Genomic DNA, 57671 nt, shown 5'->3' with positions numbered 1-57671 from the left:
TCATCCTACTCTAGGTGAAAGCATACATGAAGCTCTTTTAATAGCAGATGATAGGGGTATCCATCTTGCTTAACGTAGAAAAAACTGTATATATCTCTCAAACTTTTGACCCTGTATTTAATCTTAGTGCTGAAGAATATCTTATGTCTATTTGTAATAAAAACGAAATTATTATGTATCTTTGGCAAAATGAAAAAACCATAGTTATAGGCAAACATCAAAATCCTTATAAGGAATGTGATGTTTATAAAATAGCCAAGGATAAGGTTAATTTAGTTAGAAGGTCTTCTGGAGGTGGGGCTGTATTCCAAGACTTAGGCAATCTTAATTTTACCTTTATCGCTCATAAAAATAATTATGATGAAGATAAAAACTTTAAGATTGTTATAGCTGCCTTAAAGGAATGGAATATTACAGCTCATAAAACAGGAAGAAATGACTTAACAGTAGATAATAAAAAAATTTCAGGTAATGCATTTATGCATAATGAAAATATAAGCTGTCACCATGGAACTTTATTAATTAATGTAAATCTTTATGACCTTACAAAATATTTAACCCCCTCAAAAATTAAGCTAAAAAGTAAGGGAGTAGAATCTGTGTCTTCAAGGGTGGCTAATCTAAAAGACTTTAATGAAGATATTAATTCTAAATCCCTTAAAAAAAGTTTAATTAAATCCTTTGATAAAAACTATCTTGGAATACTTAAGTACAAAAAAATGCCCTCCTATGATGAACTTAAAAACTACCTAGATAAATATACTAGATGGGAATGGAATTTTGCAGAAAGTCCAAAAGCAAATATATCAAAGGAAGTAAGTTTTGATTGGGGCAACTTTAGAATAGACTTTAATATTCATAATGGAGAAATTAAAGATTGTACTATTAGCACGGATACCTTATTAGATGAACCCTTTTTAGATTTGGAAAAAGCCATAATAGGGAAAAAGTTTAAAGTAAATGAGATTATACCTGTAATACAGCAAAAATTTACTCTTGAAAAAGTTAAAAATGATTTAACCAAATTAATAAAAAATATAGTTGTTAAATAAATTACAAAAAGTAGGGATATCCCTACTTTTTGTAATGTGTGCGAATTAACTCCATAACTTTTTCTATACCATTAGAATTATTACTTTTTTTCATACTTTCTATATATTTTTCTCTATTGCTATAAGTATTTATAATCATATCCAAAAAGGTCTCTTTTTTTAAATTTTCTTCTTCTATCACTTCACTAAAACCCTGCTTTTTAAAGGATTTTGCATTTAGAATCTGATCCCCTCTACTGGCTTTTGCCGATAGGGGAATTAGTATATTGGGCTTTTTTAAACTTAAAATTTCAAATATAGAATTAGCTCCTGCTCTTGAAATTAAAAGAGAAGCTGCTGCAAATAAATGGGGCAATTCTTCATTTACATATTCAAATTGTTTATAACCTTTTATATTTTCTAAGGAAGAATCCTTATTATTTTTACCACAAATATGTATTATATTAAAGGATTTTAATAATTTATCTAAACTACTTCTTACAACTTTATTTATGGTAACTGAACCAAGACTTCCTCCCATTATCATTATAACTGGTTTTTTATTATCAAAATCGCATAATTTAAGCCCCTTTTTATAATCTCCTAAAAAAAGTTCTTCTCTTATGGGAGTTCCTGTTAATATGCCTTTTTCTTTTGGAATGTAAGAAAGAGTTTCTGGAAAATTTACACATATTTTTTTAGCAAAGGGAAAGGCTAATTTATTAGCCAGTCCCGGGGTTAAATCTGATTCATGGATAATAACTGGAACTCTTAAAATCCATCCTGCTACTACCACAGGAACACTAACATATCCACCCTTTGAAAATATTATATTGGGTTTTAGCTTTGATATAATTCTTAAGGCTTCAAAACATCCAGCTATTACTCTAAAGGGATCTGTTAAATTTTTTATATCTTTATATCTTCTAAGTTTTCCTGAAGAAATACCGTAGTAAGGAATATTTATAGACTTTATTAGATTTTTTTCTATCCCTTTTTTACTTCCTATATATCTAATATCCCAACCTTCTTTTTTAAGCTTAGGAATTAGAGCTAAATTTGGAGTTACATGCCCTGCTGTACCTCCTCCAGTTAGGATGATTCTTTTCAAATAGGCCACCACCTTAATACATAATACCCTTTAATATATTATTCGTTAATATTAATAATCGCTTCTGCAACTTTATTAGCTATTCCTTCGTCAAAAGGCTTTGGAAGAATATTTTCTTCGTTTAGCTCGTTTTCAGGAATCATATCTGCAATAGCTTTAGCTGCTGCTAATTTCATTTTTTCAGTTATTTGTTTTTTTCTACCTTCTAATGCACCTTTAAAAATCCCTGGAAAAGCTAATACATTATTTACTTGATTAGGAAAATCAGAACGTCCTGTACCTACTATCCTAACTCCTGCTTCTTTAGCTATATTAGGCATTATTTCTGGTATAGGATTTGCCATGGCAAAAATTATAGCATCCTTATTCATGGAAGCTGCCATTTCCTTTGTCAATATCCCTGGAGCTGAAACTCCTATAAAAAGATCTGCTCCTTTTATAGCTTCTTTTAAATCGCCTTTTATATTTTCTTTGTTAGTAATTTTTACCATTTCCTTTTGTGCCCAGTTCATACCTTTAGCTTCTTTATGAAGTATACCATTTTTATCACAAAGTATAATATCTAAAAACCCATAATTTAATAATAATTTTGTTATAGCTATTCCTGCTGACCCTGCACCGTTTACTACTACTTTCATATTTTCCTTATCTTTTTTTACTATTTTTAAGGCATTTATAATTCCTGCTAAAACAACTATGGCTGTTCCATGCTGATCATCGTGAAATACAGGAATATCTAATTCTTGTTTTAATCTTTCTTCTATCTCAAAACACCTAGGAGCTGCAATATCTTCTAAGTTTATTCCTCCAAAGGCTGGAGCTAAATATTTTACAGTTTTTATTATTTCTTCAGTATCCTTTGTATCAAGACAAATAGGTACGGCGTTAATTCCTGCAAATTCTTTAAATAACACAGCTTTTCCTTCCATAACTGGAAGAGCTGCCTTAGGACCTATATCTCCTAAACCTAAAACTGCTGTCCCATCAGATACCACAGCAACAGTATTCCCTTTTATGGTATAAGTATATACATCTTCTTCATTTTCATGAATTTTTCTACAAGGTTCTGCTACTCCTGGGGTATATGCTATGGATAAATCTTCTTTTGTTTTTACTTTAGCTTTTGAATTTATTTCTAACTTACCCTGCCACGTCTTATGAGCTTTAAGGGCTTCTTCATTTATATTCATGTTTTTCTCTCCTTTATGTACTTTTTTATGATAAATTATAGCATAATGAAATAGATTTAGTCCATTTATATTAATTTAGCCATTTCTTGGTTATAATAATGTAAGATTAATGTTTTATTGATTTATGACATAAGTTATGTTAAAGTTTTTAGTGTTATTTAATGCTCAAAGAGCATGAAAGGAGATAATAATATGTGTGGTTTTTGCGGATTTGTTGGTGAAACTAAAAATAGAAAAAATATTTTAAAAGCTATGATGAATGCTATTATCCATAGAGGTCCTGATAGTGATGGAGAATATATAGATGATAAAATTGCTTTAGGATTTAGAAGGCTTAGTATTATTGACTTAAAAGAAGGTTCTCAGCCTATTTTTAATGAAGATGGTAGTTTAGTATTAGTCTTTAACGGTGAAATCTATAATTATAAATCTATCAGAAAGATTTTAGAAGAAAAAGGGCATATTTTTAAAACTCATACAGATTCTGAAGTTTTAATACATGCTTATGAAGAATTTAAAGAAAAAATGCTAAATTATCTTAGAGGAATGTTTGCCTTTGTAATATGGGATAGTAAAAATGAAATTTTATTTGGAGCTAGGGATTTTTTTGGAATTAAACCTTTTTATTATTATCATGATAATAAAAATTTTATATTTGGTTCTGAAATAAAAGCTATTTTAAAGCATGATTTAGTTAAAAAGGAATTAAACACTAATGCTCTTGAAAATTACCTTACCTTTCAGTATTCTGTCTTAGAAGAAACTTTTTTTAAAAATATTTATAAGCTCCCTCCTGCCCATTTTTTTATTTATAAAAAAGGAGAAATGACTATTAAAAGATATTGGGAACCTGTTTTTGATACAGAAAATAAATCTTTAGAAGAATATGTGGAAGAAATAGATAAAACAATGAAAGAATCTATTATGACCCATAAAATAAGCGATGTTGAAGTAGGTTCTTTTTTATCTAGTGGGATAGATTCTAGTTATGTGGCGGCTTGTTTTAACGGAGATAAAACCTTCACTGTTGGTTTTGATTATGATAAATATAATGAAATAGACTATGCAAAAAAATTATCTCAAAAAGTAGGCATTAAAAATTATCATAAACTCATTTCCACTAAGGAATATTGGGATGTACTGCCTAAGGTTCAATATTTTATGGACGAGCCCCTAGCAGATCCTGCTGCTGTTGCCCTTTATTTTGTAAGTGAATTAGCTAGCCAGCATGTTAAAGTAGTATTATCGGGAGAAGGTGCTGATGAGTTATTCGGCGGATATAATATATATAGAGAACCTCTTGATTTAAGAATTTTAACTATACTCCCAAAATCTATTAGAAAATTATTAGGTAAACTTGCTTCTTTGATTCCTTTTGATATAAAGGGTAAAAATTTCTTTATCCGCGGCAGTAAAACAGTAGAAGAAAGATTTATAGGAAATGCTTTTATGTTTACTGAAAAGGAAAGAAAAGAAATTCTTAAAAATCCTACTAATACTCCTTCTCCATTTAAACTTACTAAACCTTTTTATGATAAAGTTAAACTAAAAGATGATATTACAAAAATGCAGTACTTAGATATCCATCTGTGGCTTTGTGGAGATATTTTACTTAAAGCAGATAAAATGAGTATGGCTCATTCTTTAGAACTTAGAGTTCCTTTTCTTGATAAGGAAGTTTGCAATTTAGCTACTAAAATTCCTACTAAATATAGGGTTAACAAATATAATACTAAATATGCTCTAAGAATGGCTGCTAAAAAGAATATTCCTGAAAATGTGGCAAATAAAAAGAAACTAGGGTTCCCCGTTCCTATTAGAATTTGGCTTAGGGAAGAAAAATATTACAATACAGTTAAAGAAGCCTTTTCTTCTTCCGTATCTAAACAATATTTTAATACAGAAAAACTTCTTGCTCTTTTAGAGGACCATTATAAAGGCAAAAAGGATAATAGTAGAAAAATATGGACTATATATATGTTTATTATTTGGTATAACGAGTATTTTAAAGATGAAAAAAATGTAGGATAATTCCTACATTTTTTATTGTTTTTTTACTAAAAATATTTTTACAAAAGTATTTTTTATATTAAAATTTTTTGTAACTCTTACGCTAAAGAATTAATGTTTATCATTATACTATCTATATCCTATATTGTTATATTCTAGAATGTCATAAGTTTTTTCTTTTTAATATTTATTTAAAAAATCATATAAAAAAAGAAGGGTATATCCCTCCTTATTGTAATGCTTGATTTAAAATTTTTGCTAAATTATTTAATTCTTCTTCTGTTGGATTCATAGGATTCCATTTAATATTAACTTCATCTTTTGAATATCTTGGAATTAAATGAAGATGAAAATGAAACACAGTTTGTCCTGCTATTTCACCATTATTTTGTACTATATTTAATCCTTCTAAATTTAATTCTTTTTTTAATACCTTTGCTAAATGAACTCCTAAAGCAAATAATCTTCCTCCTAACTCTGGTTCCATTTCAAAAATATTTTCCACATGTTCCTTAGGAAGAATTAGAAGATGCCCTTTATTTCCTGGAAACCTGTCTAATATTACCTTAAATTCACTGTTTTCAAAAACTGTTGCTGAAGGAATTTCTCCTTTAGCAATTTTACAAAATAAACAATCCAAAATTATTCCTCCTTTAGTCTTTCGTGAATTATATATTAATATTATAACATGATATCCATAAAATGGATATTGTTTTTTTATTTTTACTATAAATGTAATATCGGAATTATAACACTGCTTATTAAATATTTCAATAAATACTTCTTAAATAAAAGTAATTATTAATTAATGCCTGTCTACTTTATTGAAATAATATATATATTTTAAAATATCATTTTGCTCATCACTAATTATCTCATACATCATTTGTTTCCATTCCATAGGCACAATAAAAAAATAGATTTTCCTATATAATTCTATACACTCAAAACCTTCAAAAATTCTTCTATCTAAGTTAGATTTTAAATTGTCATCACAATCAGGTTCTTTTATATTAATAGATAACTTTTTCCTAGTCATTCCCCTATATATTTCTTCCAACATTTTTTGATGCCTTATTTGATTAAGTGAAATCTTATATATCCTTTTTCTATCTAGCTCATCTTCAAAACTTTCCATTATTTTATTATCATAAATAGCTAATATCCTTTCTCTTTTTGCTGCTTCTTCAATTAATTCTGCACTTTTATAATCTTGCATCATGTAAAAATTTTGTATAGGCATATGTACAAATGGTGGAGGGACTATTTGTTCTTGGTAACTAAATGGTTGATTAAAATACATACATTTTCCCCCTTATTTTATCTTATTAGTTTTCTTATATATATATATATATATATTCTTAACCTTAAATATTTATGACAAATTTTTATTATAAATAATAGAAGTTTTTATTTAATATATAAAATTTTTATTATATTTTCTAGCATAGAATGAGTAAAAAATACAAATAATGAATATAATCGATAAATAATGAAGAAAAAGGATGTGACATCATGAAAAAACGTCTTATTTTTTTCTTTCCTCTTCTTATTTTAGTTATTTGCTGTATTATATCCATTTCTTCTATTTCTGTTAACGCCACAAAATATAGTACCTTTAAATGGAGTTCTATTAAGCAAGTAGAAATTACAGCATATTTTCTTAATGTTAGAACAGGTCCTAATACTTCTTATCCTGTAATCGGACATTTAAAAAGAGGACAAATTGTAGATGTTATAGGCTCATTAAATGAATGGTATGTAGTTCATTTACCTAATGATTCTGTTGGGGTTATATCTAGTAAATATACTAGAGCTTATTCTTATCATAATAAAGCTGAAATTAATGAATATAATATAGAAAATACTGTTCCTACTATAAATAATAATATAGCCAAAGAAGAGATTATGTTAGAATATATTAATAATGAAAGAGAAAAAGAAGACCTTCCACCTTATGTTATGGATGAAGACCTTTTGTATATAGCAAAAATAAAAGCAAAGGATATGGCTGACAATAATTACTTTAGCCATGTTTCCCCAACTTATGGTTCTCCCTTTGAAATGATGAAAAAATTTGGTATTTCTTATAGTATCGCTGGAGAAAATATTGCTGGCAATACTTCTGTTAAAAATGCCCATGATGCTTTTATGAATAGCCCAGGGCATAGAGCAAATATTTTAAGTAAAAATTATAATAAAATTGGCATAGGAATTGTTCCTGATGAAAGATATGGATATATATATGTTCAGATATTTAAAAAAATGTAAACTACCCTTTAATGGGTAGTTTACATTTTTTTAAATAACTGATCTAATTTGTTTAACAGCATAAAATTACCTCTAACTTTTAATTGACCAGTCATAAAAGCTTTTTGAGCAGATAATTCCCCTTTTAAGATAAGACTCCATATTGTTTCGTCCCCTGTAATAGTTATATCTGCCTTATTACTTACTCCATCACAATAAGTACATTTTCCTTGATCAATAATAATATAACTTTCAAAATTTTCTTCTCCTGTTATATGAAATTGAAATATTGCTTTAAAATTAGCTGCCAGATGAGGTTGAAAATAATGGGGTAAATTCTTAGTTAATTGTTTAGCAGTCTTTGTACTTTTAATTTCTTTTTTATTTTTTTCTTCAATTAATTGTTTTTTAAAAAATTCTGCTAATTCTTTTATATCTTCTTCTTGTTTTTTAGAAAAATTTTCAAATACCATTGATTTAACTTCTTCCTTTTCTGAAACCACAGGTGGAGTCCAAGAAGTTATCTTACTTTTTTCTTCTTTATCTATTTCAATTTTAATCTCATCTTTTTTCTCTATATTTAAAATATTATGGCTTGAAGGTAATTTCTTTCTTTTCTGCCTGCATATACGATAAAAATCTTCTATTCTTTTTTCAATAGTCTCTTTTATATCCTCTATTTCCCTATTATCTTTTATAAAAAGAGGAATTCTTCCTCCTTCTATTCCACCTAAAGTCTCCCAAGACTTTAATATATATTCTGCCGTTTCCCTTTCTCCATTAGTACTAGTTAAGGAAATACAAAATCCATATTTATCTTTTAATATATTTTTATAACTTGAATAAGTTAAATAATCCAAAAATACTTTAAATAACCCTGAAGGAGCTCTTAAAATAACATTAACTCCCAAAATAACTGCACTACTTTCTTTTACTTTTTCTAAGATTTTATCCATATCTTTTTGTGATTCTCCACAATAATATGGAATATTATATTTATTTAATAAAATTTCTTCAACTTCTACTTGAAGTTCTTTTAAAGTGCTAGAAACTATCTTTATAATTTGATTTAATTTATCATTATCCTCGTAAATTATAACTGCTTTAATTTTAATCCACCCCTTTATTAAAATTCTGGAATATTTTCACCGTCCATCCATTGATTAAAAAAGGTTTTTAAAGAAGAACCATAAACTTCTTCAGCAGTTTTAATAAATTTTTTAGTGTCTACTATTTTAAAAGCATATTTCTCATAATATATTTTTAAAAACTCATTAAATTTTTCTTTTCCCATTTTATTATTTAAAGCATATAACATTAATTTTCCCCTTGCATAATGTATATTGTAATAAGATTCCCAAGTAGAAAAAATACTTAAATCAGTATTTAAACTTTTTTCTCTCATAGTTTCTAAATTATTTATTAATTCTTCTCTCTCTTTTTCCATTAGACTATTTATTGTTTCAGCATCTGAAATAAATAAATTATAACCAAGATAAGCTACCATTGCTTCATCTAGCCAAGCTTCTTTTATTTGGTTATTCCCTATAATATTATAAAACCATTGATGTCCCACGGCATTAGTAATTTCTCTAGTCATTGACGAATCTTTTAATTTATCAGAATCCATTAAAATTAGAGTAGGATAAGATATGCTGCTTTTAAAAGATAAATCTCCTTCTATAATATCTAATTCCGGATAAGGATATGAACCTAACTTTTCACTATAATATTTTAAAGCTGTATCACTCATATTTAATACTGATTTAAAATTTATTTCATTACTATAATAATATAAATTAATATTTACTCCTTCTTCAAATTCTATAGTTTCCATTTTTATATCTTTACTTATTACTAAAGCAAAATCTCTAACCATTTTTGCATTAATTGTAGTAATATTAAATTCATCTTGCGATTTTACTTCTTCTTCACCTGTTGAAATAACTAAATAATCCTTAGGTGTTGTCACATTTACGGTATAATTAGCAATCTCACTATAAAAAGGGTCTCCTATAGAATAATAAGGATATTTATTCCATCCATTTTCATCATATACTGCTAATGTAGGAAGAAAATTTCCCATCCATATGGAATTGCTATCCCTTCCTACTGTATAAGATATATCTGGGATTTTACCATTAAACGTAATAATAATTTCTATAGATTCATTAATTTCTATAGGTTCTGTTAAAGAAACTTCTAAGATAGTTTCACTTTGTTTAAAAGTTACTTCCTCATTGTTAATTAATATAGATTTAATATTTATAAAACCTTCATCAAAACTTTCTTTATCTTTTTCCAAAAAATAAGGTTTTACTTTACTATTTTTATTAAACGCATTAAGGTATAAATTAAAATATATAACATTTAAAGGGGTTTGAGTATCATTAGTGTATTGTATCTTTTGAATACCTTCAAAAGTTCTTTCATTAGGATTAACTTTTAAATCTACATTATATTCATCATAAACAACAGGAGATTTAGTCATTTTTATATTATTATTTTTATTATTTTGATTTTCTAAAGCATTATCATCTTCAGAATTTTTATCTAATACGACAACTACTGGTTCATCTTCTTTCATTAAAGATTCAACTTTTTTTGTACTACAACCTGCTTGTATAAATATTAAAATAATAAATAAAATAAATGCTATTGATTTATCTATAGCCGACATAAAATCCCCCCAACAGCAGCTCTTAATTATTACTAATTTATTATGATATATTTTTATTAAAATGTAAAGTTAAGCTATAAGCTTCAAAATAATCTTACTTAAGATATTTTTGGGCTTCTTTTAGATAACAAGTTTTTATATCTTCTATTTCCCAATAAGAAAAAAATATTTTTCTAGTCATTTTAAGATGAAGAATATCTCCTTTTCTAAGATAAGAAATTAAATCGTCATTAAGAAGAACTTTTGCATATCTTCCTGCTGGTTTTTTCTTTATAGTTACTGAACAATCAGGAAAAATGTCTATTACCTCAAAATATCCCTGTTCAAAAATCCTATTATTCTTTGATTTCTTTTTTATTTTATTTTCTTTATAACATCTTAAATCAATAACTAAAGGGTCCATACTAAGAATAGGATGTCCAACAAATCTTGAAAATGCCTTTGATAAATTAATAATTCTAATAAAATCTTCTATAAACTTATTAGTAGAATCTATAGGAACTATATCTTTTTTATATTTAATTTTTAAATATGTAAAATACTTTTGTATAGCAGGAAAAAGAAAATATACTTTTTCATCAAACAATCTCTTATTTTTTTTAGGAAGCCAATATAAAAAAAACTCTTCAAAAAATCTCTTATCTAATTCATCTATCTCTAATTCTGGCTCTTTATATTTACAATAATCATAAAAAAGTTTTATACAATTAATATCTTGAGTTTTTATAAAAGAAGATTGCATATAATCTTTTATGGTTTCTAAAACTGTCATATATTCACCACCTAAAGTATTTCTATTTATTTATTTTTTACTTTAGGTAGGAAAATATACACATTATAATTATTATATGCAAAAAAATACACCGGGTAATCCCGGTGCAAAAGATAAGAAACGGGGATTCTTATCAAAACGAGAATTATGTGGATAATTGAATGCTTGCATATAGTACATATAATAGCTATCCACATGGTTATAATATCACTTCTTTTAACTTGCGTCAACCAATTAATGTATTAAATTATAAAAAATATACACTATTTTTCACAATTAGGTTATAATAATTAAACAAATATATAATGAAAGGATGTTATTATGAAAAAGAGATATGAATTAGATAAAAAATTTACTTGGCGATTAGAAGATATTTATATTTCCGATGAAGATTGTAAAAAAGATATGAAAAAATTAGAGGATTCCCTTAAAGATTTATCGCAATTTAAGGGCAAATTATCACAATCCTCAAAGATTCTTTATGATTGTTTAGTTTTAAATGATAAACTTTCCTTAATAACTGAAAAAATTTATGTATATTCTCATATGAAACTCCATGAAGATACTTCAAATAGTATCTCTCAAGGATTAGCTGATAAGGCTAAATCTTTATCTGTTAAATTTTCTTCTGCCTCTTCTTTTATTATTCCTGAAATTTTATCAATTTCTGAAGATATATTAAAAAAATATATAGATGAAAACGATGACCTTAAATTATATTCTCATCTAATTAATAATTTACTTAGAAAAAAAGACCATGTTCTTTCTAAAGAAAATGAACAGCTTTTAGCTGAAACCTTAGAATTAGGTCAATCTCCACAAAACATCTTTTCCATGCTTAATAACGCTGATATTACTTTCCCTGCTATAAAAGATGAAAATGGTAATGAAATAGAAGTAACTAAAGGAAATTTTATTCATCTTATGGAAAATCCTAATAGAAGAATTAGACATGATGCCTTTAAATCCTTATATTCTAGTTATATAAAATACAAAAATACTATTGCTGCAACATATAATGCAAGTATTAAAAAAGACGTATTTTTTGCTAGAACAAGAAAATATTCTTCTTCTTTGGAATATGCTCTTTTTGATGATAATATTCCTGTAGAAGTTTATAACAATTTAATTGATACTGTTCATGAACATCTTCCCTTATTGCATAAATATGTATCTCTTAAAAAAAGATTATTAGGGCTTGATGAAATGCATATGTATGATTTATACACTCCTCTTATAAAGGATATAGACATGAAAATTCCTTATGAAAAAGCTATGGAAATAGTAAAAGAAGGACTTACACCTCTAGGGGAAGATTACATTAAAGTGTTAGATGAAGGCTTTAAAAGTGGTTGGATTGACGTATATGAAAATGAAGGTAAAAGAAGTGGTGCATATTCTTGGGGAGTTTATGGAACCCACCCCTATGTACTTCTAAATTATCAGGATAATATTAATAACTTATTTACTTTAGCTCATGAAATGGGACATGCTATTCATTCTTATTACTCTGATGCAAATCAACCTTATGTATATGCTCAATATCCTATATTTTTAGCTGAAGTAGCTTCTACAGTAAATGAAACCTTACTTATGAGATATTTATTAAATAAAACTAAAGACTCTAAAAAACGAGCATACCTTTTAAATCATTTTCTAGAACAATTTAGAGGAACTCTATTCCGTCAAACTATGTTTGCAGAATTTGAAAAAATAACACATGAAATGGCTGAAAAAGGAGAACCAATAACCGCAAACACTCTTTCAACTGTATATAGAAATCTAAATATTAAATATTACGGTAATGATATAGTTATTGATCCTGAGATTGATTTTGAATGGGCTAGAATTCCTCATTTTTATAATGCTTTTTATGTATATAAATATGCTACAGGATATTCTGCTGCCATTGCTTTATCTTACAAAATTTTCAATAAAGAAGAAGGTGCCCTAGATAATTATATGACATTTTTAAAAAGTGGAGGCTCTGACTATCCAATTAATATATTAGAAAGGGCAGGAGTTGATATGAGAACTAAAGAGCCTATTAAACAAGCTTTAAAAGTATTTGAAGAGCTTATTAATGAAATGGAACAACAAATATAAAGAACAGCTTATTTAAGCTGTTCTTTTTATAAGCGAGGAAGTTTTAAAACTTGCCCTTCATAAATTTTATCAGGACTTTCTAAATTATTAATTTCTACTATTTTTTCAATCATATATAAGCTCTTATAATATGTGTAACAAATTCTGCTTAAGTTATCTCCTTTTTTTACTATATAAGTATCGTATTCTATATTTTTTGAATTATTATTGATTTCTTCTTTTGGTGTTTTCTCTTCTATTGTTTCTTCTATTGTTTCTTCTATTATTTCTTCTTTTGTTTCCTCCTTAGAAGTTTCTTCAATAGAATCTTCTTTTACAGTATTTTCTTCTATAATAATTAATTCTTCTAAACTTTCATTATTATCCTTTTTAGGTAATTCATTTTCTTTAGGAATTTCTTCTGTTTCAGCAAATACTACTTGTACATCTTCTTCATTTAATTGATTAAATAAATTGGTATAATTAGAATCCATATTATTTAATTCTTTTTCTAATCTACTTAGTCTTTCTCTATGATGAATTAACCCTATAGCCATAGTGATACACATTAAAAATAATACTAAACTTAAAAAAGTGCCTAAATGTAATATTTTTTTATTTTGTATCTCCTGTTTTCTTTCCCTTGTCTTTTTTCTAAACTGCATTACCACATCTTCTTTTTGTTCTAATTCTTCATTAGAAACTCCTATCTTATGATTTATCATATAATTTTGCATTGACTCATTTTTATCATAATAAACAAAATATCCTTCAACTGACCTTACTTCTTTTTTATCCCACATAAAAAAAGCTTCTGTATTTTCAATAGGGTCAATAATCATAAGGGTTTGATAGGGCTTTTTAAAAAACTGCTTTTGAATTTTAAGGTCTCGGGTGGTAAGAAATATCCCATATCCTGGTTGAGTGTGCATCCATCCTACTAGTTCTGAATCAGGAAAATACATATCTATTTTTTTATTTATATCGTCTATTTTTTCATCAGTCAAAAAATTATCTTTTTCTGATAAAGTAGAATCAATTTTTATTGCTCCAGAAATAACAGTCATCTTCTTATCTGCTTCTTCTACATAATTCCCTACTAAAGCTGCTGCCTTTTCTTCTCCTCTATTAAATTTAGCATATTGATATAAATATGTATATACATAATCTTCTATATAAATTACTATTCCCGTTGGTTTTTCTCCTACTTGTTTAGAGTTTTTTAGAAAAGAAATATTCTTATCTTCTATATCATCTAATTCTTCATCAGAATCTAGTAGGTCATTTAAAAAATCACTCATATTTCATCCCCCTCTTACATATAATATATGTTTAAACATATATTACCATATATTTTTTACAATTTTTAGTAATCTATGTCGAGGGGGTTAGTTTTTTTATCTTCATTTTTCTACAAAAAAATTCTATAAAATTTATTTCAAATATATTCCACCTCTTATTTAAAATAAATTTTTTATAAAATGGAATACTAAAAAATAATTATTTTTTTAAGGTGGTAAATATATGCTATTTCAAAAAAAAGTCAAAGAGTCACAAGTATATATAAATATAAATTCATCATATCCTCTAAAAAAATTTGCAGAAAATTTTTATGAATATTTTTCTAAAAAAATTCCTTATTATAAAGAAGTAGTGATTTTGTGTATTGGCACGGATAGAGCTACCGGTGATAGCCTAGGACCTCTTATAGGATATAAATTAAAAAATATTTCTTACCCTAATGTATTTGTATATGGTAATTTAGAGCACCCTGTTCATGCCAAAAATTTAAATGAAACTTTAAAAGATATTAAGAAAAATCATACTAATCCTTTTATTATTGCTATAGATGCTTGTCTTGGTAAAATGGAACATATTGGATATATCACTTTGGGAGAAGGTTCTATAAAACCGGGAGCAGGAGTTCAAAAGGATTTGCCCTATGTAGGAGATTTATTTATCACTGGAATTGTTAATTTTAGTGGTTTTATGGATATGCTACTTCTTCAAAACACTAGATTATCTTTAGTTATGCAAATGGCAGATATAATTTCTTCTGGAATAAAATTTGCTCTATGGAAGTATTATAAAAGCCCAAAAATAAGTCGTAAATTTATTAATTAGGATAGTCTATAACTTCTCCTTCCCAAGTACGAAGTTTTATCGTATCTTCTCCCCAAGAAAGAATATAATTAGGCAATATAGGTGTTTTTCCTTTACCGTAAGGTGCATTGATAATATATGTAGGAACTGCTAATCCAGAGGTGTATCCTCTTAAATTTTCCATGATTTCTATTCCTTTTTGTACTTTCACACTAAAATGTCCTGTACCTATAACTTCTTTTGGATGGAAAATATAATATGGTTTTATTCTGATTTTTAATAACTCTTGATTTAGTTTTTTCATAACGTGAACATCATCGTTTATGCCTTTTAAAAGAACTGCTTGATTTCCTAAAACAACGCCCGCTTCACAAAGTTTATCTGCTGCTTTTTTAGCCTCTTTTGTCACTTCTAATGGATTATTAAAATGGGTATTAAGATATATAGGAGGGAATTTTTTTAGAATTTCACAAAGTTCATCTGTTATTCTTTGAGGCATGGTTACAGGAGTTCTACTTCCTAATCTAATTATTTCTACATGGGGAATACTGTAAAGTTCTGATAATAACCATTCAAGTCTTTTATTAGAAAGTAAAAGTGCATCTCCCCCTGTTATTAATACATCTCTGATTTCTTTTTCATTTTTTACATATTCTATACATTGTTCTAAATTATCTTTTGGAAGATGTCTATCTTTTTGCCCTATAGCTCTTCTTCTTTGACAATGTCTGCAATACATAGCTCACTGATTAGTTACTTTTATAATAAGTCTATCTGGATATCTTCTTGTTATTCCTTCTACTGGAGAGGTAAATTCTTCTCCCATTGGGTCTGCTTCTCCACCTTCTGCTAACTCTTCTATGGATGGTATGGCTTGTTTTCTTACAGGACAAGAAGGATCATCTCTATCCATTAAACTAGCATAATAAGGAGAAATTGCCCATCTAAACTTTTTACCTACTTTTTCTATTTCATTTTTTTCTTTTTCTGAAAGGTTTAAAATTTTAGATAAGGTTTCTACATCTGTAATTCTATTAGCTACTTGCCAATGCCAATTATCCCAGTCTTCTTGACTAGCTCCTAATATTTCCATAATACGATTTTTATTTTCTTGTATAATTTCCTCATTTTTAAATCCAGTCTTAATGTATTCTTTTTCCCGAGTATAATCTTCTATTCTCTTTTTTAATTCTTCAGCTCTTTTTAAAGATATAATTCTTTTTTCTTTTTGCTCCAAAATTACCACCTTCCTTTTATATATTTTTAGAGTTGTGAATTAATTATATCATTTTAAAAGTGACAACTCAAGAAAAAATTTAGTGTGTCTGTGTATTTTTGTAAAAAATCTTATCCTAATTATTATTGTTTTAATAAAAAAAGAGTATTGTAAACTACTTAAAAAGTAATTTTACAATACTCTCTTTTAATCATGAAATAAGGTATCCCTTGTTTTTTAGTGCTTGTTCTATTTCATCTAGTATTGTTTCATTTTTTGCTTCAATAGTATGCATATGTACTTTATTTGTAAGCCGTGCAAGAGGTACAGTATCATTTCTTTTCATTATTTCCATAAATTCTTTTATATCTCTTCTTGATTCTATCATAAGATTAGCTGTTATTTCTCCATAAATAGGATGTTCTACAATGACATTTATCACTCTTCCACCCAAGTCTACAATAATTGATAATTCATCTTCAATATCCTTTTTTTCATGACTAACTGTTATAACTTTTTTATATTTATTATCTTCCTTTTCATATAGTATATATCCTCTAGCTGTTGCCATAATATTAATACCCTGTGCTCTAATAAGAGCTATATCCTGTACTATTACTTGTCTAGTAACATTAAGTTTTTCTGCAAGATAGCTTCCACTAATAGGTTTATTAGAATTTTTTAAAATTTTTATTATTTCTTCCTTTCTTTTTTCTTTATTCATTTTTCACCTCTCTAATAAGGTAAATTAATTTTTATTATTTATTCTATTTAATAATTTATCTCTTAATTCTTCATAACCTGGCTTTCCAAGAAGAGCAAACATATTCTTTTTATAAGCTTCTACTCCTGGTTGATCAAAGGGATTAACTCCTAAAATATAACCACTAATTCCACAGGCTTTTTCAAAGAAGTATAAAAGTTTTCCTATATAATATTCATTTATTTCTGGAATATTAATAACTAAATTAGGAACTCCTCCATCTACATGAGCAAGAAGTGTACCTTGAAAAGCTTTTTTATTTACAAAATCCATAGTCTTTCCGGCAAGATAATTTAATCCATCTAAATCTTTTTCTTCACTTTCTAAAGTAATATCTACTTTAGGCGTCTCTACATTTAACACAGTTTCAAAGAGATTTCTTCTACCATCTTGGATATACTGCCCTAAAGAATGAAGATCTGTTGAAAAATCTACGGAAGCAGGGAAAATACCTTTGTTATCCTTTCCTTCACTTTCTCCATATAGTTGCTTCCACCACTCTGAAATATAATGAAGAGCTGGTTCATAATTTACTAATATCTCATTTTGTTTTCCTTTTTTATACAAAATATTGCGGATAAGGGCATACTGATAAGCTGAATTATCTTCAAACTTTTCTTTACTATATTCTTCTCTTCCATCTCTTGCCCCTTCCATTAATTTATCAATATCTATTCCGGAAACAGCAATAGGTAAAAGACCAACAGGAGTAAGAACAGAGAATCTTCCTCCTACATCATCAGGAATAATAAAGGTTTCATATCCTTCTTCTTCTGATAATTTTCTAAGAGCTCCCCTTTGTTTATCAGTAGTTGCAAATATCCTTTCACTTGCTTTTTCTTTTCCATATTTTTCTTCTAAATATTTTTTAAAAATTCTAAATGCTATCCCCGGTTCTGTAGTTGTTCCTGACTTTGATATAACATTAACACTTATATCTTTTCCTTCTACAATATCTAAAAGATGTTTTAGATATGTTCCGCTAATATTATTCCCTACAAAATAAATTTCTGGAGATTGTCTCTTTTCTTTTGGAAGGATATTATAAAAAGTATGACTTAATCCTTCTATAACTGCCCTAGCACCTAAATAAGAACCTCCTATACCTATTACTATAAGTACATCTGAATTTTCTCTTATTTTCTTTGCAGCTTTTTTTACTCTGTCAAATTCTTCTTTATCATAATTAACAGGAAGGTCTACCCATCCTAAAAAATCATTTCCCACTCCTGTTTTTTCATGAAGCATTTTATGAGCACCTTCTAGCTGCCATTTAGAAGCTTCTATTTCATTACTTAAAATGCCTGCATTGGAATAATCAAAAATTATGTTTTTCATAATCTTCCTCCCTTAGTTTAATTGTAAATTGTCTTTTTTATTTATGTGAAAAGTATAACATTTTTTATATAAAGTTAAAACATAAAATTTTTATAATTCTTCTAAAGAAGCAAAAGTATAACCTTGCTCTTTTAAATATTTTATAATATCATCTAAGGCTTCCGTATTAGAAGAAGATACAGCATGTAAAAGTATTATGGCTCCATTATGATAATTTTCTACTACATGGGAGAAGGCAACTTCTTTCCCTGGCTGATCATTTATATCCCAGTCTTTATAGGCCATACTCCAAAAGATAGTCTTATATCCTAAATCTTTAGTAATTTTAAGGGTTCTTTCACTATATTCTCCTGATGGAGGTCTAAAATATTTAGGCATATCATACCCTGTTACTTCTTTAAAGTATCTAGCTAATTCAGTTATTTCATATTCTATTTCTTCATCACTTATTTTAGGAAAACTTGGATGACTTACAGAATGATTGCCTACTATATGCCCTTCACTAACCATTCTTTTAACTAGTTCTGGTTCCGTATCTATATAATGCTTAGTAACAAAAAACGCTGCCACTACATTATTTTCTTTTAGTATATCTAGTATCTTACTTGTATAACCATTTTCATAGCCTTCATCAAAAGTTAGATATATCTTTTTTTCATTGGTATTACCTAAATAATATGCATCATATTTACTAAGATCTATTTCTTCTTGTGCTCCTGGTGGAAGATGGTCACTATTTCTTCTAAACCACCAAGACTTAGCTTCATTAGAAAGAGTAGTTGATATCTCTTGTTCTTCATTAGAATCAGTCGTTTCTAAAGTTTCTTCTATTAATTCTTCTTTTATATCTTCTTCTAAAGAATCTTTATTCTTATTATTTCCCTCTATAGTTTTTTCATTATCTTCTATATTATTTTCAATCATATTTTCATTAGTTTCTACACTATCATCTTTAATAACTTCTGTAGTTTCTACATCTTCTTCTATTTTATTAATATCTTCTTTTACTAAGGATTCTTCTACTTCTTTTTCTACTGAACTTACGCTAATATCTTCTTGTGTATTTTTAGATATATCATTATTAGAATTACAGCCAACTAAAAAGCTTACTATTATAAACATTAAAATAATTTGTCTTCTCATAGTATCTCCCTTCCTAGATTTATTTATATTATTATACCATAAAAAGACAAAATTATTATAAACTCAACAAAAACCTTTTTTCATTTAAAAAAGTGTCTTTTATTTTTATATTTATTATTGCTTATAAATAAAAAAGATCTCCTTTATAACAAAAGGAAATCTTTTTTATTTTTTTGAAATAGCCTCTTTAATATTATCTAAAAATATATTGGTTTTTAGTAAAATTTTTTCATTACTCATTAATATCTATACATTAATTTTATAATAAAGGATTTTCATGTTTAGCTTTTAATCTTTCCCATCTTCTATCTATTTCTTTTTGAATTTCTTCTACTATATTAGAGTATTCTGGTTTTGTTAAATGCTTTGTTCTTCCCATCATCTTTAACCAATTGGCAACTGGTATCTTTTTATTTCTTGTTTCTGGATTATAGGTTATAGTTGTTATTCCTTGTTCTACTTCATATAAAGGATGATAACAGCAATTTACAGCTGCATCTATTACACTTCTTTCATATCTAGGATTATCTCCCCAGTTAAGAGGACAAGCTGAAAGAGCTTTTATAAATGCTAAACCATATTCATTGGCATATTTTTGAGCTTTAGCCGCTTTTTTAATAAAATCTGTTGGCTGACTTTCTGCTACTGTAGCTACATAAGGAATATTAGTAGCGGCAAAGATTTGTGGAGTATCTTTATGGAATGTAGCTTTTCCTGCTTGAGCTACTCCGACATGGGAGGTAGAACTTTTTGCTCCCTTAGGGGTAGTATAGGATAGCTGATATCCTGTATTCATATATCCTCCATTATCATACTCCATAATTATCATTTTATGATTTCTAAGAGCAGCCCCTATAGCAGGTCCCATACCTATGTCAAGTCCTCCATCTCCTGTTACCATTATAAAAGTAAAATTATCTCCCTTTGGAATTTCTCCCCTTCTTTGTTTTTCATGAAACATTTCCACTAAACCAGAAAGAGTAGCAGCTCCATTTTGAAAAAGATTATGAATAAATGAAACTCTAAAGGAAGTCTTAGGATATGATGAAGTAACCACATATCCACATCCTGTTTGAAATAGTAATACAACTTCTCCTTCTATTCCTCTAAGAAGCATATTTACATTAACGGGGATACCACATCCAGGACATGCCCCATGACCTGCTGTCCATCTTTTAGGCATCTTAGTGGATTCCTTTACTATTCCACCCTTTACTATCATTTTACCCGTTTTTTCATCAATACTAACAGAGGTTACTCCTGGCCTAGCCTTTTCTCCTATAATAGGGTCAAAATACTGCTGTATTTTATGCCCTGTTTTTCCTTTATAATGTCCATAATAATCAAATCTTTTATCTACTTTTCCTTTATTTGCTATTTCTAAGGCACGAGTTAGCATTTCCATGCCTTCTTCGATATAAAAATCCTTTCCACTTAATCCATAAACAAGGCTTGCTACTTCTATATTAGCCTTATAATCTTGAAGGGTTGCTTTTAATTCTAAACTCATATTACCCCCTTCAGCACCATAACTATCCTGTCTATCTGCAACTATTATAGCTTTTACATTTTTACACATATCATAAAGCTCTTTTTTAGGAAAAGGACGAAGCACATTACTAGTAAATACTCCTACTTTTTTCCCCTGTTCTCTTAATTTATCCACTGCTAATCGTGCCGTATCATAGCTAGAACCTAGTATAAATAAGGCAGCTTGGGCATCCTCCATTTTATACCCTTCTACCATACCATATGTACGGCCAGTTAATTTGCCGTATTCTTTAAAAATTGCTGGAATTACATTTCTTGCTTCCTCCATGGCTAAATGAAGTTGGTATTTATTATTTATAACATCAGGTTCATTCATATAAGACCCTATGGATACAGGCTTTTCTTTATCTAGAGCAGTATATTCTAATTTAAGTTCTCCAATAAAATCTCTAACATCTTCATCTTTTAAAAATATACTAGCTCTTCGTTTTTGATGACTGGTAAAAAATCCATCAAAAGCTACTATAACGGGTAATTTTACTTTTTCTGCTATTTTAAGAGCACATATATTATAGTCATATACCCTTTGAGGGTCCTTTGCAAATAATATAATCCAGCCTGTATTTAAGGCATACATAATATCACTGTGGTCCCCTTTAATAGAAAGAGGTCCAGATACGGTTCTACAGGCAACATTTAAAACCATAGGAAAACGGGTTCCTGACTGTACTGGAAGCTGTTCTATAGAATATAATAATCCATTAGCAGAAGTGGCATTAAATACTCTTCCTCCTCCTGTGCTGGCTCCATAACAAATCCCAGCAGCTCCATGTTCTCCATCTCCAGGAATCATTACTATATCATGTTTTCCCTCTGCTTTTAAAAGGTCTAATTGCTCGGCTATTTGGGTTGAAGGAGTAATTGGATAATAACCCATTACATGATAATTTATTTGTTTTGCGGCATAAGCTGCTAACTCATTTCCACTTTCAAATACTACTTTTTGTTCTACCATAATATCGCCTCCTTAATCTAGTTCATTAGTAGTGTAGGATTCTGAACGCATCCAAGAGTTTGGCCCTACTTCTTCAAATTCCAATTTATCCACTTTTAATTCCTGATTTCTAACATGAGTTTTCCAAATATCTACTTCCCTTTCCATTCCAGCAGTTAAAGCGTCTGTAGGACATACTTCAACACATCTTAAACATCCCTTACAATGATGATAATCAGGACCTAAATTTATCATAGAAGGTTTACCTTTATATTCTCCTTTTACAAACTGATACACCATATCAGGACAAGTAGAATCACACATTCCACAATTTATACAAGCTTCTTTTTTAAATATGGGAATATATCCTTCTCTACTTGCTGATAAATCATTACTTATGGTACTTCCATAATGAGGATTAATGCCTCCTATAGGTGCATTATCATATCCCCAATCTCTTTTTACATCTTCATATTCTTGATAAGGATATTTGCCATCATCTTCATATTTTTTAAGAGTTATATTATTATATCCTTTTTCTATACCTTCTAAATTTCCTTTAAGAGCTGCCGGATATTTTTTACCTATAGTCTCTTCTACAATCTTTTTCAAAGCTTCTAAGGGGATAAATCCTGAAGCTTTAGCTATAGCTCCTAACATAACCATATTAACCCTTGTCTTTGCTTCTATGGCAAGATTTAAGGCATCTACGCAAACTAAGGTTCCTGCATGCATTTTTAGTTTATCCCTAACCTTATCAGGAGAATCTTCTGTATTTACTACAACTATAGTATCAGGTCCTACTCCCTGCATAACTGGAATTTTACCTGCTAATCTTTCATGGAATATACCTAGTAAATGTGGAGTCTCTATAGGACTATTTATTCTTATTTCTTGATTCGGATCACACCATCTAATATAAGATTTAACAGGAGTTCCCCTTTTTTCTGAACCGTAGCTAGCAAAATTAGAACTATTAAGACCTAAATAAATAGCTCCTAACTCTCCTAAAATTTTTCCACTTAAATTAGCACCTAATCCTCCTATACTTTCTAATCGAATTTCGTAAAAGCCATATTCATTGGTAATGGGTAATTTAACCTTTGGGGCTTCCATAAGCTACCTCCTTAAGATTCATGTTGTCATAATTTCATTCCATTCTTTTTCTAGTATTATCATTCTTTTGTAAATTTATACTTCTTTTTCTTCCCTATAAAATTGGTCTATAATCCACTGAATTTCTTCATCATTTAATTCTTCTTTTATTTCATCCTTATTTTTTTCTTCTTCACTGTGTATAGAGGATTCTGTTTTTTCTTCCTTAAGAACTTCTGAGGTAACAGGAGTTTTTTCTATATTAGAAAAATATGTGTTATCTAAGTATTCTTCTAGTTGAATAAACATAATTTTTCTTTTTTTCTCTAGAGATAATGCAGCATCTAATAAAATTAAAATAATAAAAAATATAGTGCCTAATATAATAGGAAAAAAAGAGTTATCCTTTTTTGAAGATATTAGTATAAATGTTCCTACTAAACCTAAAAATAAACAAAGTATTTCCGATTTTGATATAAATTCTTCCCAATAATAAATGGGTATAAAAAATATCTTCTGTTTATAGTAAATGGTATTTATAATCCCTTTGGTATTTATCTTTTTTAAGTTTTTTTCTTTATAATCTCTATATAATTTTATAATCCTATCTATTACTGGGTCCTTTGATAATCTTCTTCTTTCTTTTATCCATTTATAAAGGGATTTTTTAAAATAATGGATACGAATAGCTAAAAATAATATGCTAATAATCCCTACCCCAAACGATATTACTGTTAATATTTGAAGTATTGACACCAATCCTATATATTTTGAAAAATCCATCATAAAACCATCTCCTATTTTTAATATTTACTTTTATTATACATATAGTTTCTTTAATGTCAAATATTTACATTTAAGATGTAAAAAATAGGAGGCCATTGCCTCCATATATTTATTCTTTATATATTTTTTAGAATTTCTATAATCATTTCATTTGAGTTTTTTGCTGCTTTATGAACAAATTCTTGAAAATTTATATCTGCACTGTGGTCTGCTTTGTCAGAAATAGCACGAATTATTACAAAGGGAACTTTATTAAGATAGCAGGTATGGGCAATAGCTGCTCCTTCCATTTCTGCACAGTAAGCATTAAAGTTATTCCAAATAGTTTCTTTTTGTTTTAAGTTAGAAATAAATTGATCTCCGCTGGCAATACGACCTATATATACTTTTTGTTTTAAGGATAATTTTTTAGCTGAATCTTTAGCTATTTTTACTAACTTTTCATCTGATTTAAAAAAGCTTTCATCCATTCGTGGAATAATTCCTATAGGTTCTCCAAAGGCTGTAGTATCAAAATCATGCTGTACACAGTCGCTAGATATTACTATATCACCTATGTCTAAATCTTTATATACTGCCCCAGCTACTCCTGTATTTATTATATAATCCACATGGTAATTATCAATTAAAGCTTGGGTACAAATGGCTGCATTTACCTTTCCTATCCCACATCTAACTAGTACCACTTCCTGTTTTTCTAATTCTCCTTTATAAAAATCCATACCTGCTATATTTTTTAATTCTTTATTATGCATTTTATTTCGAAGTATAATTACTTCTTCTTCCATAGCTCCAATAATTCCTATTTTGCTCATAAATCTTCTCCTTTTTCTAGCAACAAGCTGTTTTATCTAATAGACGGATCAAGAGATACTGGAACATTTATTGCTCCCTCTTCATCTTCTCCTAATGGAATATCATAGCCTATTGTGGTATTTAATGTGTTGGTTAATTTTATCTTTCTCTTTTCATTTACATATTGTTTGTACTCCTTCAAATTTAAATCATTACTTTTAATATCTGCCGTTACTACTATTTCATAAGTTCCTGATCCAATATCTTCAAGTGTAAATTCTATATTATTAGTAGATTCAATAGACTTACTTTTTACATTTATAACATCATCACTCATAAAAATAATATCTACTTTTCCACTATTTTTATCATATCCTAATTTATATTCTACCTCTTTAAAATCTGCTTTTATAATTAGTTTGTTAGGTTGTGGTAATTTTTTCCCTTCTGGAGTTTCTACTTTAAATTTAAATTTAGATAAAGCACTACTAGAATATACATACCCATAATTCTCATTTTCATTAGGTATGAATTCTACGTTATATACATCAACTTTATATTCTTTAGAATCAAGAACTTCTCTAACATATTTCCCTTCTTCTATGGTATTGGTATAAAGAGTTGCTACTACTGTAGTGCTTCCTACTCCTTTTCCTGTTACTTCATTACCTACAACTTCTGCAATACTTGCATCATTAGATGTATATTCTACATCTATTCCTTCTTCTGGAACTGATATTAAATTAATAGTCTTAGATTTACCCTTTAAAAGGTTTATAGTATCTCCATCTTCTATTTCATAGACATATATATCACTGTAAGCTGTAAAGTAAGAGCCTAATTCTCCACCTTTTTTACAGGTTACTTGTATTTTCCCTTTCCCTACGCTATTTCCTGTAATGGATATATTATTAGTTCCATCTTCAACTGATATTTCTCCTTGATTAAAACTAAATACATCTTCTCCTTCTACAATAGTCCATGTCATATCATCGGCATAATCCTCTGGTATAATACTTGCTTTTAAATTAGTCATATCTCCTTTTTTAAGATATATGACATTTTTATTTAATTTAATATTCCCTACTACATTTACAGAAATAGTATCTACAGGCGCTGTATAAGAGTTATTAAAAGGGTCTGTATAACTTAAAGTTGCAGAATTAAAAACATATTCTCCAGGACTTTTCATCTTAACTGTTATATTAAAAGGCTCTGCTTGTAACTCATATTTATTGGTTTCTTTATTTTTAACCATTTTTGCTAGAATTTTCCCTGTTATTTTATTTCCATCTTGTTCAAATCCTTCTGGAAGACTAACTACTTCTACCCCTTCTGGTAAAGTTTCAGTATATGTAATTTCTTTAAAAGGTAATTCATCTGCTATTTTACTTTGTATAGTACTAAATACAAGATCTAATTCTTCTGCACTTTTAGCATTATAATAACGTCTATCTTCTTCTACTTTATCTGCATTAGCCGCTGTAGCAATATTATTTAATATATTAAGATCAACATCACTAGAAAAACCTATAAAGAAGGATTGAATGTTATTTGCTTTTCTAACCATTAAAGCCGTTTCCTTAGCATAACTAATGGAAAGATTACCTCCTCCCTTATATTCTGCTAAAACTGCTATCCCATTGCTTCCTTCTTTATTTCCATTTTTATAAAAAAAATTCTTTCCCATTTCAAGTTCTGAATGTCTACTTATTCCTGTGTCTCCTTCACCATCATAGAAATACTGCCCATCATATATAGGGCTTTCCTCTTTTCTCTTGTTATGTCTATTATTACCTTCAACTTCATACTCTTCCCACTCTATTCCATTATATCCAATAGTATATCCTTGTGGGATTCCATCAGTCATAACCACCATATATTTTGCTGCCTTGTCATTACCTGAATTTATAAGCTTATAATATCCTCTTCTTATTCCGTCTCCTATATTAGTTCCTTGATCGGCATCTAATACACCTATTTTCTCTTTTATATTTTTTACTTGCTTTTCATCTAACATATCATAATAATCTGTAGGATTATCAGCACTAGTAGCATAGGGAACTAAAGCTATTTTAACATCTTGCTCAGCAAATTTATCAATAAAATCCTTTGCTGCAGCCTGCATAGCTTCCAATCTGCTTATCTCATCTTCTTTTTTTTCTTCTCCACTTTCCATTCCCCAATCCATACTTCCTGATACATCTAGTACCAACACTATTTCCTTAGAAACTTCTTGTAATTCTTGTGGTGTACCTTCTAGGGTATGAGTTATTGTATATTCTTCTCCTACACTTATGCTTTCTACTGTAGAAGTTCTAGTCACTTTATCAATTGGCTTTGAAAATTCATAAGCTGCTGCCCCATATATATCTTGAACTTGTATAAATGAAAGTAAAAATACTAGTAAAACACTTAAGCTAAGTAATCTTTTTTTCTTCATATTCACCCCTCCATACTAAAATTTTATTTAAACCTCTGTCAAATTTATGTATTCTCATTTCATAAAATTTACAAAATCAGTATACATTTATAGTATTCTTATGCTTATAATACCATATAAATCCACAAAATTTCAATAATATTTATAAATAAAAACTGCTGTATAACTATTTAGCTATACAGCATCATCATTTTTGTACTTTCCTATATTTCTAAATTTATTATATCTATCTTTTAGTAAATCTTCTAAAGATTTATTTTCTAACTCTTCTAATCCTTTTAAAATAAAACTTTTTATTTCTTTACTTACTTTTTCTATGTCCTTATGAGCTCCTTCTAAGGGTTCAGTAATTATATCATCTATTATATTAAATTCTTTTAGATCCTGAGCTGTTATTTTCATAACTTCTGCAGCTTCCCTAGCTTTAGTACTATCTTTCCATAAAATAGCTGCAAAACCTTCAGGGGATAAAACTGAATAAATAGCATGTTCTAACATATATATTTTATCTCCTACTCCAAGAGCTAAGGCTCCTCCACTTCCTCCTTCTCCTATAACTATAGATATTATAGAAGTTTTTAATCTTGCCATTTCCATAAGATTAAGGGCTATGGCTTCTCCTTGTCCTCTTTCTTCTGCTCCAATTCCACAAAAAGCTCCAGGAGTATCTATAAAACAAATAACAGGGCGTCTAAATTTCTCTGCTTGTTTCATAAGCCTTAAGGCTTTTCTATATCCTTCAGGATGGGGCATACCAAAATTTCTTTTTATATTTTCTTTTGTACTACATCCTTTTTGATGACCAATAACTGTTACTGGATTTCCTTCTAAAAGAGCTATTCCTCCTACTATGGAAGAATCATCACTAAACTTTCTATCTCCATGAAACTCTATAAAATCTTCAAATATTTTTTCTATAAGTTGAAGAGTACTAGGTCTATCACAGTGTCTTGCTAAAGCTACTTTATCCCAAGGAGTAAGAGATGTATATGCTTCTTTTTTTAATTCTATTAACTTTTCTTCTAAAATTTTTATTTCTTTTGTTAAATCTACTCCATGGGTTGTTGAAAACTCTTTTAATCCTTTTAATTGTTTTTCTAATTCTTCTAACTTATTATCTACATTACTATTATTCAATTATCACACCTCCTATGAAGGCGTAGAATTTTCCCTAGGGTATCTTTTAAATCCTCTCTTTTTACTACTTTATCTATAAATCCGTGTTCTAATAAAAATTCTGATCTTTGAAAGCCTTCTGGGAGTGTTTGTTTTATAGTTTGTTCTATTACCCTAGGGCCTGCAAAACCAATAAGAGCTCCTGGCTCCGCTAAAATAATATCTCCTAACATAGCAAAACTAGCAGTTACTCCTCCAGTAGTCGGATCTGTTAATACTGATATATATAATAGTCCTTCTTCATCATGTTTTGCTATAGCACTACTGGTTTTTGCCATTTGCATAAGGGAATATATACCTTCTTGCATTCTAGCTCCCCCAGAGGTGGAAAAAATTATAATAGGTAGTTTTTCTTTAGTAGCTTTTTCTATGGCCCTTGTAATTTTTTCTCCTACTACAGAACCCATACTCCCCATTAAAAAATTACTATCCATAACAGCCAAGACAGTTTCTTCCCCACAGATCTTTCCTATTCCTGTTACTACTGCTTCTTTTAGTCCTGATTTTTCTTTTTGCAGTTCTATTTTTTCTTCATATTTAGGATAGTTTAGGGGATTTACACTAACTAAATTTTCATCTAATTCTTTAAAACTTCCTTCATCTACTATTAAATCTATTCTTTCTCTTGCTCCCATTCTAAAATGAAAACCACAATTAGGACATACTTTTTTATTTGCTTCTAAATCTTTTTTATACACAATTTGATTACAAGCAGTACACTTTATCCACATTCCATCGGGAATATTAGGAGTCTTTGGTTTTTCATATGTAGGAGAGGATGTGGTAGCATATTTGGTTTTTTTAAAAAGCTTTTTCAAATTTTTCACCACCTTCTAACGAATTACTCTTTATGGGATTTAAAATGCTTTTCTATGAAACTAGTATCTATATTTCCCTCTTCAAAATCTTTTATATGAAGAATCTTATATAAAAATTCTATGTTTGTATCCATACCATCTATTATAAACTCTCCTAGGGCTGATTTCATTTTTGCTATAGCTTTTTCCCTATCTTTATCATGTACTATAAGTTTTGCTATCATGGAATCATAAGTTGGAGGAATTTTGTACCCTTCATAAAGAGCACTTTCTATTCTAACTCCAAATCCTCCTGGAAAATGAAGACTTTTTACAGTTCCTGGAGAAGGCATAAAATCTCTATCTGGATTTTCTGCATTGATTCTACATTCTATGGCATGACCATTTATTTTTATATCCTCCTGTTTTATAGATAAGGGAAGTCCTGCTGCTATTTTTATCTGCTCTTTTACAAGGTCTATCCCTGTTATCATTTCTGTTACAGGGTGCTCTACTTGAATCCTTGTATTCATTTCTATAAAATAATAATTCCCATATTTATCTAATAAAAACTCTATAGTTCCTGCATTCTTATATTGTATGGATTTAGCTGCACGAACTGCAATTTCTCCCATCTCTTTTCTTAATTTAGGAGTAATAGCAGTAGAAGGGGCTTCTTCTATTACCTTTTGATGTCTTCTTTGTATTGAACAGTCCCTCTCTCCTAAATGAATTACATTCCCAAAAGAATCTCCTAATATTTGAAATTCTATATGCCTTGGATTTTCTATAAATTTTTCTATATACATAGTGTCATCCCCAAAGGATGCTTTTGCTTCTTTTTTTGCCATATCAAAGGCCTTTATAAATTCTTCCCTAGAATAAGCTAATCTCATACCCTTGCCTCCGCCACCGGCAGAAGCTTTTATTATTACAGGATATCCTATTTTTTCTGCTATTTTTAGAGCTTCTTCTATATCTTCTACGGCACCATCAGAACCAGGAACAACTGGCACCCCTGCTTCTATCATTGTTTGTCTTGCTTTTGATTTATTCCCCATAAGGTCTATCATATTAGCACTAGGGCCTATAAATGTAATATTACAGTCTTCACACATTTGGGCAAAACGACTATTTTCTGATAAAAAACCAAAACCGGGATGAATAGCCTCAGCTCCTGTTAAAATAGTAGCACTAAGTATATTGTGCATATTAAGATAGCTATCTTTCCCCCTAGGCGGTCCTACACATACCGCTTCATCTGCCATCTGTACATGAAGTGCATCCTTATCTATGGTAGAATAAATAGCTACTGTTTCTATTCCCATTTCTCTACAAGCTCTTATAATTCTTACAGCTATTTCCCCTCTATTGGCAATTAAAATTTTATTAAACATACTATCCCCCTTTCGGGTTTATCCAATGGCAAAGGTAAGCTGAGCTTCACAAATCTTTTTATCTCCTTTAAAAGCTACAGCTTTACCAATACCTATTGGTCCTTTTCTTTTTATAATTTCTACTTCTAATTTTAAAGTATCTCCTGGAACTACTTTTTCTCTAAATTTAGCCTTATCAATACCTCCAAAGTATGCTGTCCTTCCTTTTAGTTCATCAAGAGATAAAAGACATACTGCTCCAACTTGGGCTAAGGCTTCTATAATAAGTACTCCAGGCATTACTGGTTCACTTGGAAAATGTCCTTGAAAAAAATACTCATTCATACTTACATTTTTATATCCTACGGCCCTTATACCGGGCTCTAACTCATCTATTTTATCTATTAACAAAAAAGGATATCTATGAGGAATTATTTCTTGTATTTGTTTTATATTTAACATATTACCACCTAACCTTTTATTCTAAATAGGGGTTGATTATATTCTACCATTTCTTCATTTTTTACAAAAATTTCTACTACTTCTCCATCTACTTCTGATTCTATTTCATTCATAAGTTTCATAGCTTCTATAATACATAGGGTATCCCCTTTTTTTACTCTATCTCCTATGGATACAAAGGGAGGAGCATCAGGAGCTGGTGCACTATAAAAAGTTCCCACTATAGGAGAATAAATTATTGTTCCTTCTTTTTCTTCGAATGCAGAAGTATTGTCTATCTCATCTATAGAACTTACTTCTTTTCCTTCTTCCTTATAGGCAATTTTAGGTTCTATATTAGCTACACTTACTACTTCTTTTTCTTTCTTCATTTTTATCTTTAGATTGTCTTCTTCTATTTCAAGATGGGTTAAATTAGTTTCATTCATTGCTTTTATTAGCTGTTCTATTGCTTTGTAATCCATTATAACCCTCCTTTAACCTACATATTTTTTAAATAGTAATGAGGCATTATGTCCTCCAAATCCTAGGGAATTAGAAAGGGCATACTCTACTTTCTCCTCTCTTCCCACATTAGGCACATAATCAAGGTCACATTCTGGGTCTGGATTTCTATAACCTATGGTTGGAGGGATAAAACCTTCTTCTATGGCTTTTACACAAACAATTCCTTCTATGGCTCCAGCTGCTCCAAGAAGATGTCCTGTCATGGATTTTGTTGAACTTATAGCTACATTTTTTGCATGTTCTTTAAAAGCTACTTTTATAGCTTTTGTTTCAAATTTATCATTAAGAGGAGTGCTTGTTCCATGGGCATTAATATAACTTACTTTTTCTGGAGTAATTCCTGCTTCATCTATAGCTTCTAACATAGCCCTTGCAGCACCTTCGCCATCAGGGTCTGGAGATGTAATATGATAAGCATCACAACTAGCTCCATATCCTACTATCTCCCCATAAATTTTGGCTCCTCTTTTTTGTGCATGTTCTAGGGATTCTAAAATTATAATTCCTGCTCCTTCTCCCATTACAAAACCACTTCTATCTTTATCAAAAGGTATAGAAGCTCTTGTTTTATCATTTGTTTTACTAAGTGCTTGTAAAGAAGAAAAACCTGCTACAGATAAAGGAGTAATACTTGCTTCTGCTCCCCCTGCAATAATTACATCAGCTCTTCCCTTTTTAATTGTATGAAAGGCTTCTCCTATAGCATGACTTCCTGTAGCACAAGCTGTTACAACAGTAGAGCATATTCCTTTTGCTCCAAATTGCATAGCAATATTCCCTGCTGCCATATTACTTATAATCATTGGAATTAAAAGAGGCGAAACTCTTCTTGGCCCTTTTTTTAACATCTTCTCATGTTCTTTTTCAATAGTTCCAATACCACCGATTCCTGAACCTACAATTACTCCAAATCTTTCTTTTTTAATACTATCAAGGTCTAGTTTTGCATCCTCTACTGCCATTTTTGCTGAAGCTACTGCATATTGACTGTATAAGTCCATTCTTCTTGCTTCTTTTTTATCTATATAAAGAGTAGGATCAAAATTTTTTACTTCTCCTGCTAACTTTACTTCAAAATCAGTAGTATCAAAATGAGTTATTTCATCTATCCCACATTTTCCAGATTTAATATTATTCCAAAATTCTTCTAGACTATTACCTAAAGGTGTTACACATCCCATACCTGTTATAACTACTCTTTTTTTCATAACATCCCTCCATTCTATATACTTCCCATGGCCATACCACCATCTACACAAATAATCTGTCCTGTAATATAATTTGCTGCATCAGAAGCTAAAAAACCTACAACATTTGCAACATCTTTACTAGAACCTATCTTACCTAATGGAATGGCTTTTAAAATAGCTTCTTTATATTTATCTGAAAGGGTATTAGTCATTTCTGTTTCTATAAATCCTGGAGCAATAGCATTTACTGTAATACCTCTTTTAGCTAACTCTTTTGCTGCTGATTTAGTTATTCCAAATATTCCTGCTTTAGCTGCCGCATAATTTACTTGTCCTATGTTTCCCATAAGTCCAATTATGGAAGATATATTTATTATTTTTCCGCTTCTTTGTTTCATCATAATTTTACTTACATGCTTAATACAGTTAAATACTCCCTTTAAATTAACCCTTATCACATCATCAAATTCTTCTTCTTTCATTCGAAGAATTAAATTATCTTTTATTATTCCTGCATTATTAACTAATACATCTATTGATCCCATTTTTTCTAATGCTTTATTTATTAAATGCTCTACTTCTTTAAAAGAACCTACATCAGCTTTTACACTTAAGGCTTTTACTCCTTTTTTTTCTATTTCTTCTACAGTGTTTTTTGCTGCTGCTTCATTACTCACATAACTAAATACTATATTCATTCCTTTTTCAGCTAAATGCAAGGCTATTTCTTTTCCTATTCCCCTGCTTCCACCAGTTATAAGAGCTGTTTTTTTCTTTTCCATAGCTACCTCCTAAGAGTTTTAAGTGTTTTTTCTAAAGATTTCATATCTTCTACATTACATACCGTAACCTTACGATTTATTTTCTTTACAAAGCCACTTAAAGTTTTTCCTGGGCCTAATTCTATGAAAGTATCTACTCCATCCTCTAACATTTTATTTATACTCTGTTCAAAAAGAACCGCACTTTTTACTTGTTTTTTTAATAATTCTTTTATATTTTCTACTTTTACATAATCTGCATCTACATTACTAATAATAGGTATAGCTGGATTATTAAATTCTATATTTTCTAATTCCTTTTCTAATTTAATAGCTGCCCCTTCTAACATAGAAGTATGAAAAGGGCCACTTACTGTTAGAGGAATTACTCTTTTGGCACCAGCATTTTTTAATTTTTCTTCTGCTATTTTTAGAGCTTTTATTTCTCCACCTATTACTATTTGTCCTGGACAGTTAAAATTTGATATTTCAACGATTCCTTCTGTGATAGTTTTTAAAGTGTTTTCTACTACTTCTTTTTCTAATCCTAAAACTGCACTCATCCCACCTACTCCATTTGGGACTGCTTCTTCCATAAACTTTCCTCTTTTTCTAACTAAGTTTACTGCTTTTTTAAAATCAATAGCTCCTCCTGCCACTAAGGCTCCATATTCTCCTAGGCTAAGTCCTGCTAATATATCAGGCTTAACTTCTTTTTCTATAGCCTTTAAGGCTGCTATATTTACTGTTAAAATAGCAGGCTGGGTATATTCTGTTTTATTTAAAACTTTATTAGGATCTTCAAAACATAATTTTTTTATATCAAAATCTAAAACTTCTTGTGCCTCATCAAACACTTCCATTGCTTCTTTTATATTGTTTGCTAAATCTTTTCCCATGCCTACATACTGTGCACCTTGCCCTGCAAATAAAAATGCTACTTTCATAATAACCTCCTAATTAGAAGCTCTAATAAATTTTATTAACTAAAATATTCAATGTTCTTAGTAAGAACTTGTTTAGCTTCATTAAATATTTCTTCTATAATCTCAGCACAGGTTTGCTCTTTTGTTATCATTCCCGATATTTGTCCTGCCATAACTGAACCTTTATTAACATCTCCTTCTTTTACAGCTCTTGAGAGAGCACCTTTCCCTAGTTCCTCATATTTTTCTAAGGGAGCTGCCATTTTTTCTAACTTTAGGAGTTCTCTTGATAATTGATTTCTAAGAATTCTAACGGGATGTCCTGTAGGCCTTCCTGTTACTACTGTATCTATATCTTTAGCCTTTAATACTCTTTCTTTATAAGCAGGATGAATACTACATTCCTTAGCAACTAAAAATCTTGTTCCTATCTGCACTCCTATAGCCCCTAGCATAATAGCTGCCATAAATCCTCTGCCATCACCTATTCCTCCCGCTGCTATAACGGGGATATTTACTGCATCTACCACTTGAGGTAAAAGAGCCATAGTAGTTAATTCTCCTACATGACCTCCTGCTTCATGACCTTCTGCAATAAGAGCATCTGCTCCGTATCTTTCCATTCTTTTTGCTAAAGCTACAGAAGGTACTACAGGAATTACTTTTATGCCATTTTTCTTCCACATATCTATATACTTTCCTGGGTTTCCTGCTCCTGTTGTTACAACTTTAACTCCTTCTTCACATACAAGATGAGCTACTTCTTCTGCATTATCACTAAGAAGCATTATATTTACTCCAAAGGGTTTATTAGTTAATTCTTTTGTTTTTCTTATTTCATCTCTTACATAGGATGTTGGTGCATTGGCTGCTGCAATAATGCCAAGTCCACCTGCATTGGAAACTGCAGCTGCTAGGCTATGATTTGCAACCCATGCCATTCCTCCTTGAATAATTGGATATTTTATACCTATTTCTTTCCAAAACTTATCCATGCTCTACCTCCTAGAAGAAAAGTCAGATGAATTCATCTGACCCTATGCTTGTTTAGATTCAATATATTTTACAGCATCTTCTACTGTTTTTATATTTTCCATATCTTCATTTGGTATTTCTAGTTCAAACTCTTCTTCTAATGCCATTACTATTTGAAATAAATCTAGGGAATCTGCTTCTAAATCGTCTTGAAAATTTGTTTCTAATTTAATTTCTTCCTTATCTACACCTAATTGTTCTGCAATTATATCTTGTATTTTTTCAAATACCATATTTATCTCCTCCTAATTTAGTATTTTTATATATTCCATTGGAGTAGGACTGAACCCCAAGTTAATCCTCCTCCAAAACCAACTAAAATTAATAAATCATCTTTTTTTAATATTGATTTGTGATTCATTTCGTCTATAGCTATAGGAATACTTCCTGCTGAGGTGTTCCCATACTTATCTATGTTTTTATAAAATTTATCAATACTAATATCCATTTTTTTAGCTATTACATCCATCATTCTTGCATTAGCCTGGTGAAGAATATAATGATCTATATCTTCTTTTTTATAAATAGTATTTTCTAGCACCTTTTCTATACTTCTAGGAACTATGGTAGTAGCAAAACGATATACTTCTTTCCCATTCATAGAAACTACAGATTTTTTAGCTTCTATATTTTCAGCAAAGGGATTATTAAGGGATACAGCGGGGCAAGTTAAAAGTTTATCTCCTGTTCCATCTGATCCTGTATAAATAGATATTATGCCTTTTTTTGTACTTTGTTTTAAAACTACTGCTCCTGCTCCATCTCCAAATAATACACAGGTACTTCTATCAGACCAATCAAGAATTTTAGAATAGGTATCTGCTCCTATAATTAAAGCTATCTTACTTTGTCCTGTACGAATATATTGAAATCCAGTATTTAATGCATATATAAAACCTGTACATGCTCCTGATACATCAAAACATGTAGCATTAACTGCTCCTATTTCCTTTTGAACTAAACAAGCTGTAGAAGGCATAAAATAATCTGGAGTCATGGTAGCAACTATTATTAAATCTATATCTTCTTTTGAAATTTCAGAATTTTTTAGAGCCTTTTGGGCAGCTTTAACTGCTAGATGTGAAGTATCTTCTTTAGTAGAAATTCTTCTCTCTTTTATTCCTGTTCTACTAAAGATCCATTCATCACTAGTTTCTACTATTTTGGATAAATCATCATTGGTTATAACTTTTTCTGGAACAAAACTTCCTGTTCCAATAATTTGAACTTCATGCATTTTAAAACTCCTCTTATTCATTTAGATGATAATGTTTTTTTAAATAATTACTTAATTGACTTAAAGACTTAACTAATATTTCTTCATCTTCTACATTAAGCCCTTCTATCATGGCATGAATCATATCTGTATGAAACTTTTCATGAATTCTATAAGCTAATTTCCCTTTTTTTGTTAGCTGTATTTTGACAACTCTTCTATCATCTTCAACTCTTTTTCTTTCTACATAACCTTTTTTAACAAGTCTATTTATAGCTGTTGTTAAAGTACCTACAGTAATTTTTAAATCTAAAGCTACTTCTGACATAGTTCTTGGATGATACATTCCTATAGCTTCGATGGTATGCATCTCTGTTACTGATAAATCACTAAAATGTCCTTTTTTAAGCGCTGTCTGCTCAATAGTCAAAATATCATTAAAAATCTCTACCATCAAAGTATTTAATACTTTTGTTAGTTTTTTCATATGTATCACCTCAAGAATCTTTTGATGCTCAAATATTTTGATAATCAAAGTATATCTAAAAAAATTATTTTTGTCAATAAAATTTTCTTTTCCAATCTTTAATTGTATTAAATTTATAATTTAAGAAAAAATAATAATATCCTATAAAAAGGAGGAATTCTATGTCTGACTTTAATTCAAAAGAAAATAAAAGTCTTAAAAATATAAAGAATGAAGATAGGATTTGTAATGAAAATAAAAGAAGACTAGAACAATTAGAAAATTTAGTAGAAGCTTATACAAGAACTAAACGTCATCTAGAACAGCATGCTGATATAGCCTCAGAAGAACAACTTAATAGAGCCAAAGAGCTTCAAAATATTAGAGAGCAAGAAATAGAACATTTAGAAGATATTATTGCTTATGGTGAACATGCAAATAATGATCCTTTAGAAAATACAAAGAAAAATTATGAATATACACAAGGTTATCTAAATAATAATGCTGATAATATGGATTATGAAACCTTAGAGAAAACTAAGGAAAAACAAAAACACAGAAAAGAACAAATAGATTTTCTAGAATAAAGGGCTGGCTTATGCCAACCCTTTAATTTATATATTCCTTTGCTTTTTGTATATATTCTTTTGTCTTATCACTTATTACTACTTTTTCTATTGCTACTTTATTTATTTCTTCTAAATCTTTTTCAATTTGAATTACTCTTTTAAAATATGGTTTAGCAGTTTCTATTCCCTCTTGTTCTAAATAAAATTCTCCCACTACAAAATATGCTTGAGCTAATTCTTCATATCTTCCTTCAAACATAGGATTAAGCTTTACTGTTTTTTCTACTATCTCTAATCCTTCTTCTATTTTACCACTTTCCATTAAATATTTAGCCCATTGCATAGATACATAAGGATTATAAGGCTCTAATTTATATGCTTTTTCATATAAAGCCCCTTGTTTTTTTATTACTATATCTATATTTTCAGGGTCATTTTCCTTAACTAAATCATATAACTCTTCGTATAAAATATTTAAGTCATATACTAAATCTGAATCCTGTGGGTCTCTTTCTCTAACCATATAATTAACATTCCATCCATTAAAATCTACTGCCTTTTCTAAATAATTTATGGCTTCTAATAAATCATTAGGAACTAAATCATCCTTTCTCATAACATCTGTTGCTTTAACGGCATAATTTCTTCCTATTTGCCATGAGATTGGGAATGCAATAAAAATTATTCCTAATATAAGAGGAATCCATGGAGTAATAGAAAAATCTACTTCCTCTTTTTGTTTTAATCCATTCATTCCTCCTATAAGAGCAAAACCTATAACAGGTAAGGAAAAATAAGAAAAATCAAAATCAATAATACTATGACTTAAAAGCATTAAAAAAGGTATAAGTAAAACTGTTATTTCTACTCCTGTTTGTTTTTTTCTATTTTTAAAATATAAAATAAATATAGCTGCTATAAAGAATATAAATATTAGTATTCCTAATATTCCTGTTTCAAGCCACATTTGAAGGGGAAGACTGTGGGCTTCAGATGAACCATAGAAATAGGATTGATATTTTCTATACATTGCTGCCCAGGCATTTCCTCCTCCTCCTAAAAGCCAATGATCTTTTAACATACGAAGTCCATCTCTATAAAAATTATTTCTCCCAGATGTAATATCTGTTAAGGAACTTATTTGACTAAATCTTTGAACTAAAAATTGGGGAAGTAATTTTATGTAAAGTCCTGTGGTAAATAATATAGTTCCTCCAACTATCCCTAAAATCCCAAATACTGCAATTAATATTATATATATTTTACTTGAAACTTTAGAAAGTATAGAAAATGCATTAAGTAAAATAAAAGTTAAAATTAAACTTAATATAAAAGATACTAAAGTGATAATCCAACCTTTTTGTATTAATCCATAACCTTCATTATTCATTATGGGTTGTACCATTTCTGATATCATTCTTCCTGAAATTAAAGCTATTATTATAGAAGGAATAGTAGATAGTATAATTTCTAATCTTTTTTCTTTTCCCGGCATAAGTATAATTAATAGTATATATATAAAAGGAACAAATATTATTGCCCCCCTTGATACGGTCATTAAAAGTACGATTAAAGGAAATACCTCTAAACTAGAATATATAACTTTTATATATTTTTTATTAGCTAGTATACTAAGAGCTATAAGTAAAAAGAAAACCATTCCCATATATGCTGCAAAACTATTGGAATATTGAAGTACCCCTCTTATACGACCAAACTCATCTATACCCCCATAAAATCCAAAAAAGTCATTTATAAATTTCCCAAGTCCAGCATCAATTCCTAAAATAGCTGCAAAAGTTCCACTAACTCCTAATACATTAAGCCATAGGAAAACTTCTTTTTTAGACTTTGTTATATCTGATATTATTAAAAATATTGCCATATAACTTAAATATCTAAATACGTAAGTTAAAGCCCCATAATAACTTGCTGCCACTCCAAATAATAAGGGTAGAATATATGCTATAGGCAATAATATTACAGAAATAATTAAAAAAGTATCTATTTTTAATTTTTCTTTTTTTAGTTTCTTTAAATATGCCCATATAATAAATAAAGAAAAAATCATTATTTGTACTGGCAAAATTTCTTTTTCAAAAAAAAGACCTCTAGGAAAAGGTAAAATAAATAAAACTATACTTAAGCCAATATTTAAAATCCACTGCAGTATTTTTTGTGCTTTCATAATTTTTCTCCTTTTTTATATTTATCGTTATTGTATATTGTAATAGATTGTTTTATATAATTCAATATTTTCACATTATTAGTTTTATTATAAATAAAACCTGTCTAAAAAGACAGGTTTTAATGATTTTCTTTATATTTAATTGCTGCTTTAATAAAATCTCTAAATAAAGGATGAGGACGATTAGGCCTTGATAAAAATTCTGGATGAAATTGCACTCCTACAAACCAAGGATGATCTTTTATTTCTATCATTTCTACTAATCTATCATCAGGGGATAATCCTGCTATTATAAGTCCTTTTTCTATTAGTTCTTGTCTATATTCATTATTAAACTCATATCTATGACGATGTCTTTCATAAATTAAATCTTCTCCATAAGCATTATAAGCAAAAGTATCTTTTATCACTTTGCAAGGATATGCTCCTAATCTCATAGTTCCTCCTAAATCATCAATATCCTTTTGTTCTGGCATTAAATCAATTACAGGATATGGAGTATTCGGATTAAGTTCAGAACTATGAGCCTCTTTTAATCCTACTACATTACGGGCAAACTCAATAACTGCACACTGCATCCCAAGGCATATCCCAAAATATGGAACTTTATTTTCTCTTGCATAAGTAATTGCTAAAATTTTTCCTTCTACTCCTCTATCTCCAAATCCTCCAGGAACTAAAATAGCATCTGCTTCTTTTAAAACATCATTAATATTTTCTAAATTAATTTTTTCTGAATTAATCCAATCTATTTCTACTTCTACTTCATTATAAATACCCGCATGTTTTAGAGATTCTACTATGGAAATATAGGCATCATGAAGCTCTACATATTTCCCTACTAAAGCTACTTTTACTGAGCTTTTAGGATTTTTTTCTTTTTGTACCATCTGTTCCCATTCTACCAAATCAGGCTCAACACAATCCATATTTAACTTTTTACATACTATTTTAGCTAATCCTTCTTTTTCAAGCATCAATGGTACTTCATAAAGGGTTTCAGCATCTAAATTTTCAATAACACAATCTTTTTCTACATTACAGAATAAAGAAATCTTTTCTTTCATTTCTTTTGATAAAGAATGTTCCGTTCTACATACTATTATATCTGGTTGTATTCCTATGGAACGAAGTTCTTTTACAGAATGTTGAGTAGGCTTTGTCTTCATTTCTCCTGATTTACTTAAATATGGAATAAGAGTTACATGAATATATAATACATTTTCTTTTCCTACTTCATTAGAGACTTGTCTTATGGCTTCTAAAAATGGAAGACTTTCTATATCTCCTACTGTTCCCCCTATTTCTGTTATTACAACATCCGTTTGTCCTGATTTCCCAACTCTATAAATACGGTCTTTAATGGTATTAGTTATATGAGGGATAACTTGAACTGTTGCTCCTAAATACTCTCCCTTTCTTTCCTTATTCAACACAGACCAATAAATCTTACCCGTTGTAACATTATTATAACGATTTAAATTTTCATCAATAAATCTTTCATAATGTCCTAAATCTAAATCTGTTTCCGCCCCATCATTGGTAACAAATACTTCTCCATGCTGATATGGACTCATTGTCCCAGGATCTATATTAATATAGGGATCAAATTTTTGAATTGTTACATGCTTTCCCCTCGCTTTTAAAAGTCTCCCAAGAGACGCAGCCGTTATCCCTTTACCTAAACCTGATACAACACCGCCCGTAACAAAAATATACTTCGTTGACATCCTTTTCACCTCAACCGTTTTTTTTACCATTATTCATAATTAACCTATTTATTTTATTATCTATACTAAGTAATGTCAAGGATTATAACTTATAATATAAAAATTATTAAAATAAAAATATAGATACCCTTAAATTATAAGGCACCTATATTTTTAATAAACTATTATTTTTTTTTCATAATTTTTACCTGCTTAATTAACTCTTCATCCATAGAGTATACTTCTAACTTTAAGTCATCTAATTCTACTTGATAACCTGGTTTAATTTTTTCCTTTTGTTCTTCTGCATAATTAACAATAATACCAGCAACAGTATGCCCTAATTTAGTTGGAATATTAAGTCCCATCTTATTATTAATATCTAAAATATTAGTCCCCCCATTAACAACTACTCCATCACTTGTTTTATACTCATAAGAGCTTAAATACTTTTTAATAGCAAATAGTATAGCTATGGCTAAAACTCCTAATAATAAATCCAGCATACCTCCATGGCTAGTTATTAATTTTCTAGCAACAGCAAATAATAATACATCAACAGCACTACCTGGTGTATGCTTTGCTAGCATCTTAACAAATTCAACTCCAATAATTAATTGAAGAGCCTGACTTAAAAAATCTTCTGCACTTAATACTCCATCATTGTTATAAATTGATCTTACCATATAAAATACTTCTTGCATAAGGGGTACAGATAAAATGATAATCCCAACTAAAATAATTACACTTATAAAAATCTCCGTATAACTTGAAAAAGTTGACACCCTATTTCTTAATCTTTGTTTTAACATACTATCCTCCCATATTATCGAAAATTTTCAATTTTAAATCCTTGTTTGCAGCAATGTTGTTAATTCTTGTAATTGAATATGTGTCATTTTCATTCATAATTATTCCTCCTATACTATAATTTTACTTTAAAAATAAAATAAATATTTATTATATTCTATTATAAGGTAATTTTTTTTTCAACTAATTTTATTTTTATTATGGATACTTACCCATAGAATTTAAATAAAAATAAAGCTTTACCCGATTTTCATTATTTAAAAAATTAATATATAAACTATAAAAACAAAAAGAGGATGTTTTATCCTCTTTAATAATATATTATATTTTCTCTATAATCTTTTTGGAGATCTTTTTCTAAGAAGTTTAAAAATCTAACTATCATTGCCGATGCTTCTGCTCTTGTCATTATTTTATTAGCATTTATGCGATTATATTCATCTCCTCCTACTATACCTATTTCAGTTGCCATGTAAATTGCATCCCTTGCCCAATTTGGGATTTCTTCATCGTCATCATAAGAAGTTTGATAACCTGGAGCTGGAGCCTTATTTTCAAAACCTAAAGCCCTTATTAAAATAGTTATAGCTTCTGCTCTTGTTAACTTACCATCTGGTCTAAATTTATAATCTGCATCTCCTGTTATAATATTTTTATTATATGCATCTTTTACATATTGAAAATCTGGGTCTGAAGATGCTACATCTACAAATATAATTTCTTCTACTTCTTCTTTACTTCTTCTACTTGTTCTATTTGTAGTTTCTTCTTCTTCAACTCTAATATTGCAAGCCTTAACTACCGCTTTTACAAAATCCATCCTAGTCATATATGTATCAGGAATGAAAAATGTTTCGCTCCCTTCAAATACATCAAGGGAATATAACTTTTCTATATCACTTTGAGCCCAATGCCCTACAGTATCTCTAAACTTAGGAACTATAAGTCTTTCAATATTTGGATTCATAGAAAGTTTAAGGGATATACTATCCTTATTTCTTATTGACGTATCAAGTCCTTCATCAGTTTTTGTAGGTAAATTATAGGAATATGTAGATACCATTTCTCTATTAGAGATTCTTGTATATCCTCCATTAAAACTAGAAAAATTTGCTTCATTATCTGAATACTTTAAAGTTTTAGTAGTACTATCGGATACTTGAACTTGTACTGTTCCTTCCCAAGATAAATTATTATCTTCTCCATCTTCACTTCTATCAACTTTATATATATAATCTATCTTTTGAGTTTCAGTGCTTCCCCAGAAATTTTCATATCCTACATCTCCTCCAGTTATATCTATTATAACTGTTCCTTCATCATTATTAATACTATAATATTTTCTTGCTTTTATATTTCCAGAATAAAAATCTGAAGCAGGACGATTATCTATAATATTAGACTGAGAAAATTGAATGTCTTCTAATCTATAAGTATCATCTTCAATTCTTATAGTTTCTGTATATTTATCTACTACTGTATCAGCAATGGTTTGACCTTTATCAGTTTTTGGGGTATAAGTTGTAACTATAGTCACACTTCTTGTTAATCGTCCATCTATTGTACTATCTTCAGGTTCTAGGGTAAATCTATAAGTAACCTTTTTTTCTTCTTCATCTTCTTTAACTGTTTCTTTAAATTCTCCTTTAAATACTATAGGTTCTCCCGATAAAAATACAACTTCCTTATATTCATATTCATTATTTATTCCCCCAGAAAATTCAGGAGGAGTGGCAAAAACTATTTGATTAAATATAATTATAAAGCCAAGAATCCATGGTAGCTTTTTCATAAAATCCCCCTTTTATTTAATATAGGGCAATAATATTGCCCTATATTATTTTACAATCACTACTTTAGCATCTAAAGAATCCCTTACTATATATAATCTATCTGTTGCTTTTAGTTCATATGGTTTAATTATTTTTCCATCTTTTATTATTAAAGCTTCTTCTAAATTCAGATAAAACGAAGATTTTCTTTGCATCCATTTATCTTTTCTTGAACTCCAATCAGAAGCATTATCTATATTAATTCTCCATCCAACCCAATCATGTTCTTCTGGATTAGATGCTGCAACTCCATTGGTAATTCTTTGTCTTAAAAGAGAATCTCTATCTTCTTGTAACATTATAGCACTAATTCTATCTCCATCAGTATAAATATAGGCATACCAATCTTCATAATCTAAATCATCAGCAAAATCACTATCTTCATCTACCCCATACTCTCCATAGTAAAATTCTTCTTTAGTTATGATCTTTCCATTTTCTAAATCATATATCATAGTATCTTCATCATAATATAATTCTTTTGTATCGTCAAAACTTTTCCATTCATTTTCATCTAATACAGCAAAATCTTCTAATAACATACTATATCTAAATACAGCGTCTATTCTTCCTTCATATAAATAGTTTTGTCCGATATTAGAGTTATTAATATCTTCATTATATACATATACTACATTAGCACTCATAATGCCATTTCTACCGTCCCCTACTATAAAGGCATCCATTCCTTCTTCAAGGGAATAAGTATCTAATAAACGTCCGTTTTTTATTACTATTGTCCCATTATTAAATGTTAAATTTTTATGGGTCGTAGATAGTTCCATAGAATTTCCATACCAGTTCATTTCCTCTATGGTATCTAAATAAATAGTTTCATATTGATTTTTTAATACCATTCTTTCTATTTTCTCATCACTAAAAAAATCTTTAACTACTACATAAGCAGTATTCCCAATATAATATTTTAGCTTACTTAATGAAATATTTACTCCTCCTATGTATATAGAAGAATCTTCTGAAAAAGATAAGATTTTAGTTCCACTTAAGTCTTCCCAATCTCCATTATTTAAAACTTTTACATTTGTAAAAATTAGTTTTTCACCTATTTCATCTACTGATAATAATTCACCTTTGTATAATCCTTTTATTTCTATTTCTTTGCCTTGCACTGCTATTACGCTAGGAGTAAAAGTATCTATAGAATCAAAATGTAATTTTACCCTATCTCCTACATAAAGAGTATTAAAAGATACCTTCTCCCCATCTTTTACTAATATAGTGGAAGGAGAAATAAAATATGTCTCCTCTCCACCTATATCTAAATCTATAATAATCTGATCTCTATCAATCTTTTTTATAGTTCCTGTTCTTATTTTACTGCCTTCTTTTATATATCCTGGAGATATAGTTGAAAAACCTTCCATATAACTAATTTTTCCGTTCTTTAAAGTAGCATAAACTTCCATACCCTCTTGAAACTCATCTAAAGAAACATTAATAGTGTCTATGGAAAATATAGGATATTTATTAAATGTAAGTATATGTTTTGTTCCATCGTATTCTTCAATTATTACTTCATCTTCTCCCTTATCTATAAGAAATCCTTCTATAAAACCCTGACGATAGGGAGTTGTGGTATCTGCAAAAACTCCTATATTTGTAAATAAGATTGATATTATCAATGTTAATATAAATATTTTATTTAATTTTTTCATATTTTACCTCCCTATCTTTTACTTCCTATAACCATATATTCTCCTAATCTATCAATATATGTTCCAATAGCCATTTGATCATTATCTGAAGTCTGCTTAATGCTAGTCCATTTTCCACTTAAAGAATCATATCGACTAAAAGAAATAACTTCTAATCTCCTTGTTCTAGCCATGTTACCATCATAATCAAGATTAAATAATATATCAGAAGCTAGATATTCTATTTCTTCACTATTTTTACCAACATATTGACTTGCTTCTAATACATATCTAGATGAAAGAGCTGTATATCCACTCTCTAAATTATAGCTTCCAGTTCCTTGAGATATTTTAAACTTCACTCCTGCATTATCATTGTCTTTATTATACATCATCATATTTGTTTTAAATGCCCTAGGATTTAAAACTAAGGTGAAATCTTTTCCTATAACAACAATATCTTCTGCTATATAGGAAGTAACTATTTCTGCTGACATGCTAATAGTTAATTCTTCTACTCCTCTTAAATCCCCTCTTGTTAAGTCTATAGTAAGAGAATTATCGTAATCCTTAGTTCCTATTATAACTTCTGCATAATTTCCATTTTTATTTATAGTAGTTTCTTCATTTAATTCTCCATCACTATCAGGAATTCCTACACTACTTCCTGTTCTTACTCTATTACTTTTCATAGATGCCTTAGATATATTAAATTCTCCCACTGCTTTTACAATAAATTCATAACTAGTTCTAGGCTTTAAGTCTTCATAAATAAAACTAGTTGTTTTTGTTACTCCAATTAATTCCATATTATTCTCATCTTCTACTACATAAACTTCATATTCTTTAGCTTCTGAAACTTCTGACCAAATAATTTTAATATATCTATCATAAATTAGATCAGCCATAACATTCTCAGGAGCTTCTATCTCAGGAATAGCATAAGAAATTTTATATATATTACTTGCTCCACCATCTTCATTAATAAGGATAACTCCTATATTATCCTTATTTCCTGGAGGAGTAATAACTTTAACTGTCTCTTCATCAATAAATTCTACATCTAAGGCTTCTGTTCCTGATTCTAGAATATATGCTTCTTCTTCAATATAAAATATGTCTTCTGTACTATTTTCATCTACTTTTTTAATAACAGGATTAAAATATACTCTTGCTCCTTCTTTAAAACCATATCCCTTTAATTTAATTTCTTCTTCTCCTGCCATAGATAAAGTTTCTATTTCATTTATTTCGTTTACATCTGTTATCTTATTAATTTTTGGATTGCTTATAAATGTAAAGTTCTCTGGTGCTTTAACAATTGTACCATCTGGATTTTGAACTTTAACTTCTACTTCTCCTGCTTCATGAGCTGGAGTAATAACATATACATATTTCCCATCACTAGATACTGTGATATCATTTGCTGGAATTTCTCCAAAATACACATGGATGGTATCTGTAAATCCTTCCATACTACTTCTAAAATCTTTTCCCTCAATAGTTACTTTAGTTCCTCCTGCTGATGGCCCCCAAGTAGGAGTTATACTTTTAATTTCTGGGTCACTTTCTCCTTTTATAAATGTGATATAAATAGGAGGGTCTAACTCATCAGAAGAAGCACTTCCGCCATCTTCATTTAATACTACTAATCTATAATATTCTCCTATGTAATCTTCCGATACAGCTGGCATTTCAAAGGATAATATTGTTGGAATATTATCATAATTTATTTGACTCTCGTTTATATCTAATACTTCTCCAATGGAAATTATTGCATTTTCTCTAAAATCACTACCGATAACTTTTATTGTATTTCCACCTTTATAATTTACCCTTATTACTCTAGCTGTAATTTCCTTCCCATCTAAAGTAATTGTTTCTGACACAGGTGAAGTATTTTGATTAGTGATATCAATAATTGTTGGAGAACTATCTGGATTTAAATAGGTAAAACTTGATTCTCCCTCTCCTCCATCGGGATTAATAACTCGTATAGGTACTGTATCAACTGTATAATATGGAGGAGTTGTAACAGAAAGTTCTCTGCTAGATACATATGTTACTTCAGGTGAAAAACCTCTTTCTACAATAAATCTTCTATCTTTTATGTAAAATCTAACAAGTTCACTAAAAGGATATCTATTTCCTTCACTATCTACAAGTAAATTAGTATTTATAAAAGATTCCTCATCATTAAATCCCTTAAAAGTATTAGAATAAACTACATCATTATATTTTATAGACATGGTAATTTCTGAAGTACTATTTGTATCTTCATCATATATTGATTTATATACTGCAACAAAGTCTTGTTCTAAAGAAACTTGAGCATTTCCTTGATTTAAAAGCCCAGAATTAGCTTCATATCTTGGAATATCTTTATTTGTATTATCTCCAAACTGTACTAAGGTCATATTTTTTTCTTCTTTTGAAATTGTTGACTCATATACTTTAATCAAGGACTCTTCAAAACCTGAACCATAAACTCCAACATTTGTACCTCCTAATTTACTACCTGCCTCAGGAGATACTTTTGTAATTATAGGATTAGAAGCTTCATATGTATAACTTACAGAATTAGATGTTCCTGAATCATTATTTTCTACAAATACAGATACACTTCCTTCTTCTCCTTCAGGTGTTATTACTTTAATATAAGTATCGCTAAATTCTACAATCTTGGCTTTTTCCATCCCAAAATACACTCTAGGTAAAATAGGAGAATCGTAATAATAAGAATATAAAGGATGATTTAAAGGAATTTTATTTTCTTCTGCATCAAAGTCAAAAGAATCATCATATTCTCCATTCCCATTTAAATCTGTATAAGGCTCATCATCATCTCTTTTTTGGTCTCTATTATAATCTTCAAAAGGCTCAAAACTTCTAAAGTCACTTCCAAAAATTTCTACTACTTCTCCTCCTGCTGCACTTCCTGATGTTGGTATAATTCTTGTTATTTCTGGATGGCTACTTGGAACTACATAAGTATATCCATCTTCTTTAGAGTAGTTCCCTCCATCTGGATTTATAACAACTACTGGAACTGTAAGTCTTCCTACACCTTTATCTTCTATCAAATCTCCATCATAAGGAGGTACTTCTACATTTATACTATTACCATCTGTAGAAACTTCTACATTATCTGGTGATACTTCCACTCCATTTATAAATACTCTTACCTTTTTATCTCCATTATCTATAAATTCTTCACCCTTAATAGTAATAATATTTCCTCCATATACACTTCCTTCTGAAGGCTCTATTTCATAAATTATAGGACTGCTTAAAGGCTGTTTATAATAGTAAAAGCCATCTTCATCATATTTTGTATCTTTTTTAGTATCTGGATTTTGTACTGTAACATCATACCAACCGTCTGCATCTAGTATAGGAACGGTAAAATAAATTGTATTTTTATCTACTACTTTTACTAAATCTCCAACAATCTCTCCATCATTAACTTCAAAAGGTGTTACTATTTTAAATACAAGATCTTCATTTTCTTCATTTATTATAATTTCATCCCCTGAAATTTCTAGATCAAATAATCCTCCTCCTGTTTTATCTGCTTTTAAACTAGTTTTATCATCATCTAATATAACTGTATATTCATTTCCCACACCATCAGAAATAACCGCAACTCCAGAAGGTGTGACTTCTACCGTATAAAATTTTCCTCCTGCTTCTTTTAAAAGAATACTATGATAATAACTAGCTACTTTTATAACATTATCCTCTATAGAAAATAAAGGAGTTTTAGGGTTTTCTAATTCTTGTAATTCTATTTCTTTAGTTGAAGCATTTATATTATATGAATTTATTTCCTTTCCTTCTAATAAAACTCTAGTTCCTATTAATCTATATATATCACTTTCTCCTCCTGTGGGATCTGGTTTTAAAAAGTTATCTCCTTTTATTACAACTAAAGTCCCTGTATTACCTCTTCTTGGTTCTATAGATGTAATTTGAGGATTTGTAAAAGTTTTTACATAAAAGAAAGGATATGTGTCCATTCCACCTTCAATATTCATTACTTGAAGCTGAGTTTCTCCTTCCCTTCCTTCTGGAGCTATAAAAGTAATAGTTTTACCATCATCTCCTCTTTCTATGTTTTCTACTTCAGCTCCATCAATAAAAACTTTAACTCCTTCTGTAAAATTACTACCAGTAACTAAAATTTCTTCTCCTCCATCTACTGATACTACATTAGGACTTACATCTTGTATTACAGGATTTTTAGTTTCTTCTGGATTTACAAATTCTATAAAATCATTGATCTTAGTATCTAATCCCATTTCTTTAGAATTTCTCATAGGATTTACTACTTGAACATAAGTTTTACCAAGAGTTACTCCTCCTTCTGGAGAATCCTCTTCTAACTTAATTAATATTTTACTTCCTATTTCACTACCATCAGACCCATCTAACTCTATTCCATTATCATCAAATATTTTTAAGAAAACATCCTCTTTTCCTGTAAGACTCTTACTAGAATCAAGAAAATCTTCATCATCATTATTTTTATTAATAACAAGACTAGGACCTAAATAAACTATAGGATATCTTACAACTTCTCTTCCATCTTCATTAACATATTTATGTATCATAAAATTTTCGCCATATATTGCTATATATCTATCACTAGGTATTTGAAAAAGTCCATTATTGTTAATAACTTGTATTTTACTTGGCACTACTTCTGTAATTTCTGGTTTTAATTTACTTACTATAAAAGTATATCCGTCTTCTTTTACTGCTCTTTCTTTAATTATTATAGTTTCTCCATTTTCTTTTGTTAATATGGTTTCTGTCTCAATTACTACATCTTTTACAGGATTTATATCTGCATCTGTAATTTTAGATGTCCTAACAGTTATTTTATCTAAATCACTATTAAAAGAAACTTCATAATCTCCATTACTTTCTACAAAATTTGCTTTATCTCCTATTATAACCCTAATACTTCTAATAGCAGAAGTAATATTTACCTGATTATCTCCTGTTCCGTAAGTTCCAGAGCCATAACTTATTTTTAATTCTGTATCTGAAGAACTTGGGTCTATTTGTATCTTGGTATCATCTGGAATAAATTCATCTATATTAAGACTTCCTATAAATTGTCCATATATAGTTACTAAATCTCCTGTATCAGGACCACTATCTGGCTGTACATCTATAATAACTATTTTATTTTCACTATCTATAATAGTAAATTTCTCTGATAATACGGCTTCTGCTATAACTTCTTCCATAGGGTCTTTATCATCAGATATTTTATTAGTAATTACTACATAATACTCTCCTACTGGAAGATCTGGAACTACAGCCGTTAAAATATCTTTCCCATCACTAGAGCCATTTGCTTTATAAGTAGAATTTAAAGCTTTATTTTCATTACTATATGGATCTGTCCCATCTAATGTTTTTAAAAAGAATACATCGTATTCATCTAATTTATCCGCTGTAAAATATACTGTATCTCCTGCTTCTCCTCTATTAGGAAACATTTCTAATGTACCTTCAATATCTAAAGTTTTTATAAATCTAAATTGGTCTACATAAGTATAGTTAATCTGTACATCTACTGATTGATCTTTATTATTATCATTAAAATCGATTCCCGTATTTGTAAATTGGCTAGTAAAAACAAATTCTTGAAGTCCTAATTCTCCTGTTGGCTTTTCTATAGTCACTTCTGTATCATTATTAAATATACTAGGATCTAAGGTAATATAAGAATTTCCTTTACCATATTTCGCTTCTATATTTAAATTAGGGTCATTAACTTTTGTCAACCTTGTCCCTTTAATAATTAAATCATCTTCCCCTATTTTAACTCTCCTAGTTATTTCTGTTAAAGTTGGCATATCTCCTTCATTAATAGGAATAATAACTCCTTCTATGGATAAATATTCTCCTAATTGATCTTCTGTTAATTCAAATTGTAATATTCCATCAGAATTAATTTCTGGTATTCCTAAACTTACATATCCTCCTGCATAAGTTATAATCCCAACATTGGCATTTTGTAGATTTTTACCAGTTATGGTTACATACATATTATTAAGAATACGATTTCTATCATAGGTTTTTCCAATAGTAATACTATTTACTCTATAATTATCTGCATCAAATGCATAAACATTATTAGGTAAAAGTGTTATTAGCATAGTTAAAATCATTACCCATGATATTATTTTCCCTTTTTTAAACACTCTATCATCTCCCTTCTCTAATTTTCTATTACTACAAATATCCCTTCATTTTTTACTACAGCACTTACCGTTTTATTTACTTTATCAATATAACTTTCTTCTTTATGCCATATTCTTCTTATATAATCATATCTATATATGGATAGATTCTCTCCACTGCTATTTTTATAAGGAATAGATATGTATATATTCTCCCAAGTACAATTTTCTCCTTTTACTTCTATAAAATCTGACTTAATATTTTTCCCACTTAATTTACTTTTAGCAGTTTGTACTTCATCCGGTCTTACTCTACCTATATAAAGATTTATCTCATCATTGTTATTTAAACTACTTAATGTAAGATTATAAATATTTACATTCCCATGAATTGATTTTGTAATTAATTCTCTTATATAATCTCCCTTTTCCCCTGTATAATTTATAGTTCTAGTAAATGTATCTTCTCCCATTAATTCATCTAAATCTAATTCTACTCTGTAGTTATCCCTATATCTAGATTTTAAGTATAAAGTATCATGACTTACTTTAATATCTGCTCTTACTTCTCCTTTTATATCTTCATTTTTTACTTTATATTCTTCTGTTGGAATATTATCTCCCTTAGGTAAAACACTAAAGCCTTCATAAATAGTTGTTATATGATCATCATCGTTTTTAATTATTATATTATAAAGCCCAGGCTCTAATCTCCTTCTTCTAGGAAGATAAACCTCTAAATAATAATCACCACTACTACTTTGTTTAACTTCCACATCATATGCTTCTTCATCATTAAAAAATACTTCTATATCATCTTCATAAAAAAAGTCTCCAAAAATTTTTATAGGTGTATAGTAGTCATAGTCTTCTGTAACTGACTTAATATTTATTTCATCTTCTTTTACATCTGGATTAGCCATGGTAGTAAATTCCCATGTAATAGCAGGACTATATCTTTTACTTTCATCTATTATCCCATTTTCACTAGCATCATTTCTTAAAACTTTTGCTGAAATATTAACTACATAATCTGTTTGATAAGATAGTTCTTTTACAGGAATATATAAGTATGCTTCTTCATCTGAAGAATTTTTTATAAATATATATTTAGTTATATAACTTTCATTTTCTTCACACATATTTAAAAAATCTGTATCTAAATAGTTTGTATTCCCTCCAACAGGTATTATGCTACTATTTAAGAGATAACTTATTCCTAAAGGAGAATTAAATTCTAATTTCCCATCAATATCTTCAAAAGTTACTTTTAAAAAGCTTCTATCTTCTAAAATATCATGTTGTAAATCTTTTTCATTAAACCAAGGATATCCTGATATTGATTTAGGATACATATCTATAACTTTTGGAGTTGATTTAGATAGTAATGTAAAATTCAAAGGATTTTCTATATAATCTTTACCATTAATTTCAAAATCATCTTTAAGAATAACTGTTTCACTAGTTTTTAATCCATAATTATATAAAACCTCTAAATCAAGTGACAAAGTGTACTCTGTATTAGAAGTATCCCCTGAATAAATTACTATAAATTTATAATCTCCTGAATGATTATATTCCTTAAGAAGGTCTAAATTATCTTCTTCTATATAAATATTTAGTTTGTTATCATTTATTATGGATATATCATCTTCATCTATAATAATATCTTGTTCATCTGCAGGAAGAGATATTGCTCTTCCACTTGTGGGTCTTAAAATTATTTTTTGAACTCCTCTATCAAAATTTTCTCCTATTAAAGTTATCTTACAATATTCTAAATCATCATCAAATATATATTCTGATTCATATTCTATTGTTATTTCTATATCTGAGACATCTATTCCAGCAAGTTTTTCAACATCACTAGAACTTAAACTTAAATTTAAAGTAGAACTATTTATATAATCAATATCGTCATCTAATAAAATAATTTCCCAACCATCATATATATTTCTTATAGTTATTTGTTTTATATCGTCCCTAAAATTTTCTCCTGTTAAAGTTATTTCTTGTTCTTCATAATCATTTTCCACATCTATAATCGTTCCATCTTCATATTCTATTTCTATATTATAACTACCTGTATATTCTTCTTTAGAAAATTTATCAGCATTTTCATCTACAATATTTACCTTTATCTCATCTTCACTTATAACATCTATATCTTCTTTACTAATTGTTATGGTTTCATTATCATATATCCTTATTAAATGAACTTCTTTTATATCGTCAGTAAAATTATTTCCTTGTATATTAAAGCTCCAACTACCTTTTGTATATATATCTGTTACTTTTGCAGCATTGTTACTTAAACTATATATCCGCCTTTCTAAATTATTATTTTCAGAAATACTTTTTACAACTGTTATTGTTTTATAGCTATTGATATTTAAATTATCAATATCTTTTTCTATTCCCCAGGTAATTTTAGGAATAATATTAAATAATAGAAATACTATAACCCAAGATACTTTCTTCAAAATCCAGTCCCCCTCTTAATTATAGATACTCTAATATTTTTATCGTCAGATTATGTAAATATCTTTATAAAAAAAGCCCCTCTTAAATGAGGGGTTATTTTTTAATATTTTCATTCAATAGTCCATTTAAATATTCTAAAAATTCTTCTCTTAAATCCTCTCTATTAAGAGCAAATTCTACAGTTGCTTGTAAAAATCCCATTTTATTTCCTACATCGTATCTCTTTCCTATAAAATCATAAGCATACATAGCTTCTTCCTTTGAAAGCTTTCTTAGAGCATCTGTTAATTGTATTTCTCCTCCAGCTCCTGCTTCTTGAGTTTCAAGATAATCAAAAATTCTAGGAGTAATAATATATCGCCCAAGAATAGCAATATTAGAAGGAGCCTTATCCTTACTTGGTTTTTCTACCATATCAACTACTTTATAAATTCTATCTTCTATATTTTTAGCATCTATAATACCATATTTGTCCACGTCTTTATTTGGAACTTTTTGCACTCCTAATATAGAGGTCTTATACTCATTAAATACTTCCATCATTTGTTGTATGCAGGGTTTTTCTGAAACTATAATATCGTCTCCTAATAAAACTGCAAAGGGTTCATTTCCTATGAAGTTTTTAGCTGTTAAAATAGCATGTCCTAATCCCTTTGGTTCTTTTTGACGAATGTAATGAATATTGGCTAATTCAGAAACTTCTCTTGCTAATTTTAGAAGATCTTTTTTACCTTTTTTTTCTAACTCCAATTCTAATTCAATAGATTTATCAAAATGGTCTTCTATAGACCTTTTACTTCTTCCTGTTACAATTATAATGTCCTCAATACCTGATTTTACTGCTTCTTCTACAATATACTGTATTGTTGGCTTGTCAACTATAGGAAGCATTTCCTTGGGCTGTGCTTTAGTTGCTGGTAAAAATCTTGTGCCTAAACCCGCTGCTGGAATTATTGCCTTTCTTATTTTCATTATTTATCCCCCTTGCAAAATATTATGAATTCATATGAACGCTTTCTTCATTATATTTGTGAAGGGGAATATTTTCCCCTTCATTACTTGTATAAATTTTAATATTAAACGAATTTATTCCCATAGAAACATGATTCATTTCTAAGCTATATACTATATCTATTTTCCCTTCACCATCTTTTAAATCTATATTAATATGTTTTGTAAATACCGAAATAAGTAAAGCTCCTTCTATAGTATCATAATAAGTTGTATATTTCTTATTAAGTTCAAAAGTCATGGTAAAATTTATACTACCAAACCTTATAATGGATACCTGTTTACCATCTATTTTTATAGTTGTTGTAGTATCCTCAGATTCACTATTTAACCTTTCTTTATATGTAATGTATTTTTTTCCATTTTTTTCATAGTACTTTCCAGAAGCTACCATTTCAATTGAATTTTCATATTCTTCATACTGCTGTATACCTAATACGCATACAATTACTTTTTTCTCCTTTGATGTACCCATAAATTCTCTCCTCATTTTTATAATTTAAATTATACAATAAAAAATTGTCTAATATTTTTCTATATCTATTTTTTGAGCTGAAGGAATGAATTTTTTTAAAGCTATAGAAGCAATTTGTTCAAATTTTGTTGTATCATCACTAACATAAAAACGATGTTTAGGATTATCTTTTACTCTTAATTGATTTTTTAAAATCAAAAGTTCTTTTAATTTTTTAGCAGCTTCCTTAGCAGGATTTATTAAACTAACTTTATCTCCTACTATTTCTTGTATTACATCTTTAAGTAATGGATAATGAGTACAACCAAGTACCAATGTATCTATATCTTTTTCTTTAAAGGGCTCTAGATATTTTTTTGCTACTAAATAAGCTACATCATTATTAGTCCATCCTTCTTCTGCTAAAGGCACAAATAATGGACAAGCTAGGGAAAACGTTTCTATATCTTTATTATATTTTTTTATAGCGTTAGGATAACTATTAGACCTAATAGTAGCTTCCGTTCCTATTATTCCAATTCTATTATTTTTTGTACTTTTATATGCCATAACTGCTCCTGGTTCTACTACTCCTATAATAGGAATATCAAAGGTTTTTTTTACTTCTTCTAAACTATTAGAACTAGCTGTATTACAAGCTATAATAATGGCTTTAATATTTTTAGTAAGTAAAAATCTAATAATTTGTTTAGAATATTTTGTTACAGTTTCTTTTGATTTACTTCCATAGGGGACCCTTGCAGTATCTCCAAAATAAATTATTTCTTCATTTGGAAGTTGCTCTATTATTTCCTTAACTACTGTAAGACCACCAACTCCTGAATCAAATACTCCTATGGCTCGTTCATCCATATAAATTCCTCCTAAAAATCTACTCGTCTTAATGCTAATTCAATTAATTTATTAACAAGTTCTTTCTTAGATATTCCCATGTTTTCCCAAAGCATGGGATACATACTTATAGGAGTAAAACCAGGCATGGTATTAATTTCATTAAAAATAACCTTATTAGTATCCTTTTCAACAAAAAAATCTACTCTAGAAAGTCCTTGTCCATCAATGGCTTTAAATATTCTAATTGCTTTTTCTCTTATCTCTTCTACTATTTCTCTTGGCAAATCTGGAGATATTATTGTTTTTGATTCTTCATTGTTATATTTTGCATCATAATCATAAAATTCTCCTGCTGAAATTATTTCTCCTACTAAAGAAGCCCTTATTTCTTCATTCCCTAAAACTGCACATTCTATTTCACGTCCTATTATAGCTTCTTCTACTAATATCTTTCTATCATGAACTGCTGCTAGATTTAATCCTTTAATTAATTCTTCCCTATTATGAGCTTTTGTTATTCCAACAGATGACCCTGCATTAGAAGGCTTAATAAAACAAGGATAGTCAAGGCTACTTTCAATTTTTGATACTACTTTATCTATTTCTTTTAATTCTTTTTTATATGCTACTACATAATCCGCTTGATCAATGCCTTGTTTTTCTGCAATTATTTTAGTATAAACTTTATCCATAGAA

Annotated in this window: 46 protein-coding genes and 1 pseudogene (2 of these 47 cut by a window edge); 7 read left to right on the top strand and 40 right to left on the bottom strand. The window is 28.9% G+C overall.

Going from position 1 to position 57671, the window contains the following annotated elements:
- Together OM90_RS05580 and OM90_RS05575 are read left to right on the top strand one after the other, a co-directional pair.
- Positions 1 to 73: the 3' end of a dihydrolipoyl dehydrogenase family protein gene (locus OM90_RS05580; protein WP_207643863.1), read on the top strand. 776 nt of this gene lie to the left of the window's left edge; 73 of the gene's 849 nt are visible here — the last part of the coding sequence; its start codon lies beyond the left edge, outside the window; the stop codon is at positions 71 to 73.
- Positions 66 to 1052, top strand: coding sequence for a lipoate--protein ligase (locus tag OM90_RS05575; protein WP_160323641.1), 987 nt, complete (start codon positions 66 to 68; stop codon positions 1050 to 1052). The genes OM90_RS05580 and OM90_RS05575 overlap by 8 nt, the downstream gene beginning before the upstream one ends.
- A gap of 22 nt (positions 1053 to 1074) precedes the next feature.
- Here OM90_RS05575 and OM90_RS05570 read toward each other — a convergent pair whose 3' ends face one another.
- Positions 1075 to 2142 (bottom strand): undecaprenyldiphospho-muramoylpentapeptide beta-N-acetylglucosaminyltransferase, encoded by a 1068-nt coding sequence (locus tag OM90_RS05570; protein WP_058485912.1) that lies wholly within the window; start codon positions 2140 to 2142, stop codon positions 1075 to 1077.
- A 38-nt stretch (positions 2143 to 2180) separates the two neighbouring features.
- Positions 2181 to 3332, bottom strand: coding sequence for an NAD(P)-dependent malic enzyme (locus OM90_RS05565; protein ID WP_058485911.1), 1152 nt, complete (start codon positions 3330 to 3332; stop codon positions 2181 to 2183).
- Between the two features lie 192 nt (positions 3333 to 3524).
- Between OM90_RS05565 and asnB the strand changes: the two genes are divergently transcribed.
- Positions 3525 to 5363, top strand: coding sequence for an asparagine synthase (glutamine-hydrolyzing) (asnB, locus tag OM90_RS05560; RefSeq protein WP_058485910.1), 1839 nt, complete (start codon positions 3525 to 3527; stop codon positions 5361 to 5363).
- Between the two features lie 208 nt (positions 5364 to 5571).
- On the opposite strand, the gene OM90_RS05555 is transcribed toward asnB, so the two are convergent.
- Together OM90_RS05555 and OM90_RS05550 are read right to left on the bottom strand one after the other, a co-directional pair.
- On the bottom strand, positions 5572 to 5985 hold the full coding sequence (locus OM90_RS05555; protein ID WP_058485909.1) for an HIT family protein: 414 nt from the start codon (positions 5983 to 5985) through the stop codon (positions 5572 to 5574).
- A 162-nt stretch (positions 5986 to 6147) separates the two neighbouring features.
- Entirely contained in the window at positions 6148 to 6645 is a 498-nt protein-coding gene (locus OM90_RS05550) for a hypothetical protein (protein WP_058485908.1), read from the bottom strand.
- A gap of 212 nt (positions 6646 to 6857) precedes the next feature.
- Here OM90_RS05550 and OM90_RS05545 point away from each other — a divergent pair, with 212 nt between their 5' ends.
- Positions 6858 to 7613, top strand: a complete 756-nt coding sequence (locus OM90_RS05545) for a CAP domain-containing protein (protein WP_058485907.1) — start codon at positions 6858 to 6860, stop codon at positions 7611 to 7613.
- 20 nt (positions 7614 to 7633) lie between these two features.
- On the opposite strand, the gene OM90_RS05540 is transcribed toward OM90_RS05545, so the two are convergent.
- The 3 genes from OM90_RS05540 to OM90_RS05530 form a co-directional block, all read right to left on the bottom strand.
- Positions 7634 to 8647, bottom strand: coding sequence for an SCP2 sterol-binding domain-containing protein (locus OM90_RS05540; protein WP_278335779.1), 1014 nt, complete (start codon positions 8645 to 8647; stop codon positions 7634 to 7636).
- Between the two features lie 71 nt (positions 8648 to 8718).
- Positions 8719 to 10272 carry a M1 family metallopeptidase gene (locus OM90_RS05535; protein WP_058485905.1) on the bottom strand — a complete coding sequence of 518 codons (1554 nt, stop codon included), beginning with the start codon at positions 10270 to 10272 and terminating at the stop codon, positions 8719 to 8721.
- A 94-nt stretch (positions 10273 to 10366) separates the two neighbouring features.
- Positions 10367 to 11044 (bottom strand): hypothetical protein, encoded by a 678-nt coding sequence (locus OM90_RS05530; RefSeq protein ID WP_058485904.1) that lies wholly within the window; start codon positions 11042 to 11044, stop codon positions 10367 to 10369.
- Positions 11045 to 11365: 321 nt separating this feature from the next.
- Here OM90_RS05530 and pepF point away from each other — a divergent pair, with 321 nt between their 5' ends.
- Entirely contained in the window at positions 11366 to 13150 is a 1785-nt protein-coding gene (pepF, locus tag OM90_RS05525; protein WP_058485903.1) for an oligoendopeptidase F, read from the top strand.
- 26 nt (positions 13151 to 13176) lie between these two features.
- Here the strand turns inward: pepF and OM90_RS05520 are convergent, their stop codons facing one another.
- The gene (locus tag OM90_RS05520) at positions 13177 to 14430 is read right to left on the bottom strand and encodes a LysM peptidoglycan-binding domain-containing protein (RefSeq protein ID WP_058485902.1); all 1254 of its coding nucleotides are present in this window, start codon (positions 14428 to 14430) and stop codon (positions 13177 to 13179) included.
- 223 nt (positions 14431 to 14653) lie between these two features.
- Here OM90_RS05520 and yyaC point away from each other — a divergent pair, with 223 nt between their 5' ends.
- The gene (yyaC, locus tag OM90_RS05515) at positions 14654 to 15253 is read left to right on the top strand and encodes a spore protease YyaC (RefSeq protein WP_058485901.1); all 600 of its coding nucleotides are present in this window, start codon (positions 14654 to 14656) and stop codon (positions 15251 to 15253) included.
- On the opposite strand, the gene OM90_RS13370 is transcribed toward yyaC, so the two are convergent.
- The 21 genes and pseudogenes from OM90_RS13370 to OM90_RS05410 all read right to left on the bottom strand — a co-directional run bounded on the left by OM90_RS13370 (position 15246) and on the right by OM90_RS05410 (position 37229).
- Positions 15246 to 15971 (bottom strand): KamA family radical SAM protein, encoded by a 726-nt coding sequence (locus OM90_RS13370; RefSeq protein ID WP_330381839.1) that lies wholly within the window; start codon positions 15969 to 15971, stop codon positions 15246 to 15248. The genes yyaC and OM90_RS13370 overlap by 8 nt on opposite strands.
- A 3-nt stretch (positions 15972 to 15974) precedes the next feature.
- Positions 15975 to 16469, bottom strand: a complete 495-nt coding sequence (locus tag OM90_RS13365) for a hypothetical protein (RefSeq protein WP_330381838.1) — start codon at positions 16467 to 16469, stop codon at positions 15975 to 15977.
- Positions 16470 to 16659: 190 nt separating this feature from the next.
- Positions 16660 to 17172, bottom strand: coding sequence for a transcription repressor NadR (locus OM90_RS05505; RefSeq protein ID WP_058485900.1), 513 nt, complete (start codon positions 17170 to 17172; stop codon positions 16660 to 16662).
- 24 nt (positions 17173 to 17196) lie between these two features.
- Entirely contained in the window at positions 17197 to 18552 is a 1356-nt protein-coding gene (locus OM90_RS05500; RefSeq protein WP_334292081.1) for a glucose-6-phosphate isomerase, read from the bottom strand.
- A gap of 87 nt (positions 18553 to 18639) precedes the next feature.
- Positions 18640 to 19692, bottom strand: a complete 1053-nt coding sequence (gene pdaA, locus OM90_RS05495) for a delta-lactam-biosynthetic de-N-acetylase (protein ID WP_242860867.1) — start codon at positions 19690 to 19692, stop codon at positions 18640 to 18642.
- Positions 19693 to 19951: 259 nt separating this feature from the next.
- Positions 19952 to 22198, bottom strand: coding sequence for a thiamine pyrophosphate-dependent enzyme (locus OM90_RS05490; RefSeq protein WP_058485898.1), 2247 nt, complete (start codon positions 22196 to 22198; stop codon positions 19952 to 19954).
- A 12-nt stretch (positions 22199 to 22210) separates the two neighbouring features.
- Positions 22211 to 23293: a 2-oxoacid:acceptor oxidoreductase family protein gene (locus OM90_RS05485; RefSeq protein ID WP_058485897.1), complete on the bottom strand. Its 1083-nt coding sequence runs from the start codon at positions 23291 to 23293 to the stop codon at positions 22211 to 22213.
- Between the two features lie 75 nt (positions 23294 to 23368).
- Entirely contained in the window at positions 23369 to 24058 is a 690-nt protein-coding gene (locus tag OM90_RS05480) for a hypothetical protein (RefSeq protein ID WP_058485896.1), read from the bottom strand.
- A gap of 116 nt (positions 24059 to 24174) precedes the next feature.
- Positions 24175 to 24873, bottom strand: a complete 699-nt coding sequence (locus OM90_RS05475; protein WP_058485895.1) for a 5'-methylthioadenosine/adenosylhomocysteine nucleosidase — start codon at positions 24871 to 24873, stop codon at positions 24175 to 24177.
- Positions 24874 to 24905: 32 nt separating this feature from the next.
- Positions 24906 to 27296: a vWA domain-containing protein gene (locus tag OM90_RS05470; RefSeq protein WP_058485894.1), complete on the bottom strand. Its 2391-nt coding sequence runs from the start codon at positions 27294 to 27296 to the stop codon at positions 24906 to 24908.
- Positions 27297 to 27470: 174 nt separating this feature from the next.
- Positions 27471 to 29299 (bottom strand): annotated as a pseudogene (locus OM90_RS13595) (acetyl-CoA carboxylase carboxyltransferase subunit alpha).
- Between the two features lie 14 nt (positions 29300 to 29313).
- Positions 29314 to 30666: an acetyl-CoA carboxylase biotin carboxylase subunit gene (locus tag OM90_RS05455; protein ID WP_058485891.1), complete on the bottom strand. Its 1353-nt coding sequence runs from the start codon at positions 30664 to 30666 to the stop codon at positions 29314 to 29316.
- A gap of 18 nt (positions 30667 to 30684) precedes the next feature.
- Positions 30685 to 31107, bottom strand: coding sequence for a 3-hydroxyacyl-ACP dehydratase FabZ (gene fabZ, locus OM90_RS05450; RefSeq protein WP_058485890.1), 423 nt, complete (start codon positions 31105 to 31107; stop codon positions 30685 to 30687).
- A gap of 8 nt (positions 31108 to 31115) precedes the next feature.
- Entirely contained in the window at positions 31116 to 31571 is a 456-nt protein-coding gene (accB, locus tag OM90_RS05445) for an acetyl-CoA carboxylase biotin carboxyl carrier protein (RefSeq protein ID WP_058485889.1), read from the bottom strand.
- A 12-nt stretch (positions 31572 to 31583) separates the two neighbouring features.
- Entirely contained in the window at positions 31584 to 32822 is a 1239-nt protein-coding gene (gene fabF, locus OM90_RS05440) for a beta-ketoacyl-ACP synthase II (protein ID WP_058485888.1), read from the bottom strand.
- 14 nt (positions 32823 to 32836) lie between these two features.
- A complete protein-coding gene (gene fabG, locus OM90_RS05435) occupies positions 32837 to 33586 on the bottom strand; it encodes a 3-oxoacyl-[acyl-carrier-protein] reductase (RefSeq protein ID WP_058485887.1) in 750 nt (249 codons plus the stop codon).
- A 2-nt stretch (positions 33587 to 33588) separates the two neighbouring features.
- Positions 33589 to 34515, bottom strand: a complete 927-nt coding sequence (gene fabD / locus OM90_RS05430) for an ACP S-malonyltransferase (protein ID WP_058485886.1) — start codon at positions 34513 to 34515, stop codon at positions 33589 to 33591.
- 32 nt (positions 34516 to 34547) lie between these two features.
- Positions 34548 to 35486: an enoyl-[acyl-carrier-protein] reductase FabK gene (fabK, locus tag OM90_RS05425; protein ID WP_058485885.1), complete on the bottom strand. Its 939-nt coding sequence runs from the start codon at positions 35484 to 35486 to the stop codon at positions 34548 to 34550.
- Between the two features lie 42 nt (positions 35487 to 35528).
- Positions 35529 to 35759: an acyl carrier protein gene (acpP, locus tag OM90_RS05420; protein WP_058485884.1), complete on the bottom strand. Its 231-nt coding sequence runs from the start codon at positions 35757 to 35759 to the stop codon at positions 35529 to 35531.
- Positions 35760 to 35785: 26 nt separating this feature from the next.
- Positions 35786 to 36763, bottom strand: a complete 978-nt coding sequence (locus tag OM90_RS05415; protein ID WP_058485883.1) for a beta-ketoacyl-ACP synthase III — start codon at positions 36761 to 36763, stop codon at positions 35786 to 35788.
- A 13-nt stretch (positions 36764 to 36776) separates the two neighbouring features.
- Complete coding sequence (locus OM90_RS05410; protein WP_058485882.1) at positions 36777 to 37229, bottom strand: MarR family winged helix-turn-helix transcriptional regulator; 453 nt, start codon at positions 37227 to 37229, stop codon at positions 36777 to 36779.
- Between the two features lie 161 nt (positions 37230 to 37390).
- Between OM90_RS05410 and OM90_RS05405 the strand changes: the two genes are divergently transcribed.
- Positions 37391 to 37795, top strand: coding sequence for a hypothetical protein (locus OM90_RS05405; RefSeq protein WP_058485881.1), 405 nt, complete (start codon positions 37391 to 37393; stop codon positions 37793 to 37795).
- Between the two features lie 22 nt (positions 37796 to 37817).
- On the opposite strand, the gene OM90_RS05400 is transcribed toward OM90_RS05405, so the two are convergent.
- From OM90_RS05400 to OM90_RS05350, 11 genes are all read right to left on the bottom strand, one after another.
- Complete coding sequence (locus OM90_RS05400; protein ID WP_058485880.1) at positions 37818 to 39965, bottom strand: O-antigen ligase family protein; 2148 nt, start codon at positions 39963 to 39965, stop codon at positions 37818 to 37820.
- 119 nt (positions 39966 to 40084) lie between these two features.
- Positions 40085 to 41695 carry a CTP synthase gene (locus tag OM90_RS05395; protein WP_058485879.1) on the bottom strand — a complete coding sequence of 537 codons (1611 nt, stop codon included), beginning with the start codon at positions 41693 to 41695 and terminating at the stop codon, positions 40085 to 40087.
- Positions 41696 to 41859: 164 nt separating this feature from the next.
- The gene (locus OM90_RS05390; protein ID WP_058485878.1) at positions 41860 to 42486 is read right to left on the bottom strand and encodes a transporter associated domain-containing protein; all 627 of its coding nucleotides are present in this window, start codon (positions 42484 to 42486) and stop codon (positions 41860 to 41862) included.
- A gap of 308 nt (positions 42487 to 42794) precedes the next feature.
- A complete protein-coding gene (locus OM90_RS05385; RefSeq protein ID WP_058485877.1) occupies positions 42795 to 44276 on the bottom strand; it encodes an S-layer homology domain-containing protein in 1482 nt (493 codons plus the stop codon).
- A 45-nt stretch (positions 44277 to 44321) separates the two neighbouring features.
- Complete coding sequence (locus tag OM90_RS05380) at positions 44322 to 45992, bottom strand: hypothetical protein (protein WP_058485876.1); 1671 nt, start codon at positions 45990 to 45992, stop codon at positions 44322 to 44324.
- Between the two features lie 11 nt (positions 45993 to 46003).
- Positions 46004 to 52192: an IPT/TIG domain-containing protein gene (locus OM90_RS05375; RefSeq protein ID WP_058485875.1), complete on the bottom strand. Its 6189-nt coding sequence runs from the start codon at positions 52190 to 52192 to the stop codon at positions 46004 to 46006.
- Between the two features lie 17 nt (positions 52193 to 52209).
- Complete coding sequence (locus OM90_RS05370; protein ID WP_058485874.1) at positions 52210 to 54654, bottom strand: hypothetical protein; 2445 nt, start codon at positions 54652 to 54654, stop codon at positions 52210 to 52212.
- Positions 54655 to 54748: 94 nt separating this feature from the next.
- Positions 54749 to 55627: a UTP--glucose-1-phosphate uridylyltransferase GalU gene (galU, locus tag OM90_RS05365; RefSeq protein ID WP_058485873.1), complete on the bottom strand. Its 879-nt coding sequence runs from the start codon at positions 55625 to 55627 to the stop codon at positions 54749 to 54751.
- A gap of 22 nt (positions 55628 to 55649) precedes the next feature.
- On the bottom strand, positions 55650 to 56141 hold the full coding sequence (locus OM90_RS05360) for a DUF1934 domain-containing protein (protein ID WP_058485872.1): 492 nt from the start codon (positions 56139 to 56141) through the stop codon (positions 55650 to 55652).
- Positions 56142 to 56189: 48 nt separating this feature from the next.
- Positions 56190 to 56993 carry a glutamate racemase gene (murI, locus tag OM90_RS05355; protein WP_058485871.1) on the bottom strand — a complete coding sequence of 268 codons (804 nt, stop codon included), beginning with the start codon at positions 56991 to 56993 and terminating at the stop codon, positions 56190 to 56192.
- An 11-nt stretch (positions 56994 to 57004) separates the two neighbouring features.
- Positions 57005 to 57671 carry the 3' portion of a D-alanine--D-alanine ligase family protein gene (locus OM90_RS05350; protein ID WP_058485870.1) on the bottom strand. The gene runs 401 nt beyond the window's last position, so 667 of the gene's 1068 nt are visible here — the last part of the coding sequence; the start codon falls outside the window, past its right edge; the stop codon is at positions 57005 to 57007.

Origin of the sequence: Defluviitalea phaphyphila, from assembly GCF_001466305.1 — a bacterium.
In the GTDB taxonomy this organism is placed as follows: Bacteria; Bacillota; Clostridia; order Lachnospirales; family Defluviitaleaceae; genus Defluviitalea_A; species Defluviitalea_A phaphyphila.
Note: the sequence above shows the minus strand (reverse complement) of the source record. Positions and strands in the feature narration are given on the sequence as shown.

Excerpts from the sequence above, each read along its gene's own strand:
- murI (WP_058485871.1), bottom strand. The coding sequence starts at position 56,993 with ATGGATGAACGAGCCATAGGAGTATTTGATTCAGGAGTTGGTGGTCTT.
- OM90_RS05475 (WP_058485895.1), bottom strand. The coding sequence starts at position 24,873 with ATGAGCAAAATAGGAATTATTGGAGCTATGGAAGAAGAAGTAATTATA.
- fabF (WP_058485888.1), bottom strand. The coding sequence starts at position 32,822 with ATGAAAAAAAGAGTAGTTATAACAGGTATGGGATGTGTAACACCTTTA.
- OM90_RS05385 (WP_058485877.1), bottom strand. The coding sequence starts at position 44,276 with ATGAAAAAGCTACCATGGATTCTTGGCTTTATAATTATATTTAATCAA.
- yyaC (WP_058485901.1), top strand. The coding sequence starts at position 14,654 with ATGCTATTTCAAAAAAAAGTCAAAGAGTCACAAGTATATATAAATATA.
- OM90_RS05400 (WP_058485880.1), bottom strand. The coding sequence starts at position 39,965 with ATGAAAGCACAAAAAATACTGCAGTGGATTTTAAATATTGGCTTAAGT.
- OM90_RS05470 (WP_058485894.1), bottom strand. The coding sequence starts at position 27,296 with ATGAAGAAAAAAAGATTACTTAGCTTAAGTGTTTTACTAGTATTTTTA.
- OM90_RS05520 (WP_058485902.1), bottom strand. The coding sequence starts at position 14,430 with ATGAGTGATTTTTTAAATGACCTACTAGATTCTGATGAAGAATTAGAT.
- pepF (WP_058485903.1), top strand. The coding sequence starts at position 11,366 with ATGAAAAAGAGATATGAATTAGATAAAAAATTTACTTGGCGATTAGAA.
- OM90_RS05360 (WP_058485872.1), bottom strand. The coding sequence starts at position 56,141 with ATGGGTACATCAAAGGAGAAAAAAGTAATTGTATGCGTATTAGGTATA.
- OM90_RS05505 (WP_058485900.1), bottom strand. The coding sequence starts at position 17,172 with ATGAATAAAGAAAAAAGAAAGGAAGAAATAATAAAAATTTTAAAAAAT.
- pdaA (WP_242860867.1), bottom strand. The coding sequence starts at position 19,692 with ATGAGAAGACAAATTATTTTAATGTTTATAATAGTAAGCTTTTTAGTT.
- OM90_RS05410 (WP_058485882.1), bottom strand. The coding sequence starts at position 37,229 with ATGAAAAAACTAACAAAAGTATTAAATACTTTGATGGTAGAGATTTTT.
- accB (WP_058485889.1), bottom strand. The coding sequence starts at position 31,571 with ATGGATTACAAAGCAATAGAACAGCTAATAAAAGCAATGAATGAAACT.
- asnB (WP_058485910.1), top strand. The coding sequence starts at position 3,525 with ATGTGTGGTTTTTGCGGATTTGTTGGTGAAACTAAAAATAGAAAAAAT.
- OM90_RS05545 (WP_058485907.1), top strand. The coding sequence starts at position 6,858 with ATGAAAAAACGTCTTATTTTTTTCTTTCCTCTTCTTATTTTAGTTATT.
- OM90_RS05535 (WP_058485905.1), bottom strand. The coding sequence starts at position 10,272 with ATGTCGGCTATAGATAAATCAATAGCATTTATTTTATTTATTATTTTA.
- OM90_RS05395 (WP_058485879.1), bottom strand. The coding sequence starts at position 41,695 with ATGTCAACGAAGTATATTTTTGTTACGGGCGGTGTTGTATCAGGTTTA.
- acpP (WP_058485884.1), bottom strand. The coding sequence starts at position 35,759 with ATGGTATTTGAAAAAATACAAGATATAATTGCAGAACAATTAGGTGTA.
- OM90_RS05485 (WP_058485897.1), bottom strand. The coding sequence starts at position 23,293 with ATGGAAGCCCCAAAGGTTAAATTACCCATTACCAATGAATATGGCTTT.
- OM90_RS05390 (WP_058485878.1), bottom strand. The coding sequence starts at position 42,486 with ATGTTAAAACAAAGATTAAGAAATAGGGTGTCAACTTTTTCAAGTTAT.
- OM90_RS05415 (WP_058485883.1), bottom strand. The coding sequence starts at position 36,763 with ATGCATGAAGTTCAAATTATTGGAACAGGAAGTTTTGTTCCAGAAAAA.
- OM90_RS05530 (WP_058485904.1), bottom strand. The coding sequence starts at position 11,044 with ATGACAGTTTTAGAAACCATAAAAGATTATATGCAATCTTCTTTTATA.
- galU (WP_058485873.1), bottom strand. The coding sequence starts at position 55,627 with ATGAAAATAAGAAAGGCAATAATTCCAGCAGCGGGTTTAGGCACAAGA.
- OM90_RS05550 (WP_058485908.1), bottom strand. The coding sequence starts at position 6,645 with ATGTATTTTAATCAACCATTTAGTTACCAAGAACAAATAGTCCCTCCA.
- OM90_RS05380 (WP_058485876.1), bottom strand. The coding sequence starts at position 45,992 with ATGAAAAAATTAAATAAAATATTTATATTAACATTGATAATATCAATC.
- OM90_RS05565 (WP_058485911.1), bottom strand. The coding sequence starts at position 3,332 with ATGAATATAAATGAAGAAGCCCTTAAAGCTCATAAGACGTGGCAGGGT.
- OM90_RS13370 (WP_330381839.1), bottom strand. The coding sequence starts at position 15,971 with ATGTATTGCAGACATTGTCAAAGAAGAAGAGCTATAGGGCAAAAAGAT.
- OM90_RS05480 (WP_058485896.1), bottom strand. The coding sequence starts at position 24,058 with ATGATGGATTTTTCAAAATATATAGGATTGGTGTCAATACTTCAAATA.
- fabG (WP_058485887.1), bottom strand. The coding sequence starts at position 33,586 with ATGGAAAAGAAAAAAACAGCTCTTATAACTGGTGGAAGCAGGGGAATA.
- OM90_RS05490 (WP_058485898.1), bottom strand. The coding sequence starts at position 22,198 with ATGGTAGAACAAAAAGTAGTATTTGAAAGTGGAAATGAGTTAGCAGCT.
- fabK (WP_058485885.1), bottom strand. The coding sequence starts at position 35,486 with ATGGATAAGTTTTGGAAAGAAATAGGTATAAAATATCCAATTATTCAA.
- OM90_RS05405 (WP_058485881.1), top strand. The coding sequence starts at position 37,391 with ATGTCTGACTTTAATTCAAAAGAAAATAAAAGTCTTAAAAATATAAAG.
- OM90_RS05455 (WP_058485891.1), bottom strand. The coding sequence starts at position 30,666 with ATGTTTAATAAAATTTTAATTGCCAATAGAGGGGAAATAGCTGTAAGA.
- fabZ (WP_058485890.1), bottom strand. The coding sequence starts at position 31,107 with ATGTTAAATATAAAACAAATACAAGAAATAATTCCTCATAGATATCCT.